We start from the raw sequence: 56,254 nt of genomic DNA, 5'->3' as shown, positions 1-56,254 counted from the left end.
TCGGCCGCTTACCGGCTCGTACACGCAGCCGCCCGAGTCGCCGCCGCGCGAAACCGTAGTGGCATCTGCGCGGTTCGGCGCGCTGCCGATGACGATAATATTATTACGCGTAGCGGTGCCGTCACGGTAAGCCACTTCCCAGGCGGTGTTGTGGTCGAGAATCCATGCATCGCGTACCGGCGGCGACCAGCGGCCCGACACCACGCGGACGCGCGTGCGGCCCACATCGGCATCGCTCACCGTGTAATGACCGGGAAAGGTCAGCAGGGTCTCGCCGGGAATATAATTGTCGATATCCCCCAGCGCCAGGTCGGTCTTCCAGTCGATCAACTGGAAAAACCAGTTGCCGATCGCTTGCCCGTTTACCAGCGCCGGGTGGGTCTCCGTCGGGGCGAGCTCGCCGTTGTAGCTGCGCAGGCTGCCCGAAGAAAAAACGTGACCGGCGGTGGCCACCTTATGCTCCCCGTAGGCATCGCGCACCACGCAGCCCACAGAGCCCGGGTTGTCGGTGCTGCAGCAGATCTCGTCCTGCTGGCAGATGTGCACCGTGCCTGCCCCTACCCCGGGCACGAGTTCCGTGGCAATGGCGGTGAGACCACCGCCGGGCAGGCGCACCGGGAGCGCATAGGGTATCCGGGCACAGTCGGAATGATGCAGGTAAATAGCCAGCACGTGCTGCGCCGCGCCGGTGCCGGGCACGGCGGCATCGCTGATGGCGGCGATCTGGGAAAAGCGGGCGCGCAGCGCGGCGCCGTGCTGCTCCAGGGCAAGACGTGCGATAACGGCGCTGGATAGCCGCGGTTTCCGCTGCCGGCGAAGCCGGCGCAGGTGCTTCCGTTTTCGATTGGGCATAGTCGTGTTTTGGTTGCGTGGTTGCAGTCGGCTTCACGAATTAAGCGCTTTTCGACGAGGAAAAGAAACCCGGACATTGCGTGCCGGCTTCCCTATTTTCGTTGCTACACAAAAACCAATTGTCTTGTTACGCTCCTTAGTTTTTGCTTCCCTGTTTTTGTTGCTTTTTTCGTGCTCCGGAAACAGGCACGATGTCACCGTGGAGAACCTGTCCGGTTCCTGGGCACTGTACGATGTGGAGTCGAAAGGACATGACAAAGACGGGCAGGCCAACGAACTCGCCAACCTGGCGAAAATGAAGCGGATGATCGCCGACGGGCAGGTACTGTCTTTTTTCCCCGACAGTACGTTCAGCGAGCTGGGTGGCGCCAAAGCGTATGCGCATGGGCACTGGCGTTTTAACGAACGGAAGCAGCAGCTGCTGCTCCAATACAATGATGGCAGCGAACGCGTTGTTTCGGTTGAGACAGTGGCGGATAAGAAAGCACGCATTATGTTGACTGATCGAAACATTGTCCGGAGCTACCTGCAGACAACCACGCCGTTGAGCAGTTACCAAGAAGATCCCTATCATCCTTCTAACAACGGCTGGCGGATTCGCCCGGACAGCAGCGAAAACAGTCGCCAGCTGCAGGCCCGCCTCGGCGGGTATTTCCGCCACCTGATCTACCTGCTCCAGGCAGCAAAATCACGCAAACAGGATGTGGTGTCTTTTGAATTTTCGCAGGGCCCGGTAAAGATCTATGACGGCGGCATCGGCATTCACCCGCTGCATATCGTCCCGAGAAAGTGGACGGAGACCTATTATAATAAACAGGACGCGCTGAAGGCCTACCGGATGTACGAACATTACCTCGCCACCAACAGCTACCGGGGCGCAGCTACCGGTGAGTGGGTTGTAGACGACCGGAATATCCTCCTGAGCATCTATGCAGATCTCGAGGAAGGACGATTCCCGGTGGCGGATTAATACAAAAGGCCCGGACGTGGCCCTTCCTGCAATTTTTTCAGACAACAACTCAATCCCTATGAACTTTTTTGCCTACACTATTTTATATGTGCCCGATGTAGCCGCGGCAATTGCCTTTTATGAAAACGCGCTGGGCCTGCAGCGAAAGTTCGTCGCACCCGATGGGAGCTATGGCGAGCTTGCGACGGGCAGCACCACCCTTTCCTTTGCGGAGCACCGCCTCGCGGCGTCCAACCTGCCAGAAGGCTACCAGGAAAGCAGCCGGGGCGTAAAGCCATTCGGTTTCGAGATCGGGTTTACTACGGACGATGTTCCCGCGGCAGTGGAGCGTGCGCTCGCTGCGGGCGCCACCCTACTGGCACCGCCGAAGACAAAACCCTGGGGACAGGTGGTGGCTTACGTGCAGGACCCGAACGGCTTTCTTCTGGAGCTATGCACGCCAATGGGATAATGCGGTGATACGCAAAGCCAGTTCCACCGATACGCCACGGGAGCCTGTCTAAGCTGCGAAACGCCTTCGGTTTTCGATATTCGTTATTCAATATCCGATATTCTCCTGCTCCCCTATCTTTGCCGTCCGGTAAAAACCGGCATTCACATTTTGTTAACGCCGGAAGGCGTGCCATAAAACCAAAAACAAACAGCACACATGAATTCGTACATGTACCTGGTGCCCGTGATGGGCTTGATCGGATTGCTTTACACGTTCTGGAAATTTTCCTGGGTATCAAAGCAGGATGACGGAACCGACCGCATGCGTGAGATCGGCAACTACATCGCCGAAGGCGCCATGGCCTTTCTGCGCGCCGAGTGGAAACTGCTTGCCTATTTCGGCATCATCGTAGCTGTGCTCCTTGGTTACATGGGTACCCGCAGTGCGGAATCGCACTGGTCGATCGCCATTGCCTTCCTTATCGGGGCCTTCTTCAGCGCCCTCGCCGGCTACATCGGTATGCGCGCCGCCACCAAGGCCAACGTGCGTACTGCCCACGCCGCCCGCACCTCGCTGGCCAAGGCACTGAACGTATCCTTCACCGGCGGTGCCGTGATGGGTATGGGTGTTGCGGGCCTCGCCGTGCTTGGTCTCGGTAGTGTTTTCATCGTGCTCCTCCATGTATTCGCTCCCGATGCCATGGCCACCGATCATACGGTGACCCGCGCCATCGAAGTACTCACCGGCTTCTCGCTCGGCGCTGAGAGCATCGCGCTCTTCGCCCGCGTGGGTGGCGGTATCTATACTAAGGCGGCCGACGTAGGCGCCGACCTTGTAGGCAAGGTAGAAGCCGGCATCCCTGAAGATGACCCGCGCAACCCTGCCACCATCGCCGACAACGTAGGCGACAACGTAGGCGACGTTGCCGGCATGGGCGCCGACCTTTTCGGCTCTTATGTAGCTACCGTACTGGCCACCATCGTGCTGGGCCACGAAGTAACCGCCCCCGGCGGCACCAACCTGAGCGACGGCTTCAACGGCTTCTCGCCCATCCTGCTGCCGATGCTGATTGCCGGCGTAGGTATCATCTTCTCGATCATCGGCACCTTCTTCGTACGTATTTCGGAAGACTCGCCGATCTCCACCGCTGTTGTGCAGCGTGCGCTCAACATGGGCAACTGGGGCTCGATCATCCTCACAGCCATTGCTTCGTACCTCCTGTGCACCAACATCCTGCCCCAGGGCCAGATGACCCTGCGCGGCTTCGCCTTTGACCGCATGGATGTATTCTATGCCATCATCGTAGGCCTCGTGGTGGGTACGCTCATGAGCATCATCACCGAATACTATACGGCCATGGGTAAGCGCCCGGTGCTGAGCATCGTGCGCCAGAGCGGCACCGGCCACGCTACCAACGTAATCGGTGGCCTGGCAGTGGGCATGGAATCGACCTTCCTCCCCATCCTCGTGCTCGCCGGCGGTATCTACGGCTCTTATAAGTTCGCCGGTCTCTATGGTGTTGCCATCGCCGCTGCCGGTATGATGGCCACCACCGCCATGCAGCTGGCCATCGACGCCTTCGGCCCCATCGCCGACAACGCCGGCGGTATCGCTGAAATGAGCGAGCTGCCCAAGGAAGTGCGCGAAAAAACCGATACCCTCGACGCGGTGGGCAACACCACGGCGGCTACCGGTAAAGGCTTTGCCATCGCTTCGGCTGCCCTCACGGCCCTCGCCCTGTTTGCGGCTTACGTAGGTGTGATCAACGCCAACGGCCTCAACATGGACGGCATCAATATCTATAAAGCCGATGTACTTGCTTCGCTGTTCATCGGTGGCATGATCCCCTTCATCTTCTCTTCCCTGGCCATCCGTGCCGTGGGTGAGGCCGCCATGGCCATGGTGGAGGAAGTTCGCCGCCAGTTCCGCGAAATCAAAGGCATCATGGAAGGAAAAGGCAAGCCTGAGTACGACAAGTGCGTGGCCATTTCCACCGAGGCTTCGATCCGCAAAATGATGCTCCCCGGTGCGATTGCCATCATCTCGCCCCTGGTGATCGGCTTCCTGCTCGGCCCCGAGGCCCTCGGCGGCTTCCTGGCCGGTGCAACCGTTAGCGGGGTGCTGATGGGTATGTTCCAGAACAACGCCGGCGGCGCTTGGGATAATGCCAAGAAGAGCTTTGAAAAAGGCGTGGACATCAACGGACAGAAATATTTCAAAGGTTCGGATCCCCACAAGGCTTCTGTAACCGGCGACACCGTAGGCGACCCCTTCAAGGACACTTCGGGCCCCTCGATGAACATCCTCATCAAGCTGATGTCGATCGTTTCCTTGGTGATCGCCCCCACACTCGCTACTATGTTTAAAGATAAAAATGATGACCGTGCAGCGAAACCCGCAAGCGAAGTGTCTACTAAGACAACCGCGGCCGTTGCCATCCCGGAGAACACAGTCACCTATCGATAAACGCTTTGATACTGCTTAATGTGAGACGCCCCTACCATCCGGTGGGGGCTTTTTTTGGCAGGGCCTTGCAAAGTTTCCACCGGAATAGCGGACAACAAATAGCCAATATAGAAACAGGCCCCACTGACAGCGGGGCCTGTTTCATTCGTACTTCACTTCAAGTTTCGGCCTTCCTTGATCGATATTCAATAAGTTACAGGTTGCGGCGCAGGCTGTCGGCAATCCGCAGGTGCTCGGTCACCACCGGGATCTGCGCCGATGCATAGCCTTTCAGCGAGGGCGATGCGCCGCCGGCCACCTCGGTTTGCAGCAGTTGAAGGGTTTGGGTGTGTCCCTGTACCTGCATCGTGATATACGCAGAGTCAAATGCACGGCCGCTGAGCTGCATCAGCGAAGTGCGCGCGGAAATGGCCGCTGAGGAATCCAGGCTGACCGCCAGGTGTGCATTGTTGGCTGCGGTTTGCAACTGCGCCTGGGCAGGCGTATGCTCTGTTACCATCATCTGCCCGAAGGTCCGGACGCCGGTATTTGTGGCCATGCTTGCAGCCAGCCGCCCCAGAATGATCTCCATCGTATTGGAATTGGATGCCTGCAGGGCAAAATTGACGTCGTTAGGGTTGCTGGACTCTACTCCCACATCGTTGGTATTGTCATTGTCCTTATCACAGGCGCTGAACACGAGGGCAAGCGATGCGGCGGCGAATAAGAGCTTCATCTTCTTCATTAGCTTTTGTTTTTATTAGTAATCGATGTTTGCCGTTCTTCCTGCAAATTCCATGCACATCACGCTCATGCATAATGAGTTAAGTTATCAACCGCCCGTTTTCCGGGAGGAGCGGCCGTTTGTGAAGAAAGGGAATGCGTACCTTTAAGAATGGCCCCCGCGCTCCTTATTTATGCGATCCCGGTATTCCTGCTGCTGCTTGCCCTGGAGGCCTGGCTGGCCGCCCGGGAGCACCGCAACCTCTACGAAAAGCGCGATACGGTCACCAGCCTGGCCCTGGGGACCGGCAACGTGTTGACCGGCTTTGTCACCAAAGCACTCATCTTCGGACTTTTCAGTCTCCTTTACCGGTACCGGCTTTTTACCTTACCCGACCACGCCGCCTGGTTCTGGCTGGCGCTCTTCCTTGCCGACGATTGCTCCTATTACTGGTTTCACCGCACCGCCCACAGTGTCAACTGGTTCTGGGCTTCCCACGTGGTGCATCATTCTTCGGAGCGGTACAACCTGGCGGCCGCCCTGCGCCAGACCTGGACAGGCAACGCCACCGGCACCTTCCTTTTCTGGGCCTGGATGCCACTCGTCGGCTTTCACCCGGTATGGATCCTGCTGATGCAGCAGGTGTCGCTGATTTACCAGTTCTGGATCCACACCGAACTGGTGCGGCGCCTCCCCCGGCCGGTGGAATTCGTCTTCAACACGCCCTCGCACCACCGGGTGCACCATGGGAGCGACCTCAAATACCTCGACCGCAATCATGGCGGCATCCTCATTGTCTGGGACCGTCTTTTCGGCACCTTCCAGGCCGAAGAGGAGCGGCCCACTTACGGGCTTACCCGCAATATCGGCTCCTTCAACCCCTTTGTGGTGGCACTGCGCACCTGGGGCGAACTGCTGGGGAAGGTGCGGCGGGCGCGGGGCTGGCGGCAGCGCGCCGGTTATCTCTTTGGTCCGCCCGGCTGGAGCCCCGATGGCAGCAGCCTCACGTCCGCCCAGATGCGGACACGCGCCCGCGCGGGGGCACTTCTGCCGGGAGCGGGGTCTAAGAACCTCGGCGGGCAGTTGTTAAATAATGTTAAAGGATCGAAAAACGGTAAGGACGGAGTTGTTCGTACGAAATAGGTCGTATATTCGTTTTGAAAACCTGAATTACCATGGCAGCTTCAAAAGCGATTAAACCTACGGAAAGCGAGCTGGAAATCCTTCAAATCCTCTGGAGTAAAGGGTTGGCCACGGTTCGCGAGGTGCACGAAGAGCTGGCGAAAACCAAGGAAGTGGGCTATACCACCACCCTCAAGCTGATGCAGATCATGCATGAAAAAGGGCTGGTGAAGCGCGACGAATCCATGCGCACCCACGTTTACCAGCCCAGCGTTAACAAGGAAAAGACGCAAAAACATTTACTGACCAAGATGATCGATTCGCTATTTGGCGGATCTTCGACGCAATTAGTGTTGCAGGCATTGGGTGAGCAGAATAATGCGAGCCCCGAGGAGTTAGAGCAGATTCAAAAATTGCTGAACAACCTCAAAAACAAGTAAGCCATGGCCCTGAGCCAGTCGATCTTTCTGCAGGCCCTTGGCTGGGCCACCCTCAACAGCTTCTGGCAACTCGGGCTGCTGTGGTGTTTGTTCCAGCTGACCGGCTATTTTGCCCGTCCCAGCAGCAACCAGCGTTACCTCCAGGCGGTTTATAGCCTTGCCCTCGGGGCAGCCTGGTTTGCCTGGACCTTCTACACCTATTTAAAAAACGGCATCTCCGCTCCCGGCTTCCTGGCCGAGCCCATCGTGCAGGGTAAATCGGTGCTCCCGATGATCCTCACCGGGGCTTCGGTTACCTACATCCTGCTGCTGGTGGTGCCGGTGTTCAACGTGCTGCGCAACTGGCGCTACGTCCAGGCCATTCGCACCCGCGGCCTCAGCAAGGCCCCGGTGAAGTACCGCCTGTTTGTAGACAAGATCGCCGGCCACGTAGGCATCCGCAAGCGGGTACGCGTGTACCTTTCCAGCCTCGTCACCTCACCGCTCACCATCGGCTACCTCAAGCCGGTCATCCTGCTCCCGGTAGCCGCGATGGCTAACCTCACTCCGGCCCAGCTGGAGGCGGTGCTGCTCCACGAGCTGTCCCATATCCGTCGCTACGACTATCTCGTCAACCTCCTGATCACCGCTATCAACGTGGTGCTTTACTTCAATCCATTTGTCCGCCTTTTTATCCGTGCGGTCGAAAACGAACGCGAGAATTGCTGCGACGAGCTGGTACTCCAGTTTGAATACGACAAGGTAGGCTATGCTTCGGCGCTGCTCGAATTGGAGAAAAGCAACCACGTTTCCGCCGAGCTCGCCATGGGTGCAACCGGCCGCAATGCACTCCTGAGTCGCATCGAAAAAATCGTAGGCATCCGCAAAAAGCCGCGCATCAACGCCCAACACCTGATGGGCGCCTTTGCCGCAATGATCCTGGTGCTTACCCTTAACTCAATGGTGATCCGCGTGAAAGCGCCCGTGAGCAATGCCGGCAGCGAAATTTACGGGTCCGCCTTTCTTCCTTACAATTTCCCGGCAACGTCGGCGCAGGCCGACTCATCCCCGGTTGCAACTTCGGTGGCGGTGGTAGCCCCGGTAACAGCCGCCGCTGCCGCCATGGAATCTACCGCCAACCCGAAAGATATTATCCCGACACCGGCACCCGCACCTGAAGAGCCGGTAAGCGATTTTCGCCAGGTAGCCTTTGATGAAACCTATTCCAACCTGAGTCCCGAAGACGTGGAGAAGGTTAAGGCTACGGTTGAAAACACCCGCAAGACCCTCGAGGCACAATGGAATACGGTGGAAAAGAATTTCCCCGACGGACTGACGGATGAGGAACGCGTGGCGGCTCGCCACGACTATATGAGCCAGGTGGAAAGGATCAACTGGCAGCGTGTGGAACAGAACCTGAAAGCCGGCTATGAAAAGATTGACCTCGACAAGGCTAATAAACAGATGGCCTGCGATATCGCCTCTGCCAGGATGGACTCTATCCAGACCGTTTACCAGCAGACACTCGTGGAACTGGATAAGCTGACGGTTGCCGCCCAGAAAGGCCGCATCTCCGCCACTCCCCTCCCCGATGCCTCGATCTCCGAGTTGAAGAAAGCCCGTCGCGTGCTTTCACAGAAGATCGCCGAAATCAGCGAGCTGAAAGGCCGTGGCCGCAAAGACGGTGTGATCAAGCTGTAACCGGTTAATAGGTTCGTTGGTTTATTAGCAAGACTATTCCTTCGATAACTGATCAGAAATTACAAAGAAAGAGACCGCTCCGGCGGTCTCTTTCTTTTATCACTATGTCTCTCGATTGGCTCGTCCAATCCCGAACCGGAACCTAAATCAGACATCAGACATCAAACATCTTTACCAGATGTTCCTCGGGCAGGTATCGCCATAGTGGTTTCCGATCAGGAAACCGATCATGATCTCGTGGGTGCCGCGGCTGGCGGTATTGATTGGCGTGGTGGAATAATCGTACGAATAGCTCACGTTGAACGTATTTCCCACATTGAGCCCCAGCATGCCGGAATAGCCTTCCCGCACCCGGTAGCCGCCGCCCAGCCAGAGCAGGTCCTGGTACTGCAGTTTCAGGTTCAGGTCATATTGCATCGGCAGCGGTGCGCCGGCCACATACTTCACCATCACCGAGGGCGTGGCATTGATGTCTTCACTTAGCAGGAAGCGATATCCCGCGGTACCGAAAAGGTGGGGCACCAGCTTCCCTTTGTTGAAGGTGGCATCGTCGGCCACCACGTACTTCTGCGGGATTACCTGTTGCGCCGATATCCCGGCGAAGAAATCGGAAGAATAGAGATAAACGCCCAGGTTCAGGTCGGGACGAAACTTGCTCAGGTACACATTGACATCGCCGAGGGCAACATCACCTGCAACCGCGGGCGTTGCCTTTGAGCGGTCGTAGCTCATTTTGGAAATGCCGCCCGAAAAGCCGGCCGATAGATTCAGCTTCGGACTGAGCCCGAGGTGGTAAGCATACGAAACATCGGCGCTGAAGCAGTTCAGGTTGCCGGTGCGGTCATTGAGCAACACAAGGCCGATACCTGCATGTGGCGCCGAGGCGGTATAGCCATCCCAGTAGCCCTCGCCCCGCGGGTTTTCGCCCGGTACGGCAAACCCGGTCGGCGATGGCTTGTAATCCTGCTTGCCGATCGGTTTGTGGATCGTGAGGTAGGAAGTGCGCGGCGCGCCGTTCAGTCCTACCCACTGGTCGCGGATACTGAGCTTTACATCGGTGTAATTCTCGATCCCCGTCAGCGCCGGGTTGATGATATACTGGTTGAGCAGGTACTGCGTATAGTGCGGCCGCTGCTGGCCGGCGGCAGCCAGCGAAGCAACAAGACCCAGTGCGGTGCAGAGATGCTTGTTCATGGTTGTCAGCGGATAAGATCTACGAAGCCGGTCATCTGCTTGCGGCCGTTCTTCGGGTTGATGATATAATAATAGGTTCCGGTGGGAAGCAGCTGGCCATTCAGCGTGCCATCCCAGGCCGTGGTATAGTTAACCGAGCGGAATACGAGCTGGCCATAACGGTTATAAACTTCCACCGTGGCGCCCGGGTAGGACTCGAGGTGATTGATGACCCAGCGGTCATTAACGCCGTCGCCGTTCGGTGTAAATACGTTCGGGATGACCGGCAGGCGCAGCAGCTTCACAAATACCTGGTCGGTAGCAAAACACCCTTCTTCCGACGTAACGGTGAGTGTATACAGCTGGTCATCGGCCGGCCGCACCGCAGGATGCGCCACCGTATCCGTATTCAGGAAGCGGGCCGGGCTCCAGAGGTAGCGGACGTTGGAACCGACGCCCGAGCCGAGTAGCGAATCAACGCCTCCCTCCAGCACGAATTTGTCGGGGCCGGCATCCACGGTGGGGATGTCAAATACTTCGATCGTATGCACACTGTCGTTGACGCAGCCATTGTTGCCGCGGAAGGTATAGGTGATGTCGTGGATACCGATTCCGGCCGTCCGGGGATTGAAGAGCCCGGCAGCGTTAACGCCGGCACCGCTATAAAGCGGCTGCCCCGGCACGACGGCGCTGTTGGCCGAAGATCCCTGGTTGAAGCTGAAAGACGGCACATTGGCGCATACATCAGTGAGCGGGGCAAAGCGCACTTCCGGCGTTGCGAGCAGGCGCAGCGGTCGGGTGACATCGATGGCGCAGGTGGTACCGGAATAGGCTACCAGCTTGATATTGAGGTCTCGGTTCGCCGGGCTGAAGAATTCAGGATAACGGTGCGCATAAACCGTATTGAGCACCGGGTTCAGCACGGTCTGTACACTCGAGGGGTCGGCGGCATCCCACCAGATATCGAGGCGGACGATATTGCCGATATCCACCCAGGAAGAATCCTTGATCCGCACCGAGTCGTTGCTGCACACGGCACCCTGCAGCACGGCAAGTACCGGCACCGGCGAGGTGTTGGAAACGAACAGGTCCTGGCGAATGGTGTCGCGGCAGCCGAAGTTGGTCACCACCTCGAGGCTGGCCCGGTAGGGCCCTACGGCCGTATACCGGTGCCGCGGGTTTTGCAGCACGGAGAAGTTGCTGGAAGCAGGGTTGGCAAGCGCATCACCAAAATTCCACAACCACCCCGATATCGCATCCGGACCGGTCACGGAACTCGTGTCGGTAAACTGCGAGTAGGGATCGGCGAGACAGTTCTGAGGGATCACGAAGCCGGCCCGCGGACGCTGGTGCACACGCACCGTATCGGTGCGCGTGGCCGTGCAACCTTTATCGGTGACAACGGTCAGCGATACGCCATAATTACCCGCATCGGGATAAGCATGTTGCTGCGGCCCCTGCCCGGTCTGCACCGTGCTTCCGTCTCCGAAATCCCAGCTCCAGCTTTGCAGGATACCCGAATTGGCAGTAGAAGCATCGGTAAACGTAATGGCGCGGGTGGCGCAGAGCACCGCGCTGGTACCAAAGGCAGGCGAGGGCAGGCGATTAACCGTAACTGTGGTATCGCGGAATGCCGACACGCAGCCGATGGCCGAGGTCACCTGCAGCCGCACGGTGTAGGTGCCGGGACTCAAATAGGTTTTTACCGGGTTCTGGCTGGTAGAAAAAGTGCCATCACCAAAGCTCCAGTTCCAGCCCGTTACCGTCGAAGCAGGCGCCGTGCTCGCATCGGTAAACGTAAAGGCGGCGCCGATGCAGACCTCGCCCGCATTGATCGAAAACAGCGCTTTGGGCTCGGCATATACCGTGCTGAGCACTTTCACCGTGTCCTGCACACAACCGTTGTTCGAAGTGGCGGTCAGCTTTACGTTGAATGGCCCGGTCGTAGAATAGGTTGTATTCCCGTTGACGGTGGTGGCGGTATTTCCATTACCGAAGCTCCATTGGTAGCTCATGTCGGCGGTAGTGCCGCCGGCAATACCGGAGGTGTTCGTAAACGTTGCGGTTCCGGCGGGGAGACACACATTCGGCAGGGTAAAGTCGGGGACCGGCTTGGGGTGTACCGCTATCACGATCGTTGTATCGTCTTCACAATTGATATTCGAACCAACCTGGAGACGGATCGTGTAGTTGCCGGCAGTTGCCGGCAGGTAGGCGAGCGCCGATGTGGTGCCGGCCGGCGAGCCGTTTACCTCCCACTTGTACTGCGTTAACGCGCCCGCACCGGGAGTCGATACGGAAAGCGCCCGCAGTGTATCACGTTCACAGCGCAGGGCATTTACGGTAAAAGACGAAACCGGCGGCGGAACGATGGTGACCGTATCGCGGGTAGTATCGGAAACGCAGCCGATGGCCGAGATCACCCAATGTTTGATGATATAGGTGCCGGGTGTCGGGTAGGCGATCACTGGGTTCATTGCCGTGGAGGTGTTGCCATCGCCAAAGCTCCAATGCCATTCGCTGGTGGAGCTTCCCGGTGAGAGCGCCATACTCGTCAACCCCATAGCAGAATTAGGGCAGTAGAGGCTGTCGATCGGCGAAACACTGCGTCCGAACGCCGATGTCGGGGCTGCATAAACGGTATTGACAGTCTGCCGGGAGGTATCCGAACAGCCCGCCGCCGACTTCGCAATGAGCTCCACCTGGTGCGGCCCAACAGTCGCATAATTATATATCGGGTTTGCGCTGGCACTCACCGCTCCCGCCGGTCCAAAGCTCCAGGCGTAGGTAAGCGGTCCGCCCGCGGTAACCGTAGAGCTGTTGGTAAACGCCAGCGCGCCCGTAGGAAGGCAGGCATTTCCAAAGGTGAATCCCGCCGCGGGGCGCGGGTTGACTGTAATGGTTTTGGTGAATGCCGTGCTCGTACAACCCGAGGATTTTACCACCAGCGATACCACGTAGGTGCCGGGGTTGGCAAAAAGGTGCTGCTGCGCCACACCCGACCCGAGTGTGACCGGGGTGCTGCCGTCACCGAAGTCCCAGCTCCATTGGGTAATGGAGCTGCCGTTACCCGACGACTGGTCGGTGAAGGTCAGGGGGCTGTCTTCGCAATAGGGTCCAACCACATCGAAGCCGGCGGCCGGGGGCTGCGCCAGGGTCAGCGTTTTCGGCAGGGTGTCCGACACACAGCCGATATCCGTCACCACAAAATGATTGATGGTATAGCTGCCCGCTGTGGGAAAGGTAAAGCTGGTATTGGCCTGGGTAACCGGGTTATAGCCTCCGGCTCCGAAGCTCCAGAAATAATTCACGATCGTACGCCCCTGGCTGTTGCTTCCATCGGCGAACTGCACCGGGTCGGTCACGCAGCCGCTGGTGGTCATGGTGTACTCGGTCTTCGGCCGCTCGATCACCTGGAGGTCGTAGTTGATCTCCTGCTCGCCGGCGCAGCCGTCGGTGGTGGGGTTCTGCGCCAGGATCCGGATCGGGAAGGTACCGATGTTCGGCGTCACGTAGGTGCCGGCCAGCGTGTAACGGTAGAGCGTTTTCCCGTTGACCAGGAATACCGAATCGGCCACCGGCGTGTTCACGGTCACATCGGAAAAAAGCCCGTTAAACTGCCACTGGATCTGGGTGGGCTGGTACGGGAAGGTCATGGAAAACTTAAACGGCGTATTGCGGCAGGTTGCCGGGAAGTTGACGGTGGCGTACTGGTTGCGGATACCGGCATACTGGTACAGGTCTTTCACATTGGCGCCGGCCGAGTAGCCGTAGCTTTCCGCGTTGGCATAGCCATAGGCCAGGGCAAGAAAGCCGGAGTCGCTGGCCAGCGTGTGGTAGCCCTGGGTGATCGTATTTCCGCCCCCGCTGATATCCGCCATATAGGCGTAGGAGTACGAAGGGTCGGCGGGGTGGACTGTCCAGATGGAGGCCGGAACGGGGTTGCCGTCGAAGCGGAACGAAGAAATCGCCGTACCGGTGTTGGGAATAATAACGTGGATATGGTGCTGGTGCGGGTACTGCGCCGTGGAAGCGGCCGCGAGGTTCGAGCTCACCAGGGTTACCTTGTTGATGTTTTGCTCCACCGGGTTCAGCACGATCATATCGGGATCATACGGCTTGCCGGATGGGTTGCCGTTGCACCCCTGGGTGGTGAAATACTGGACGACGCTGATGGGCTGGTCGGATTCGATCCGGTTAGGCACGTTGCCGACAGGTAGCGTGTAGTAATTGTTTACAAAAGACCCGGCAGGGATCGGGGTGCCGTTCAGGGTGATATTGGCGGAACCGACGCTCCGGTAGATCCGGTAGTAATTGAACGGGTTGTTCTTGCTGGGAACCGTCAGGTATTTCTTACCCCAGGTGGAAATCGGATAAAGTTGCTGGTACAGGTTGTCGGACGAGTTGTTGCTGCAACCGCTCTGCGGAATCCGGATCTTGCCGGAGCCGGAAAACACGGCGATGCGCTTACAGCCGCCTGTGCCGCTTGAAATAGAGCGCACCGTGGTGCCGCTGAGATCGACACCGGAATAAGTTCCCCCGGACGGGGCATTGTTTTCAAAGCCAAGCACCTGGTACACCTGTCCCTTCTGTAGGGTGATGATCTGGGTACTCCCGGCAGCCCAGCCGCTCTTGGTGGCCGCGGTCGGCTTGATCTCCACGGTTGTGTTGCTGTCGACCGCCACAATCGTGATATAAGAGTTGGACCCCGGCTCATTCGAAACCTGCGTAAAGCTCGTGGTCATATACTCCTTTCCCAGTACCGGAACCGGCAGGCAAAGGGTGGCAGCCGAGGCCGCGCTCCGGGTAATATAGGAGTACACCACGATCGGCTTGTCGGCGGTAACACGGATTGCCCGGTTCAAAAACAGGCCTTCGTCGTTAACCATATACGTGGTAGGCACAGTTACCTGTACCACACTTCCGGCGGTCAGCGTGCCGGAGGCCAGGTTCGCGCCGCCGAAAATGGCTACATTATAGGTAGTGGTAACGTCCGAAGTAAGGTACAGGGTCATTTGCGGCAGACCGGTGCCCGACTGCATACCCACATGGTAAGAATAGGCCAGCCAGAACTCCTTTCCCTTGTTTGAAAAGTCCTGGGCCATAGCCTTCAGGCCTCCGGTGCATAATAGCAGGAGCAGCAGCAGTCGCGCAATTAGTGGTTTCATTTATCCGGACAGTAGTGTGGGAAATAAAAGCCCAAGTTACGACAAAGACACCGTGTGCTCATCCGCTGGATCTGCCTAAGGGGCTAATTCAGAAGGGTTTGGGATGATCGGTAATCCCGGCCGTATCCAGGAATATGATCGCTTAGAAGGAGCGGCCGCCTCGGGGTTTAACGGGCAGGTTGTTTTACTGTCTTTATGCCACTTTGACATCAACCCTTTTCCCTTCCTGTTTCCCATGCGGAGGGGTCCGGATCTCTGGCCAACTCCGGATCAGGTCGGCGGGCTGGTCGAGCGCCGATCCCGGTAAAGGGCATTCAGCGGCAAATTACGGCAATCGATCTGTTCGAGGCCGGACACCCCGCGTCGACCAAAAAACCTGCAAAATCAAGGATTGTGGATATCTCATCCGCGCATAAAGTCGTCGAATTCAAGTTATTCTATTATTTTTTATAGATATTTCATATAAGTAACTGTAAATGAAGTAGATATCTAACTGTCGTCAAATTTTGTTTAAATATTATTCCCGACCAGGCTGACAAATCAAAGATCGGCGCAGTTTTACTTATATTTTATTTGAGTAAATAACCATTATGTAATCATTTTATATTGATTAGGTAGTATTATAAATACTAAATAAAATAGCATGTTGTATGGAAGGACCATCTAGGAACTTGCTAACGAAATTAGCTGTGGATAACCGGGCTCTGCCGCCTGCTTAGCATTGTATTTGCCGGAAGGTATCCATGCGAATCGCCATACCCCTTTGCCTGCTCCTCGCCTGCGCCCTTGGTAGCTGCACCAAAATCAAAGACCCCGAATTCCGCAGGGTCGACGAATTCGGGGTCCGTAAATTGGGTTTCGAAGAATCAGTAGTCGGCTTTGCCGCCACCTATTACAACCCCAACAACTTTGGCGTATCTGTCAAAGAGGCAGGTATTGATGTTTATGTGGATACGATCTTTTTGGGCAAATTCACCCAGCCGGCAGAAGTGACGGTCAATAAAACCGCCGAGTTTTCCATCCCCCTCGAAGGACGGATTCCGGTGGCTAAAGCCCTGCAATTCGATTTACCCAAACTGCTGGGCAAGACGGTAACGCTTCGGGCTGAGGGTACGGTGAAGGTGGGGAAAGTAGGGGTATTTGTCACAAAGCCCATCCGTTATGTGGGCCGGCAAACGATCAGCATGGACCTAATAAAAAATCCCGCCGGAGCGGGACGTTGATTTCTTTATGGGATCAAAACTTAGTTCTGGGCGGTCGCCGTTTTCCGGCAGCAGGCCGGGAGGCGCTTCACCGCATCAGGCTCGGCTGTCACCTCGTTGGCATCATAACCGACATTAGCGATTGCCGCCTTGATATCCTCATCGGAAACGCGGTCGACCAGGTATTTCACGACAACTTCCTTTTTCTTCACATTTACTACGACACTGTTGACGCCGTCATAGCGCTTGAGGTAGGTTTCAATCTGCCCCTTGGCCATTTCGCATTGCACCGTGGGCAGCTTGATCGTCACGGTCTGCAGCGCCTTTGTTTGCGCCGATGCATTCAGGCCGGCAAGCACAAGCAGCAGGAAAAGAAGTTTCTTCATTATCGGGGTTTGAATTTGATAACAATTTAAGCCACACCGGTCCAGCTTGCCGGGTCTTCGCGCCATTTTAACAAAACCGACTGCTCCTCTGCCGCAACCTGCCCCTTCTGCACCGCGAGGGCGATCAGGTGCTCGTAGTCGGTAAGGGTGCAAAGCGGCACGCCGGCTTCGTCAAACCTGCGGGTACCCTCGGAAAAGCCATATTGAAAAATGGCGGCCATACCGTTTACCACGAGCCCCGCCGCACGCAATACTTCCACCACCTGCAGCGAGCTCTTGCCCGTCGACACGAGGTCCTCGAGCACTACTACCTGCTGTCCTTCCGTATAACTGCCTTCGATCTGGTTGCCCATCCCGTGCTCTTTCGGCTTCGGACGCACATAGAGGAAGGGAAGCTTCAGCTGGTCGGCCACCAGGGCGCCCCAGGCGATGCCCGCCGTTGCAACACCGGCAATCGCCTCCGCGTCCGGGAAACGCTCGAATACCAGGTTGCAGAGCTCGCTCTTGATATAATCGCGGATAAACGGCTGCGACAGCACGCGGCGGTTGTCGCAGTAAATCGGGCTCTTCCAGCCGCTGGCCCAGGTAAAGGGTGCCGAGGGACTCAGTTTCACGGCCCCGGACTGGAGCAGTTTTTCGGCGGTCACGTGTGCGTCGGTCATGCCGCGAAGGTAGGCGGAATGCAATTTTCCCGACCCTACATTTGTACATGCGCATTATCGATTACACCGGGCATTCGGTCTTTCTGCTGCCCTTCCAGGAGCCAGGCAACCCTCAGAAAACCGGCGAAACACCGGCCGGCGATCCGGAGATCGTGCAGGTAAACAACACCGGTGAGCTGCGTGCGGCCCTTGATTCTTTCGGGGCACGGGCGACCGGAAACTTCCGCGTGCAGCTTGGGTGGAAAACCGATTGGGACTACCTTTTCGACACACTGTTCCCGGTGCGGTTGCAAACCGGCGGCGGCCTGGTTGAAAATCAATCGGGCCAGCTGCTCCTGATCCGGCGCCTCGAGCACTGGGACCTTCCTAAAGGGAAACTGGACGAAGGTGAATCACCCGCCGACGCAGCCTTGCGCGAGGTGGAAGAAGAAACCGGTGTAAACCCGCTGTCGCTCGTCGGCCCGCTGGTTGTAACCTATCACACCTATATGCACAAAGGAAAGGAGGTGCTGAAAGAGAATCATTGGTTTTTGATGCGTACGGCCTACGATGGCCCCTTAAAGCCGCAGACGGAGGAAGACATTACCGATTGCATATGGCTTGATCCAGGCGGACTTGCGGCCTACCGGGATGAAATGTTCCGGTCGATACGACGCGTTTTCGACGCATATAACTCAGGTCGCGGCGTGGATGCTCCGTAGCACCACTTCGGGTACGAAACGCGAAATATCGCCCCCGTAGCGCAGCACATCGCGCACCAGGGTAGACGCTACCGAAGTGTATTGCGGCAGGCAGGTCAGGAAGATCGTTTCGATGCCGCCGTCGATCGTGCGGTTCATATCGGCGATCGCTTTTTCGTATTCAAAATCCGATACGTAGCGGATGCCCCGGACGATATAGTTAGCCCCCACCAGCTTGCAGCAGTCCACCGTAAGCCCTTCGTAAACGACGGCTTCCACCTTCGGAACGCCGGAGAAGATCCCCCGGAACCATTCGCGGCGCTGTTCCGCCGGGAACATCGGTTGTTTATTGGCGTTGACGCCGATACCGATATACAGCTTGTCGAACAGCGGCAGGGCGCGGTTGACGATGTCGATATGCCCGAGGGTCACCGGGTCGAAAGTGCCCGGGAAAAAGCCGATACGCATGGGAAGAGAATTTTACGATGTCTGATCGCTGATGTCTGATTTATTTTAAGTGTCGTTGCCTTTATCGCTTCACAGGAACCTACCAGTAAAGCGCAAACCACCGCGCCGGCCGTCATCCGTTTCGATTGGCGAGGAGGTAAAGAACGGCCATCCGGACGGCAACGCCGTTTTCTACCTGCTGCAGCACGAGTGAATGCGGGCCGTCGGCCACGTCGGAGTCGAGCTCCACGCCCCGGTTGATCGGGCCGGGGTGCATGATCGTAATCGGCTTTGCCAGTGCGTCGAGCCGGCGGCGCGTGATGCCATAGGCGAGGTTGTATTCGCGCAGGGAGGAAAAAAGCACCTGATTTTGTCGCTCCAGCTGGATCCGCAGCACATTGGCCACATCGCACCAGGCCAGGGCCTTTTCTACGCTGTATTCAACCCGCACCCCGAAAGCCTCCGTAAGGTAGCGCGGGATGAGCGTGGGTGGGCCGCACACGATCACCTCCGCTCCCATTTTCTGCAACAGGTGAATGTTGCTTTGGGCCACGCGGCTGTGCAGGATGTCGCCGATAATGGCAACGCGAACGCCTTCAAGCGTGCCGAGCTTCTCCCGGATCGAAAAAGCATCCAGCAAGGCCTGGGTCGGGTGCTCGTTGATCCCGTCACCGGCATTGATAATGGCCGCGGGAATGTGCTTCGCCAAAAAATGCGGCGCACCGCTGGCGCTGTGCCGCATCACCACCATATCGACCTTCATCGACAGGATATTGTTTACAGTGTCGAGCAGGGTCTCTCCTTTTGACACCGAAGAACCCGAAGCGCTGAAGTTGATGGTGTCGGCCGACAGCCGCTTTTCCGCAAGCTCAAAGGAAATGCGGGTGCGGGTAGAGTTTTCGTAAAACAGGTTGACGATCGTAACGTCGCGGAGCGAGGGAACTTTTTTAATGGGTCGCTGCAGCACCTCTTTGAATTGGGCCGCTGTTTCGAGAATGGTTGCGATATCCGAAGGGAGCAGCTCTTTGATGCCCAGAAGGTGTCGGGTGGAAAGTGCCATTAAAAGGCAAATTTAATGATGTGGGAAGTCTGATATCTGATTTATTACTGCCCGTCTTCTATTCCTGGTCCAGGAGGATCACTTCATCACGGCCATCGCGCTCTTTCCAGAGCACCTTTACTTTCTGCGACACGATAGAATCGATGGCGCGGCCCGCGTAGTTGGGCTGAACCGGTAATTCACGGGTGTAACGACGATCGATGAGCACGAGCAGCTCCACGCGCGCCGGGCGGCCAAAATCCATCAGCGCATCGAGCGCCGCGCGGATAGTACGCCCCGTATACAGTACATCATCCACCAGCACCACCCGCTTGCCCTCTATGGAAAAATCGATCTGCGTTTGTGCCGGCACGTGCAGCTCCTTGCGGATATCATCGCGGTAGAATGTGATGTCGAGCCGGCCATAGTCGAAGGCGGGGGCCCCGTTACGCTGCAGTTCCTGCACGAGTCGGTCGCTCAGGAACACGCCCCTCGGCTGGATGCCGATAAGCGCCGTTTGCTCCAGCAGGGCCGGATCTTCAAGCAGCTGGTGGGCAAGACGGCTCACGGTCAGCGCCATTTGTTCGGATCGGAGAATGGGTTTCAACGCAAAACTTTGCGCTAATTTAAGACATCCGCTTTCTTCAGGGCGCCCGGCGGGCATAGGACCTACCGATAAAATGAAAGACCGCCTTTCGGCGGTCTTTCTGATTGATAAAATGAACACTGAAGTGGAGCTTACTTGGCCGCACCGAAGTGGTAAATAAGACCGAAGCGCCAGGCACGATTGCGCAGTTTCTGGCCCGAGTTGGACGCTGCATTATCGTCTTTGATCACATTGGTGAAACCATTGAGGTAGGAGGCGGTAAAGCCTAAGCCGATCCGGGTTTCATAACCGATACCACCGATCGCACCGAAATCGGTCTTGTCGAAGTCAGCCTTGTTATCCGAGTTGGAAGGCTGCGTAGCACCGGATGTCTGGTCTTCATATTTCGCATTCACGAGGAAGCTTGCGTACGGACCTGCCTCGATAAAGAATCCATTATGGCCGGGCATGAGCTGGAACATCACCGGCACGGTGATATAGTTCAGGTTTTGTTGAAACGCATGCGTGCTGCTCACCGTTGTGCCGCCGGTGCCGACAGTGGTAAAGGTTTGGGTATACTTGCTGCCCAGGCCATTCCACATAACACCCGGTTGAATGCGCAGCGGGCCGATGGGGATGTTCACGAACGCACCACCGTAAATCGAGGTCTTACCGGTGACATCATATCCAGGCACATCTGTGACCGCAAACTTTGCTATGTTGATGCCACCCTGGAGGCCAAACCGCACCTTACGCGCCATTTCCGTGCGAACCGGTTTAAAATCCTTGGTGCCGGTAGTGCTACTCTGGGTATCCTGTGCCATTACTGAAGCTACTGCCATGCAACCCAGAGTAAGTAAACTGATCTTTTTCATATTGGTAAAGTTTTCGATTGGACCGTAGTATGCAAAAAAAAGGCCGCGGTGTGACAGGGCTCTGCCGTTGCCACACCTGCGTGCTTAACGGCGTGTACGCGTCGTGCCTTTACCGCCGATGAGGTAGAACACGGAAATCTGTCCTACCTGGTTTTTGATCGGGAGGTCCTGGTTCTTATTGATATTGGTCAAACCGAAATTGTACCGGGCGCCGGCACCAAGGCCCATCGACGATACGTAACCGAAACCGATCCCTACGCCAAAGTCGGCCTGCTTGAGGTCGTTCTTGATGTCGGTGGAACCGCCGCCGTTCTTCACCTTGGCGCTCAGCAGCAGGCCTACCTGCGGACCTGCCTCAATGCGGAGGCCGTCGGCAACCATATACTGCAACATGATCGGAACATTGAGGTAGTTGAGGTTCCAGTCGAAATTCTGCCCGAGGTATTGTTGCTTTGTTCCCTGGCCGGAGTAAAGGAGTTCCGGCTGAATGGCAAAGTTGGGCGACACGTGCGCATGCACCATGATACCGCCATGGCCGCTGAGTTTGTTTGATACCGTACCTTGCTTGGTAGAAATCGTTGCGATGTTGAGGCCTGCTTTAAAGCCGATCTGCGGAGCCTGTGCGCGGGCAGCAATGCCACCTGCGAGGGCGAGCAGTGCAAATACACTTTTCTTCATATCCAGTTTTTGCCCGCATGATGCAAAAAAAGGGCCGGGCCTGCTTTTTCCGGGGAAAAAGATGAGATTTCCGGTCGGTTCAATGAAAAAAGTTCCGCTTTACCGAAGATCTGCGTGCGCAATTACATAAGTATCGTATTGAATTACCTCGTTGTTGCGCACCACGATACCTGCACATAAAAAGTCCCGCCTTGAGAGCGGGACTTTTCATTTGGAAGGTATTGTTCAATTAGAACTTGGCCTTTACACCAATCTGGAACAGGGAACCAGCGGTGTAACCGAGTTCAGCGTAAGCACCGATGTTCTTAGAGAAGTAGTAGTTAGCACCCACAGCAGCCGTGTAACCGATAGCACCGGGAACAGCGTAAGTGAAGTCAGCCGATACGTCCTTGTCATTCTCTTTGGCGGTATACTTGAAGTTGTTGTAACCGAGACCGAGAGCAACATACGGGTCGAAGTTCTCACCGTTACCGAAGTGGTAAGCACCACGAACGACAGCAGTGATCTGGTTCAGCTGAAGAACGGTTTTGTCAGAGCCGTCAACCATAGTCAGTTTCACCTGACCGTACCCAACCTGAGCACCAACGCTGATCTTGTCAGAAACACCATACTCATAACCGATAACGGCGGGGCCCATAGCGGTAGCCTTAGCAGTCGGATCGAATGCTTCGTAGATTTTGAAAGTGGTGCGGTTTACGTTCAGAAGACCATAACCGAGGTTGATGGTAGAAGAACCTTTCTGGAAGGCCTGGGCGTTACCTGCGAGGGCAGCAAAAAGTACTGCGGCAGAGAGTAATACTTTCTTCATAATACAGTTGTTTGTTTTGATAGATTAGAAATCGCTGCAAAGAAAATGAATCCGGCGATCTCATCAAAATTTCAGCTCTTCTTTTTTAGCCCATCCGCTGAAAATACCTACAGACGGGTATTTTCAGCGAACGGCTTTTAAATGTGCTAAATTTTTTGTATGTAATTTTTTTATCAGATACCCTCGCTTTCACCACGAAGGAAGGGGTAACGGTAATCGGTAGGCGGAACAAAGGTTTCCTTGATGGTACGTGCGCTGAGCCAACGGTAAAGGTTAAGCGCAGAACCGGCCTTATCGTTCGTACCCGATGCGCGGGCGCCACCGAAAGGCTGCTGCCCTACCACCGCGCCGGTGGGCTTGTCGTTGATATAGAAATTGCCAGCGGCATGACGCAGTCGCTCCGTTGCCAGCACCACCGCCGAACGGTCCTGCGCGATTACAGAGCCGGTAAGCGCATAGGGCGAGGTGTTGTCTACCAGCTCCAGCGCTTCTTCATACCGGTCGGCGTCGTAAACGTGAATGGTCAGCACAGGCCCGAAGATCTCGTCGCACATCGTCACGTATTTCGGGTCGGTGGCTTCAATAACCGTAGGCTCGATGAACCAGCCCTGCGACTTGTCGTAGGTGCCGCCAACAAGAATGGAGGCTGCCGCACCACCGCTCGCTTTCACATCGTCGATGTATTTCGCAATCCGGTCGAAGCTTTTCTCGTCGATAACCGCGTTGACGAAGTTGTTGAAGTTTTCGACAGTTCCCATTTTGAAACTGTTGATACCATCAACGAGCAGGCGCTTTACTTCATCAGCGATATTCGAAGGAATGTAGGCACGCGAAGCGGCCGAGCATTTTTGTCCCTGGTATTCAAAGGCGCCGCGCAGCAAGGCCGTGGCCACCACGTCGGGCGATGCCGATCTGTGCGCGATGACAAAGTCCTTGCCCCCGGTCTCACCCACGATGCGCGGGTAGCTGCGGTAATTGCCCACGTTGGCACCGATGGTAGCCCACATCTGGTTGAAGACGCCGGTAGAGCCGGTGAAGTGCACGCCCGCGAACTCGCGGTGCCGGAAGCACACGTCGCCGATTGTGGGACCGTCAACATAAATCAGGTTGATGACGCCGTCGGGAAGGCCAGCCTCGCGCAGGATGCGCAGGAACATCTGGGCCGAAAACACCTGGGTGTTGGCCGGCTTCCACACTACCACGTTGCCGCACAGGGCAGCCGAAGTGGGCAGGTTGCCGCCGATGGCGGTAAAGTTGAATGGCGTAACTGCCAGCACAAAGCCTTCAAGCGGGCGCCATTCGAGGCGGTTATGCATGCCGGGGCCGCTGATGGGCTGCTGCTTATAAATTTCGCTCAGGTAGTGTACGTTGAAGCGGAGAAAGTCGATCAGCTCGCAGGCCGCATCGATCTCCGCCTGGAAGGCGTTCTTGCTTTGCCCCAGCATCGTGGTACCGTTCATGTGGTAACGGTATTTGGTGGAGATCAGTTCGGCGGCGCGCAGGAAGATACCGGCACGGTCTTCCCAGGGCATGGCCTGCCAGCTTTCGCGGGCCGCCAGGGCAGCGTCGATGGCCATCGTCACATGCGATGCGTCACCAGCATGAAAATGCCCGAGCACATGACGATGTTCGTGCGGCGGCCGCATGGCCACCAGCTTCCCGGTACGCACTTCGTCGCCGCCGATATACATCGGCACATCGATATTCTGGCCTTTCAATTCGGCAAGCGCCTTTTTCAGGGCTGCGCGCTCCGCGCTGCCGGGTCCGTAGCTCAGTACCGGCTCGTTTGCCGGCGTAGGGTATGAAAAGGTTCCGAGACTCATGGTAAATTGGTTAATTCGTCAATTGGTTAATCAATATCTTTTCCGCTACCACCTTTCAGTACACGAGCACTCCCTCGACTTCGCTCGGGATGACAAATCTTAGTCAGGCTGAGCACAGCCGAAGCCAGCACACTAAGCACTCTCCTCTTCTTTCGTCGACATCAGGTAGGCCTTGATAAAGCCGTCCAGCTCGCCGTCCATCACCGGGCCGATATTACCTACTTCAAAGTCGGTGCGGTGGTCCTTGATCATCTTGTAGGGATGGAACACGTAGCTGCGGATCTGCGAGCCCCACTCGATCTTTTTCTTGGAGGCGTTGGTGGCGTTCTTGGCTTCCTCGCGGCGGCGCAGCTCCTCTTCATAGAGGCGGCTTTTCAGCATCTGCATGGCCTTTTCGCGGTTACCCAGCTGCGTACGCTCGGTCTGGCACACCACCACGATGCCGGTGGGCAAGTGCGTGAGCAGCACCTTCGTTTCCACCTTGTTCACGTTCTGGCCTCCGGCGCCGCCGGAGCGGGCCGTTTCCATTTTCACCTCGCTGTCCTTCACCTCGATCTCGATGGTGTCGTCGACGAGCGGGTACACGAAAACGGAGGAGAAAGAGGTGTGCCGGCGTGCATTGGAATCGAAGGGCGAGATCCGCACAAGGCGGTGTACGCCGCTCTCGGCTTTCAGGAAGCCGTAGGCGAAGGGACCGTCAAACTGCATGGTGCAGGTCTTGATGCCGGCACCATCGCCGTCCACCCAGTCAAGCACGGTTACAGTCCAGCCCTGCTTTTCGCCGTACATGCGGTACATGCGCGCGAGCTGCTCCGACCAGTCCTGGCTTTCCGTGCCACCGGCGCCCGAATTGATCTGGAGCACGGCGGGGAGCTCATCCTCGGGCTGGTTGAGCGTGCTCTTGAACTCGGCTTCCTCGATGGCCGCAAGGGCCTTGTCGTAGGCGACGCGTACGTCTTCTTCGGTCCCCTCTCCTTCTTTCCAGAATTCGAAGAGCACGGCGAAGTCTTCCACGGCACCTTCCACCGACTCGTAGAGCCCGGTCCAGTACTCGTTTACTTTAATTTCTTTCAGGATGCCCGTTGCACGGGCGTTGTCGTCCCAGAAACCGGGCGACAGGGACAGTTGTTTGTCTTGAGCAATCTTGGAACGTCGGTTATCGACGTCAAAGAAACCTCCTCAGGACAACAACGCGGTCCCTCATATCTTTAATCGCTTCTTGTGTCATAGGGCGCAAAGATAAGGAGAACAGGCTTCTGAGGTTTTATGGTTCCGGGGTTCCCGGGTTTGGGTTCTGGCAAAGGTTTTGCACCATTTTTTCAAACAGCTTTCCTATGATCGGAGCCATGATCACCGAAAGGATCAATGAAATCAGCTTCCTGCTGTCACTTGGAGTATCGGCCTGGTTTTACCGGCAGTTTCGCCGCCTCGAGCTCGAGCAACGACGCGAAGAACTGCTGGAGCAATTACTGTCAGGAAGCAAGTAAACATCATAAACAGCAATGCCACCCCGCGGTGGCATTTTCGTTTTTACTATTTGTTGCTTCGCCCCGTGTTGTCGTTGTTAGGACGCGGGTTGCTGTTCTGACGAAGGCCTTCCTGGGCTTTGTTGCGTGCGTGACCGCTGTGGCCTTCATTCAAGGGCTCGTTCAGGTAGCCCACGTTGTCATCGGCGACGTTCTGCGCATCGGCCGTATTGTTGTTGTTTTTGCGGGGATGGCGATTGACAATGGCATCGTTGTTGGCGGTATTCTGCTCACCGCGCTTGTGCTGATCTGTTGACATAGGAATCGTTTTCCAAAAGCATCAAAAGGCAAGCCGAAAGCCGGTCCGGGATTTCAGATTTGTGATTTCGGATTTTTGATTTTCAGAAGCCTCGACCTTTTACTTCTGAGCTTCGGCCACAATCGCGCGCATCGGCACACTGGTTCCGTAGGTGGTTTCCTGTGCCTTCAGCGCCTCGCGGAGGCGTTGAATGATCCTGCCGCGCATCTGCGGCCCGTAGCGATCCAGGTACGCACCTAACGGTGATCCTTCCACGAAGCCGGCAGCGATCTGTTGCGGATCGGTATAGGTACCGGTCCGCGCCACCTTTTCGATGCGGATCTGCGCGAAGCCTGCTTCTTCCAGCAGAAGCGCGATCACCGATTCGTCGTGGAAGGAATAAGGCCCGGTACGCAAAAAATCCGGCGCCCCGGCGCCAAGCTCCTCCTGCATCACCTGAAGGATAATAGCGGCGCGCGGGTTGGCGCCAAGACCGTCCCAGGTGTTGAACAGGAAACGGCCACCGCGTCGCAGCACGCGGTAGGCTTCCCGGAATGCCTTTAGCTTGTCGGTGAAAAACATGACCCCGAACTGGCAAAGCACCACGTCGAACGAAGCGGAGGCGAAAGGCAGCTCCTGCGCGTTGACCTCCATCCATTCCACACGCGGGCTGTACACGATGCTGCGCGCGAGCTTCAGCATATCCTGGTTGAGATCGGAAGCAACAATACGTGCGTCCTTTCCGAGTCGCTGGTCGAGATGATGCGTCACCCGGCCGGTGCCGCATGCCAGTTCGAGCAGGGAAGTGATACCTGGCGGGACGCGCGCGGCAAGGTCTTCCGCATAGGGCTCAAAAAGCACCGGCCCGAGGTATTCTTCGTAGTTCTGGGGAATGTTGCCGGTATAGGCGGAGGCGGAGGACATGACGCGCAATTTGCACATAAAGATACACATCCGCCTTCGCGCATACGGCGCCGGGGCGCCCGTCACAGGGCCGAGTCCTCGTCGAGCGAGGTGCTCAGCTTGTTGTTCCCGAGATCATCATAGTGGGGCTTGTCAACCGGCTGCCGCGCACCCTGGCCGGAATGGCCATCGCTTTCCTGCCAGCGCAGCTCCTGCGTTGTTTCTTCCTGCGATAGTTGGCTGGCGCGCTCCGTCATATCGTAGTTCTTCTTTTTCTCGTCCATGATCCTGTATTAAATGATTCCGGATGTGTCTTCACCAAGGCGGGCCGTCTCACCTTCATCGAGGTCGTCGTTGGGGCTTCCCGGCGCCAGGTCAGGATCCTCTTCCATATCATGATCGGCCTGCTCGTGGGCCACGCGGGCCGCTTCCTGCTCGTTTTCACGGAGCTCACGACGCAGCGGGTGTTCGTGGCGTCCGCCGCCACCGGCTGGGTTTCTGGGTTGTGCCATGATTTTTTCTTTTCGATACCCGAAATACTGTGCCGTTATACGATTGCTCCTCCGCAATTTTCACAATCCCTGCACAACCGTGGGCGCGGCGGGCACGTCTTGTGCAAAAGCATTGTTATGAAAAAATACCTGCTCGCCCTCCTCTGCAGCGCCACTGCGCTCATCGCCGGCGCGCAATCGCGACCCGCGGTGCATAAAGCGGCTACCGCTCCCGACCGGCCTGCCCAGAGCGCCCGCGCCGACCTGTATGTGCAGGACAAAACGAACGTGACCGATCGGGCAAAAGACAAGCAGGGCACAGCGGCGAAAAAAACCCGGAATAAGAAAAGCTGCGGCAAGGGTTGCTGCCATAAGTCATAAAAAAATCCCCTCGCAGGCGAGGGGATTTTTTATTCATGTTGCCAGATTAATTACGGAACCCGCGGGTGTCCACGGCTCCTTTGAAACCGGTGACATCAAGTTTGCGGTTGCTGTTCAGCACCCGGTCGTCAATTGCACCTTGCAATTCGGTGCTGCGACCGGCGATCGCGAAGGTGCCGTTTACCGAATAATTGATAGCTGCCTGCAGACAAGCCTCGGTCGGATCGCCCCAGTCCTTGTCGAGCCCGTCGGGCACGGCGGCCGTAACCGGGATCCCGTTATAATACGAACCTTCGCCGTTCTTATTGACCGTCTTGAAGGAAACGGGGAAGATGTACCAGTCCTGCACCGGGATCGGGAAGAAGCCTACCGGCTTGCCGTGCGTAGCGGTGGGACCTACCAGCACCACGTTCATCCAGGGGCGCAGATTATTGATCAGCAGCTCGGAAGCCGATGCGGTGCTTTTGCTCACAATGAAAAATACACGCGGCAGGTTGAGGCTTCCCTGCTTGCGGAAATACGTTTCCGCGTTATAGGCGCTGTTACGTGCATTGAATTGCTGCTTCATCATAAGGCTGCCGTTGGCAGCCGCCGGCGCGATATAGTCGGCGAGATTCTCCGACATATACACGTAGCCGCCGCCATTGTAGCGGAGGTCAACCACGAGGTCGCTGACGCCCGCGGCGGCATACCGGGTAAAGGCGGTACGGAAGCCATCGGCCACCTCGGAGCTGTCACCCATAAAGGAGTTGAAAGCGAAATAGCCGATCTTCTTTCCACCTGCCTGCAGTACCGTATCCTTGATGATCGGCCGGTCGCGGTAGCCGCCGGCATTGAGATTAAGCGTCACCTGCACGTTGTCGGGACGCAGGAAGGTGAACTGGGAGGAAGCGCTTTGGAAAACGGCCTGCACTACCGGGTCGGTATTGGACGTGCTGAAGTTTTCGGAGCCGTTGATCTTGAGAATGCGCCAGCCGCGGCGGATACCCGCGCGCCCGGCCGGCGACTCGGGCTCCACGTGCTTTACACGCAGATCGGTTGTGGAGCGGAAAAAGACGCCCATCCCGAAATCGCCGGTAGCGGTGCCGTTGCTGACACCGTCCCACTCGGCACGGGTCACGGCAAAGCTCCATTTGTCCACCGGTCCGCTGAAGCCGGGCTCAGCGCTGTATTGCCGCAGCGAGGTCATCATCATCGAAAGGTCGGTGAAGGAGTTGCCGGTGAAGGAAGGAGGGATCTGGTCGTTCCAGAGGTAGATATCGCGGGCGTAGGCCACGGCCGTATCGCGAAAAGAGGCGGAAACCGGCGCTGCGGGCGTAGAGGGTGCCGGTGCGAGCGAAGAGGCCGGCGCCGCCACATCCGCCTTTTTACAGGCCGGTGCCGCGGCAGCCAGCAAGAGGGCCACCGGGAGGAGGTGTTTCAGGTGTCGCATGTATAGAAAAGATGGGTTTACGCGTGTGTTTGCCCCTAACAGCAAAAACAGGGCGCGAATTGCCCGGAATTTTCGATTTAACAGCTCTGTAATCCTCTGTTTCGCTAAATAAAAAAAGCCCCCGCCCGAGCCAGGGGGCTTCAACCCGTTCTGCGGGCTCAAAAGGGAATAAGCGCTACGATCTGTTCCAGGAATTCCCGGTCGGTTTCGTCAAAGGTGGCCAGCTCAGCACTGTCTACGTCAAGCACGCCCAGTACGGCGCCGTTGCGGATGAGCGGCACCACGATCTCGGAGCGCGACAGGGAGCTGCAGGCGATATGCCCCGGGAACTTTTCCACGTCGGGAACCACCAGGGTGCGGGCTTCGGCCCAGCTGGCGCCGCACACCCCGCGGCCCTTCCGGATGCGGGTACAGGCTACCGGGCCCTGGAAGGGTCCAAGGACGAGTTCGTCTCCCTTTACGAGGTAAAAACCGATCCACAGCCACCCGAACTGCTCCTTGAGGGCAGCGGCAACATTGGCCAGGTTGGCTACCAGGTCGGGCTCTCCTTCGAGGAGTCCTTTGATCTGTGGGATAAGGGCCTCGTACTGCTCGGCACGGGTGCCCTGGATAATCTGAAGGTCTTCTGCCATGGTTGATGAATGAGAAAGCGCAAGGTAAAACAGAAAAGCTGCCCCTTAGGACAGCTTTCACAATTCGATAAGTGGGGGAAATTAACGACCGCCGCCGCCATTCTGCTGCATGCGCTGGCGCTGCTGCGCGCGCTGCTCTTCGAAGAAGGTCGTCACGGTCTTCACCTGCTCGTCGGACAGCGGGATGGCCTTGAGTTTCTTCGCCAGGTCGGCATTCATTTCTTCCATCTTCTTCGCACGGTCTTCCTGCGACAGGTCGCGGAGTCCGCGCATCTGCTCGCGCTGGCCGAGGTAGATGTCCATGATCTTTTCAGCTTCGGTGTCGGAGAACTTCAGCTTCTCCACGAGCGCGGGTTTTACACGCTCCTTGTAGCGCTGGGCCATGGCGGCCGGGTCGCGCTGCTGGTCCTGGGCATAAAGCGAGGTAGAAGAGATCCCTGCGGTAAGTGCCAGCAGGAAAAATAGCTTTTTCATGATCGGTAGATTTGAAACCGTAAGTTAGCGATGCCTCCCGTTAACGGAGGTTAAAACTTTCGCATGAAATTGCTCGAACTCCGGCCATTGCTTTGGGTTCCCGACCTGCGGGCCGCCGTTGACTGGTACGTTGAAATCCTTTGTTTTACCGAAGACGAATACTCGGAAGAATGGCAATGGGCCTCGCTGCACCGCGACGGGGTCGGACTGATGATGGCCCACCCCACCGGGCATATCCCTTACGAGGGACCGAAATTCACCGGCAGCCTTTACCTGCGCACCGACGACGTGGAAGGCTGGTGGCAACGGTTGAAAGACCGGGCCGAAGTCGTATACCCGGTAGAAAGCTTCGACTGGAACATGCGTGAATTTGCTATCCGTGATCTGAACGGCTTTATGATCCAGATCGGTCAGGAGTTGGAACCATGAAAGCGATCCTGAACGCATTGACGGCCTATGTGCGGTCGCTGTCTGTCGGCACCTGGGCAACAGCGCTTCTCTTCACCGCCTTGCTGGTTTACTGCAATTTCCACTACGGGCTGGAGCCCCTCATCACGAGGTGGGTGCTGCTGCCCCGGCTGCTGGCGTGGTATTCTGTTTTTGCACTTGCCTTCTGGCTGCCCTGGCTGCTCCAGGGAGCGCCGCCCACGCGCCGTTTTCGTGTGCTGCTGCTGCTGGCGCCGGCGATATTCGCTCTTAAGCTGGCCCTTCCCTTTCCGCCGGGCATGGCGACGTTGACCCGCGGTTCCGACTATTGGCAGCGCATTCTCTACTATCCGTACAAGTTGCTGCTGACCACCGGTATCCTGATAGCCATCTGGCGGTATTGGGATGCCGACCGCCCTTTTTATGGCACCGGCGCGCCGCGCTCTTCCCTACGCCCCTACCTGCTGATGCTATTGGTAATGTTGCCGTTGATCGCCGCAGCGTCTACGCAACCCGACTTCTTATCCATCTATCCCAAATGGTGGCACTATGATTCCGTGCGTCATGCGACGGCCGCGGAGAAGCTTCTTTATGAATTATCCTACGGGAGCGACTTCATTACGATCGAGCTCTTTTTCCGGGGCTTCCTGGTGCTGGCGTTCAGCCGCATCGCGGGCACCAAAGCGATCCTGCCGATGGCCGTTTTTTATTGCACCATTCACTTCGGCAAGCCCCTCGGAGAATGCATCTCGTCATTCTTCGGCGGTATCGTTCTCGGGGTGGTGAGTTACCACACACGGAGTATCAGGGGTGGGTTGATGGTGCACCTCGGTATCGCCTGGCTCATGGAACTCGGTGGCTGGCTCGGGCATCAGTGGAGCTAAGGAAAACCGTGGTTTAGCGGGGATGGAAAACCGAGAATTTCCCGTTACGCTTTTGTCTGCGCATATTCCAGCACAATCGCCCACTCTTCGTCACGCACCTGCCCTACCGAAAGGCGCCCAAGCCGCAGCAGGTCCATCTCTTTAAGCCGCGGATCGGCTTTGATGGTCGCCAGCGTAACCGGTTGTTTCAACTTTTTAAATGGCTTGAAATCCACCACCGACCAGGTATCGTCTTCTGCGGTAGGATCGGGATAGGCTTCCTTGACAACCCTGGCGATGCCGACGATCTCGAGACCTTCATTACTGTGGTAGAAAAATGCCAGGTCGCCCTTTTTCATTGCCCGGAGATTGTTGCGGGCCGCGTAGTTGCGAACGCCGTCCCAAAAGGTCTGACCGTCCTTCTCGAATTGTTCCCAGCTGTACTTAAAAGGTTCCGATTTGATCAGCCAGTAAGCCATGTGTTGCGATTGAGGAGGCGAATGTAACTGCAAATATTTTTTCGGATCGTAAAACCAAATTGTATGGCGCGGCGTATCTAATCCGAACGCAACGCAAGGCATAAGGCCCTTATCGCGAAACAACTAATCAAATACCATTTTATGAAAAAAATGAAAGCAGTCCTGCTGCTTGCAGGCATCGTATTGTCCGTGAATTCCTTTGGCCAGGAGGCTACGATGGCTTCGATGAAAAAGGAAAAGACCGTAACCGTGGGTGGCGCGCCGATGTACCCGAGCCGCAACATCGTTGAGAATGCCGTCAACTCGGCGGATCACACAACCCTGGTGGCCGCAGTGAAGGCCGCGGGCCTTGTGGAAACGTTACAGGGAAGCGGCCCCTTTACCGTCTTCGCTCCCACCAATGCCGCCTTCGCAAAGCTGCCCGCCGGTACCGTAGAAACACTGGTAAAGCCCGAAAATAAAGCCACGCTCACGAAGATCCTCACCTACCACGTGGTTCCGGGACGCCTCGACAGCAAGGACCTGGAAAAGAAAATGCGCAAGAACGGCGGAAAGGCGGAACTGACCACCGTCCAGGGCGAAAAGCTCTGGATCATGAAAGACAACGAGGGCAAGTGGTGGGTAAAAGATGAAAAAGGAGGCACCGCCCGGATCACCATCCCGAACGTTTACCAAAGGAACGGGGTAATTCATGTGGTAGATAGCGTGCTGATGCCCTGACCTCCTCCCGGCCCTTCTCCCTGGGGAGAGGGGTGACTCCCGGGTAGTTTATTTTTGAAGTAACAATCTTCGATTCGATCCTGATACTGAAAAAGCGGATGCCTTTGGCATCCGCTTTTTGCTTTTGAAGTTCAATCAGCAGAAAGAAACAAAACCCAATGAATATACAACAGAGGCACCCCTCTCCGACCCGGAGGGGACGGGGGTGAGGTTTACCACCCACTGGCCAATACATCCGCCAGGTGCATCGTCCTTATCGGCGCGCCGCGGCCGTCGATATAGCCCTGCAGGTGCATGAGGCAGGAAAGATCGGTGGAGATGAGGTAGTCGGCACCGGTAGCCAACGCATTTTCCACCTTTTGCTCTCCCATACCGATGGAGATCGATTCGAATTTCACTGCGAACGCGCCACCGAAGCCGCAGCAGGTTTCCACATCCGAAAGCTCGGTGAGCTCGAGACCGGCCACGTTCATCAGGAGCCTGCGGGGCTCCTCCTTGATGCGACACTCCCGCAGCCCGGCGCAGGAGTCGTGGTAGGTGGCCTTGCCGGGAAGGCGCGCCCCCAGCTCGGTCACCCCGAGCTGCTGCACCAGGAACTCGCTGAACTCGAATATCTGGTTGCGGAGCGCCTGCACCCGGTGGTGCTGGGCGGAGTTATCGAACAGCTTGCTGTAATAATTCCGCACAAAACCGACACAGGAAGCAGATGGTGCCACGATGGGCAGGTCGGGTTCGAAGTCGGAAAGAAACTTGCTGCAAACGGCGCGGGCGTCGTCGAGGAAGCCCGAGTTGAAGGCTGGCTGGCCGCAGCAGGTTTGCGCCGGGTTGTATTTTACGGTACAGCCGGCTTTTTCCAGCACCTTGATCATATTGAAGGCGGTATCGGGGAAAAGCTGGTCTACGAAGCAGGGAATAAAAAGCTGGACGGTCATTCTTCTTTCTTTTTGAGCCTCCGGCTCAGCTGGATCATCTTGATGGCGGTAATGGCCGCTTCCTCCCCCTTATGGCCGTGCCGGCCACCGATGCGCTCGTCGGCCTGTTCCTGCGTGTTTACGGTCAGCACACCGAAAATAGAGGGCGCGGAAATCGAGAGGTTCAACTGGGTAATGCCCATGGTTACCGACTGGCATACATATTCGAAATGCGGGGTATCGCCACGCAGGACACATCCCAAAGCAATAAAGGCGGCGGGTCGGTCTTTTTTGCGGACGTTGTCCCAGTAATGCCGGATCGCAAAGGGGATCTCCACCGCGCCCGGCACCAGGATCGTTTCCGACCGGAGACCGTTACGCGAAAGAACCCGCAACACGCCTTCTTCAAGCGCGTCTGCGATGGCGGCATTCCATTCGGTCTTTACCAAAACAACGAGGGCATCCTGAAGCTCCGGGATGCCCTCGTTCAAATTCCATAACGTGCTGTCTTTGCTGTCAGCCATTCGGGTAATTACTTTTTATCGTCTGTGCTGTACACACCGAGCTGGGCAAGGTACTTGTCGGCCTCGATGCCACGCTGCGTACGGGGAAATTTGTTCTTCAGCTCGCGGTAGAGCGTCGTAGCCTCGCCGCTGTTGTTCTGCACGCGCTGGGCGAAGTAAGCTGCCAGGAACAGGTATTCCGAAGCATTCTGCTCGTCTTGCTCGAAGTGGTGGGCGGCTTTCTTGTAGTTGCTCAGGGCGTCGCCGTTCTTGCCTTGCTCGGCATAAGCATCGCCGAGCAGCTTGTAGGCGCGGGCCTGGATCTGGGGGGCTTCGGTGGAGAAGTCCTCGAGCTGCTTCTGGGCATTTTTGGCGTCGCCCAGCTGCAGGAAGCAGGCACCGGCATAGAAGTGCGCCAGCTCGCCGGCGCGGGTGCCGCTGTAGCGGTCGGCCAGCTTCAGGAAGCCGGGGTTAACGCCGTCGCCGTTCAGCGCCAGGCGAACGGAGTCCATGCGGAAATATTCCTCCGCCTTGAAGATGGCTTCCTGGGCCTTTACTTCCTGCGGCTCCTTATAAAACTTTTTATAGGCAAGGTAGCCGCCGCCCAGCAGGATGATGCCGAGGCCAAGCATCATGATCAGGCGGTTGTTGCGCGTCCAGAAGTCCTTTGCGCGCTCCACCACGATCTCGTGGTCTTCCAGGGGTTGTTGCGGGGTTACCATTTTCGTTTCAGCCATTTTTTGCGTTTTTAATGCGTAGGTATTTGCGTTTTAGTTTTGGTATCAGTCGGTGATGAACGGATAGTTCTGGTCTACATAGATATCCTTGTAAACCTCGCTGTCATCGGGCCAGGGCGAATCTTCGGCAAATTTCACGCTTTCGGCCACAGCGGCGTCCACGCGCTCGTTGATCGCCTGAATCTCCTCGTCGGAAACGAGGTTATTCTCCTTCATCGTGTGGAGCAGGGCGGTAATGGGATCCTTGCCCTTGTATTCTTCCACCTCTTCCTTGGTGCGGTATTTCTGCGGGTCGGAAATAGAGTGACCTTTATAGCGGTAGGTTTTGATCTCGAGCAGGGTCGGACCGCCGCCTTCGCGGGCACGCTTCACGGCGCGGCTTACGCCTTCGTGCACGGCTTCGGCGCTCATGCCGTCGATCACGTCGCTGGGCATTTCGTAAGCGTCGGCCAGCTTGTAGATGTCCACGATGTTGGAAGTACGCTGTACCGAGGTACCCATCGCGTAGTTGTTATTCTCGCAGATGAAGATCACGGGAAGCTTCCAGGTCATGGCCAGGTTGAAGGTCTCGTGGAGCATACCCTGGCGGGCGGCGCCGTCGCCGAAGTAGGCGAGGCAAACGTTATCGGTGCCTTTATACTTCTCAGCAAACGCCAGTCCCGCGCCGGTGCCGATCTGGGCACCTACGATGCCGTGGCCGCCGTAGAAGGCCTGCTCCTTGCCAAAGAAGTGCATCGAGCCGCCCTTGCCTTTGGCGTTGCCGGTGGCCTTGCCGTAAAGTTCGGCCATGCAGGAGTTAACGGAGATGCCCTTGGCGATGGCGAGGCCGTGGTCGCGGTAAGCGGTGATGAATGGATCTTCCGGACGCGTGGCGGTCATGCAACCGGCGGCGATGGCTTCCTGGCCCACATAGGCGTGGAAGAAGCCACGGATCTTGCCTTCCATCTTGTATTTCTCTTCAGCCATCAGCTCAAACTGGCGGATGAGCTGCATCAGTTCGTACCAGTACAGGTAGGTTTCTTTCGTGTATTTAGTCGACACGGGTCCAAATTTGAAGCGCGAAAATAAGACTTTCCAATGGGATGCGAATAGCCTTTTTCAGGCTGAGAAAGAAGGGTTTAAAGCGGAAAAAGAGTTTTTCACCGCCAGGAAAAAAGCCAAAGAAGCGTTTCGCTAAGTTTTGGTTGCGGCTTTCAACCACCGGAAACATAAGAAATACCTTAGCGTAAACCTTAGCCCCTTCTTTTCTTAGCGGTGAAAAACCCTTCTTTAACTTCGCCTCCTTGAGTCTCGCCGTTCAGGACATATCACTCTTCCAGTTCAAGAACTACTTCCACCAGGAATTCCGCTTCACCGAGCGGATCGTGGGCATCTGCGGGCGCAACGGGAGGGGCAAGACCAACCTCCTCGACGCCATCCACTACCTCTGCTTTACCAAGAGTTATTTTACCCGTCTCGACCAGAACGTGCCGCAGCACGGGCACGCGGGCTTCCGGCTGGAGGGCCACTTCCGGCTCCGCGGCAAGGAAGAAAAGGCCGTCTGCGTGCTCCGCGAAACGGGCCGCAAGGAGTTTTCGGTAAATGAGCAGGCTTACAGCCGCTTTTCCCAGCACATCGGCCGCTACCCCTGCGTGGTGATCGCGCCCGACGACGTGCAGCTCATTATCGGCGGCTCCGAGGAGCGGCGCAAGTTTACCGATACGCTCCTCTCCCAGCTTGATGCCGCTTACCTCCAGCATCTCATCGCCTACAACAAGATCCTGCAGCAGCGCAATTCCTTTCTGAAAAACTACGGCGACGGACCCAGCCGCGACCTCTCCGTGCTCGACGTCCTCGACGAGCAGCTGCTGCGCGAAGGCCTGCCTTTGTTTGAAAAGCGCGAGCGTTTCCTGCTGGGTTTCCTGGCCGAGGTGAAGCGGGGTTATAATGAAATCGCGCAGAGCTACGAGCCGCTCCAGCTGCTTTACGAAAGTGAGCTGCTGACCCAGGATTTCGAAACCCTGCTGCGGCAGAACCGTCCCCGCGACCTGCACCTCCAGCGTACCTCCGCCGGGCCGCACCGCGACGACCTGGTTTTCCAGATGGGCAGCCAGGCCTTTAAAAGCATCGCCTCACAAGGGCAGCGCAAGAGCCTGCTGTTTGCCCTGAAGCTGGCAGAGCTGGAAGTATTGCGGGAAGAAAAACGCCTCACGCCCCTCCTGCTGCTCGACGACGTTTTTGAAAAGCTTGACGAGGAGCGCATCGGCAACCTCCTCCAGAAAGTGGCCGGCGACCCCGACGCGCAGATCTTCATCACCGACACCAACTGCGCGCGACTGACAAAACAGCTGGAGGCTTTGGGTCAACCGTTCCAGATTATCGAGCTCTGAGCTTAGTGAATTGGTCTATTGGTAATTTGTACGTTACAACTTCCATTACTGCATTACTGCATTACCGCATTACCACATTACCGCACTAGCACACTAGCACATTAGCACACTAGCCCATTATCTTTGTGTTATGGCCCAGTATTCTTTAGGCGACGCGATCCAGAAGTTTCTCCAAGGCAGCCGCATCAAGGGTGAGATCCAGGCGCTGCGGATCGGCGACGTATGGGCGGAGCTCATGGGCGCAACCATCGCCAAGTACACGGAGCGCATTGCCATTATCAACGGCACGCTCTTTATCACCACGCATGTGGCGCCGCTCAAGCAGGAGCTCATGTACCAGAAGGAAAAAATAAAGCTTCGCGTAAACGAAGCTTTAGGAGAGGCGGTGGTCACCGACGTGGTGATTCAGTAACTCAATAACTCCAGGTAAAGTTCTCGGAGGTGCTTTCTTCTTCAAAGAAGCTTTTGCGCTTCGAAAGTGCCTGCTTCATCAGGTCGTGCGAGGAAACGACACCTTTGAAGTTGAAGCGGTCGTACACCGCCACATGCCGCACGTTGTAACGCTCCATCAGCTGCATGCAATATTCCAGCGAATCGCCGGCGGTGGCAACCGGGAGGTAGGTGCTCATAAAATCCTTTACCGTTGCCTGTTCCAGCTCGCCCGAACGGTAAAGCAACTTCTCGGCAATATCATGCTCGGTAAGGATGCCCATAAAGCGGTCTTCATCAAGAACGATCAGGTAGTCGACATTCTCGCAATGCATCTGGTGTAAGGCTTCGGTAATCCGGCGACGCGATGAGGTCGTGTTGAACTGGGGATACTTGTGACGGAGCACATCTGCTACTCTTTCCATGGTTAAGGGTTTAAAGGGTTGCCCCCTGGGTGTTCGGTGAAGCGGGTGACGTATGGCCCGGTAAAATTAAAACCATTTGTTATACGAGCAGGGCTTTGTGTACCCGGCACACGCTGCCTTATTTCACCCGTACCCGCGGATCGACGATCCCGTAGAGTATGTCTGCAAGGATGTTGATAACTATGAAAAACGTGGCCGACAGCAGTACCGCGCCCATAACGATGGGGAAGTCGAGCTTTTCCAGCGCATCAACTGTTAGCTTTCCGATGCCCTGCCACCCGAAGATGTATTCGATAAAGAAGGCGCCCGCGAGCAGCTCGGCAAACCAGCCGGTAATGGCTGTGATGACCGGGTTCAGGGCATTGGGCAGGGCGTGCCGCCACAGCACGGCGCTACGGGATAGGCCCTTCGCATAGGCGGTACGGATATAATCCTGCTGCAGCACGTCGAGCAGGGCACTGCGGGTAAGCTGCGTGATGATGGCCAGTGGCCGAATGCCGAGCGTCAGTGCCGGAAGGATTAGATTTTGAAGTGTCAGCCGGCGCTGACCGTTCATATCAATGGCCGACCAGCTGCCGGTGAGCGATAGCCCGGTCCAGTCGCTGAGCACGAATCCAAACAGGTAGGCGATGATAATACCCATGAAAAAGGAAGGCGCCGATATGCCGAGGATGCTGGTAAAAATAGCGGTGCTGTCAACCCAGGAGCCCTTGCGCACCGCCGCCAGCATGCCGAGCGGAATCCCGATCAGTACGGCGATCAGCATGGCCGCCAGCGCCAGCAGCAAGGTGCCGGGCAGGGCCTGGAGCAGCATAGCACCTACGGGCCGTTTTGTCTGGTAGGAACGCCGCAGGTAAGGCGTCTTCAGCACCAGCACCCGCTCGCCGCCAAGGGCGATGCCGCCAACAGCGCGCTCTTTCCAGTCGGAGCGCCGGTAAAAGCTAACGGGTGAAATGTCGTTGAGGTAATGAAAAAACTGGCTGCTTTTGGGTTGATCCAGGTAAAGCTCCTTCCGGATCGCCGCTTCCGTAGCCGCGTTCCCGGTCTGGCCCATTACCAGGCGCGCGGGGTCGCCAAAGCCCTGGAAGAGGATAAACACGAGCAGCACCACGCCGAGCAGAACGAGGAGCCCGTAGAAAAGCTTTTTAAGGATGAACGTCAACAATGCTGTGGGGTTGAATAAAATCGAATATTGATCAGGGAATAATGAAAACTGAATTGGGCTTCCCTTCGAATTTCGGTGTTCTTAAATCGATATCGGATATAATTCAGATTTTACTGATTACCCGTTTCACACTTCCTATTGCAGTTTTGTCGCGGATCGTTCCTTTTTCGACGAGGTAAACGGTGGGGTTAGCGCGGGCCGCCGTGCGCACAGCGGTATTGTCGCAGCTGAGGATGACGACTTCGCTGAGTCCGGCACCATTGAAGAGCACGCGTCCCTTCGAGGCGTTGGCGGTGATGACAAAGAACGGCACATTGCGCCCGCGCGCCTGCCGGTAGAGCTCGCGCACATCGGGCAGCCAGTCGTTCAGGTTATCGAAATGCAGCACGAATACCAGTACCGCTTTCGGCTCGGCAAGCACCTGCGCGGTGACGTCAGTACCGGCAGCATCCTGCAGCACAAAACCCTTGATGGGCGCCTCTGCATTTCCCTTGCGCACCAGCTTGTCCTGGCGGTCTACAAATTTATAGGCCGTATCCGTTGGCAGGTTGCTCAGGTCGAAGTCGTACTGCTTCCCTCCTTTCTGGTAGATGAATTTCATGGCGAAGGAATCCGGGACGGCACCGGCGGGGATCTTCATGCCTTCGGGAATGTTCTTACCGATCTTATACGGGAGGCAATCGGCGGCCGGCAGGTGGCGAAGGAAATACCACTGGATACCGAAGCTGAAGATCACCGACAGCACAAGCACCAGCCGCCCGGCGCGCAGCGAAAACAATGGTTGGATGTAGCGTTGAAAAACAAGCAGCCAGATGATCAGCAGCAGCAGCGCAATGTCTTTGCCGAAAGAAGCAAGTGGCGGTATCGGCAGGCAGTCGCCGAAGCAACCGCAGCTGCGGAACTTTCCGGAGAGCGTTGCATAGGCCGTGAGAAAGGTGAAGAAGATGATCAGCAGCAGCAACCCGTTGAGCACCCAGCGGCGCCAGATGCCGAGCAGCAACGCAACACCCGCGATGATCTCCAGTGCGATCATGAAAATGGAAAGCGCCAGCGCATGGCCGTGCAGCCAGTTGAACAGCCCGATGAGCGCGCCTTTTGCAAAGAAGCTGCCCGCCGCCAGCGACGCGTTCCACACCTCGAAGAACTCCTCCATTTTATAGGCAAGCCCAAGGGGATCGTTGGCCTTTACCAGGCCCGACACGATAAACAGCACGCCCACAAGGACGCGGATGACGTTGGTGGCGATTCTCATGACGCAGTGTTCGGTTTTACGGTTCCATCAGGATAAGTGCAAAGAGCGCGTAGTTCAGGATATCGTGGTAGTTGGCGTCGATGCCCTCGCTGATCAAGGTCTGGCCTTTATTGGCAAGTATCTGCCTGATCCGGGCGAGCTTCATGAGGATAAGATCGACAAAGCTTTCCTGCGACATCGAGCGCCAGGCTTCGCCGTAGTCGTGGTTCTTATCCAGCATCAGCGCCTTTGCCGCGGCCGATTCCTTTTCATAAAGAGTTACCGCGCGGTCTGCCGCGAGCTCCTCGGCGGCGTCGTCGGGGAGCGACAGCTGGATGAGGCCGATGATGGCATAGTTGGCGATGCCGATGAATTCGCTCCGGATATCATCGCCGATCCGCTGCGCGCCTTTTTCCTGGATGGTGCGGATGCGCTGGGCCTTGATGAAGATCTGGTCCACAATCGAGATGGGGCGCAGCACGCGCCAGGCCGTTCCATAGTCACGGGTCTTTTTTGAAAAGATGTCGCGGCAACGCGCCAGGGCGGCATCGTATTCGGCACTGGTCTTCTGCACATTCGGCTCGGGGAGGTTCATCGGTTCTTTGCTACTTTAGCTTCAAAAGTAGGGAATCGCGTGTCGCTGGCAAACGACAGGCGGAGCCTGCCATTGCGAGCGAAGCGAAACAAACTCCTGTATTACGCAGCGTTTCCATTACCCCGGGAGAGCGCCCTATGAAGCTCTTTCGGCCACGATCGGTATTCAGGTCGGGGAGTTTGCTTCGCTACGCTCGCAATGTAGCCGGACGGCGTCGCCGTCCGGCTACAAACAAGCCTTCAGATTATGACGACAACTTTCTCCCTCAACTGCCGCGGACAACTCGTCGGGCTCAACGAACCCGGCGTGCTGGGTATTCTCAACGTCACGCCCGACTCTTTTTTTTCGGGCAGCCGGGTACAGCAGGAAGCGGAGCTCCTGCGCCGCGCCGAGCAGATGCTGCTGGAGGGCGCGTTGTTTCTCGATATTGGCGGGCAGAGCACAAGGCCCGGCAGCGTACGCGTTGATGCCGGCGAGGAGCTGGCGCGGGTGCTGCCCGCCATCGAAGCCATCCGGCGCAACTTCCCGCTCGCCCTGATCTCCATCGATACCTATTATGCGAAAGTGGCCCGCGCCGCGGTGGAAGCCGGCGCTGTGCTTGTCAACGATGTCAGTGGCGGCAGCATCGACGCCGAGCTCATCCCAACGGTGGCTGCGCTCAAGGTGCCCTATGTGCTGATGCACCTCAAAGGCGACCCGCAGACGATGCAGGCCGAGGCGCGCTACGACAACGTCGTAACCGAAGTGTTCGACGCCCTCAACCGCCGCCGCCGGGAATTGACGGAGGCCGGCATCAACGATATCATTATCGATCCCGGTTTTGGCTTTGCCAAAACCAGCGCGCATAATTTCCGGCTGCTGCAGCAGCTTTCGTTTTTTCACGAGCTCGGTTGCCCCTTGCTGGTAGGCATCTCCCGCAAGGCCACCGTTTACCGCACACTCGGCATCACGCCCGAGGAAGCGCTCAACGGCACTACAGTGCTGCACACGCTTGCCCTGCAACAGGGCGCGCAGCTTCTCCGCGTGCATGATGTGAAGGCCGCTAGGGAGGCGATCCGCTTGCATGCCGAGGTGTGCAACGCCGGCTAATAAAAAAGGGTGAACCAACGTTCACCCTTTTTTATTGATCATTTTGAAGCTTGCTTAGTGAGCCGGGGGCGGCGGGGGAACGGCCTGCGCACCACCTTTGGGTTGGATGCTGCGGGGCTCCACGTCGAACACCAGGATGGCGTTGGGACCGATGCCAGCCTGCGGAATGCCCTGTGCGCCGTAGGCCAGCGACGAGGGAATATAAACGCGGGCTTTGTCGCCTGCTTTCATCTGCAGCAGCGCGTCTTCAAAGCCACGCATCATCTGGCCTTCGCCCACGCGTACCATCAGCGGCTCGGTGTGGTGGAAGCTCGTATCCGTATTGGAATCGAAGGCTTTTCCTTCCATGGTACGGCCGGTGTAGTAAACGTTCACCAGGTCGCCGTTCTGCACGTGCGGACCCGAACCCGGCGTCAGCATCTGGATGTAGGCGCCGGCAGGTGTTTTGGTTGCCTGGATATTGTTTTGCTGGAAGAAAGCCTGCAGGGTCTGGGCGTCCTTCTGCAGTTGTGCCTGGATCGTCTTGTCGGTATTGAAGGAGTTCTCCCGCTCTTTGCGCTCGTCGAGACGCGCGGCTTCCTGGCTGGGATATACGTCCACGATGCGGAGCGTAGTGGTCAGCTTGCCGCCCTTCTTGAAGAACGGGGGCGCCCCCGCCGGGCTGCGGCGCAGGAAGGTATCCACTGCCTGAACGACTACGACACTGTCACCCTTGCGCAGCATGGGTACGATCTCGGAGATATCGTAAGGCTGGCTCTGGCTTGTATTGACGGGCATGTAGACCGGGCCGCCCGAAGTGCGGGTTGACTGCAACACGCTGTCTTTGCCGTTGTTGGTGATCTTAACGGTATAGTGGATCTTAACCACCTCGCCGGTGCGCAGGGTTGCGCCTTTCTTGTCGGAGTAAATCTTGTAAGGCAGTCCGCTCTTCGTCTTTTTAAAGTCGACGCGGTTGCAACCGGTGGCCAGCAGGCCGAGCAGTGCGGCGGAAAGGAAATTCTTGAATTGCATGTATCGATGTTTATTGTAAAACAGAACTGTTTTCGTTGATGGCTTCACGGAAGCGGCGCACGGTTTCGCTGAGCGAAAGGCTGTCGCGGCCGCCGGCGGCATTGAAATGTCCGCCCCCTTCAAAATAGCGGCGGGCAAAGGTATTGCAGTCGAACTCACCCTTGCTGCGGAAGGACCACTTGCGCTCTTCATCGCGGTCGATGCAAAGGCCAACGAGCTTGATGCCCTGGATCGACAACGGGTAGTTGACGAGGCCTTCCGTATCGCCGGTCTTGATGTCGAACTTGAGCAGGTCGGCCTTCGGGATGGAGATGAGCGCGGTGTTGAGTTCATAGATTACCTCCATCCGGTTCATCAGCACATGGCCAAGGAAGCGAAGGCGGTTTTCGAGGTAATTGTCATAAAGGGCTTCGTGAATCTTTGTATGATCGAGGCCGCGCTCTTTCAGGTAACCCACCATATGGTGCACGGAGGCGCCGGTAGATGAAAAACGGAACGACCCGGTATCGGCCACCACGCCGGCGTAGAGGCATTGCGCGGCATCGTCGTTGATCTTTTCCTGCAGCCCCGCTCCTACGATGAAGTCATACACCATTTCGCAGGTGGAGCTTTTCGAGGTGTCGGAAACACCATAGGTGAACATCGCTTCATCGGGCTCCTGGTGGTGGTCGATGAGGACCTTGACGCATTTCAGCGCCGTCAGCTTCGGGGCCATATTCTTGGTTCGGCCCATATGGTTGAAGTCGAGGCAAAAAAGCCAGTCGGCACTGTCGAGCCAGGCATCGGCGGCGGCACGGTGCAGCTCGTAATCGAGCACATCCTTCGCTCCCGGCATCCAGTCTACCCAGCGTGCCCAGTTGGTGGGCGAGATCACCTGCACGGTATGCCCCAGCTGTACCAGCACGTGGCGCAGACCGAGGGTAGAGCCCATGGCATCAGCATCGGGCTTCTGGTGCATAGTGATGGCGATGCGCCGGGCCGGGCCCGCGAGCAAGGGATATATTTCGGAGATGGCTTGCATAAAAGAGGGGCAAACCTACGCCATTTTAAGCAATAGGCGGGCGGCCATCCGGACGCCCGGCGCCCTATCAATATGCGCGGCTGTAGGTGACGCCCTCCCGCAACAGCGCCGGGCGGCCTTCCTCCACCCGGAAGCGAACGGGCAGGGTGTTCCATCTATCGAAGCCGGCGCTAAAGATGACCAGGTGCAGGTGGGGACCGCTGCTCCAGCCTACGTTTCCGCTGTAGGCGATCCGATCGCCCGTCTTCACTGAATCGCCCGGTTTTACGGTCGCACCGTTCTTGCGGATATGGGCATAGTGCGCAAAGGTGCCATCTGGGTGCAGGATGGTGATGTAGTTATTGTATTTCTTGCAATCGGCCGTAGCGCAGGAGCGGTCGTTCTCCTGCACGACCTGCACTACCGTTCCCTCCCGGACTGCCAGAATTTCCGTACCCTCGGGCATCGAAAAATCCAGCGCGTTTTCGCCGGCGTGCGAGAACACCCCGTTATACCCCTGGAAAATCTGGTAGGCGGCGTCTTTCGCATAAGGGAGATCGTATACATGGTCGCGGCTGCGGGCAGCCGGACTAACATCGCCCATCGCCGTAAAATAACGGTAGGCCATGCTCCAGCTTGTATTGGCCGACACCGGTGTCAGGACGCCGATACGGAATGAATCGGTGCGTGGCGGTGCTACAAACTGGCTGCGTCCTCCTTCGGAAAAGCGCAGGCCGGTATTGGAAAACTCATAACGGATAGAGACCGGGTACAACTCCGGGTTTGATACGTAAAGCGTATAGCCGCCATCGGGAAGCCGGGTATGATATACCTTCAATTGTTGTGCGGTTGCGGCACTGGCCTGCAAAAGAATCAGGAGCGCGAATGCTATTTTCATGCGGTTTGGTTGGTCCGCACAAATTACACGGTTGCTGCAACATTTCCCTCCCCTATTTTCCGGATGACCCGGGCCGGGTTGCCGGCTACGAATACATCGGCTGGAACGTCTCTTGTCACCACGCTGCCCGCGCCGATCACGCTGCGGTCGCCGATGGTTACACCGGGCAGGATGACGGCGCTTCCCCCGATCCACACGTCGTCCCCGATCGTTACCGGCGCACCTGATTCGAGGCCTTGCGCCCGCACGTGTGCCTCCATTGGATGCGTGGCGGTATAGATCTGGACGTTCGGACCAATCAGCGTACGGTTGCCAACGCTCACCGGCGCTACATCGAGCACGACGCAATTGAAATTGATGAATACGCCTTTGCCGATGCGGATATTGGTGCCGTAGTCGCAATAAAAAGGTGGCTGTATCTGCAGGTCGGGCGTCGCATGGGGTAACAGCTCGTGCAGCACCCGCAGGCGGAGGCCGGGCGTGTCTTCGGGGCATCCGTTCAGCTGGTGCAGCAGGAGGCGGCAGCGGGTACGCTCGGCTGTTAGCTCCTCGTCGGCGGCGTTGTTTAAAGCGCCGGACAACATTTTTTCTCGTTCGGTCATGTCCAATTGTCTTCAGGTGAAAAAGAAGCCCGCTGGCAGGCGGGCTTCAACAAGATATAGCTGCTTTGTTTACTGACCCACCGTTTTGATGAGCGTTCCGGCAGCGAGGTTATCGGTCAGCTGCATCCCGTTGAGGATGGCCAGCTCCTCGAGCCGCGCCTGGGGCACGCCAAAACCGGTGAGTGCCTGGCGGAGTGTGGTGGCGCTTCCTACCGTGCGCAGGCGCACGCGTTCCGGCTTGCGGTTGAGCTTGTTCGGATCGGTCAGTTGCCGGAAGCCTTCCATGACATTTGTAAACGTGCTCTGGTAGGTGGCAAAATTCTGCGAGGAAGTTGCACCGATCAGGTGATAGATCGCGCCGCCATACTGGATGAAATAATTCAGGGTACGGGTAACGGCGCCGGTTTGGCCTCCCTGGCTTGCCTGCGCTGCCTGGTCGGCTACGACAATGAGCGCCGGGTTTCCGTTTACCGTGCTGCTGCGCGACTCGCGCGACTCGAGCCCGAATTTCTGCAGCTGTTGCGTGGCGGCGGTGTTGAGATCATTGCCCGGGGCCAGGGTGAGCACCATCAGCGCGGACCCGTCCTGGGGCGCCATCTGGAATTGCGCCGGCGTGTTCTGGGTCTGCCAGCCCGAAGGCACAGGGAATTGAAACTTCAGGTCGGGGTGGTAAAAGGCGCCCGCTTCCACAAATCCCTGGCGCGGGTCGGCACCGTAGGTAATGCCTTCGATGCGGCGCAGGTAAGAGTCGCGGTTCACCAGGAGGCCGGAAGTTTTGCCGGTTTTCTGCTGCCACTGCTCGGCCAGCTGGCTCACCGTTACAAAGCGGTCGCCCGGGTCGGGGTGGGTACTCAGGAAGGGCGGAAGCGTGGAGCCGCCGTGGGACTGCGTTTCGCGCTGGAGGGTTTGAAAAAATGCCGCCATGTGCTTCGCATCGTATCCCATTTTGGTGCTGTATTCCACGCCGAGCTCATCGGCCTGGCGCTCGTCGTCGCGGCTGAACTTCAGCATGAGCAGGCCCAGGCCCTGGGAGGCGGTCTGCGCCACCTGCCCCAGGTTCGGGTTCACGATCACCGTTGCCAGCACACCGGCCTGGCCGAGGATCTGGTTGCGCTGCTGGATCACGGAGTGGCGCGCGGTTACGTGGCCGGTTTCGTGGCCCAGGACGCCCTCCATCTGGGCTTCGTCGTTGAAATAGGCCATGATGCCGCGGGTAAAATATACGTAGCCGCCGGGGGTGGCAAAGGCGTTGATCACGTCGGAGTCGAGGATCTTGTAGCTCCACTGCAGGCCGGGGCGATGGCTCTGGGCAGCCAGGGCGAGGCCGTGCTCGCGGAAATAGCGCTGCAGGGCCGAATCGGGATAAAGCCCGAACTGGGCTACTACTTCGGGGTCGGCGGCGGCGCCTTGCTGGATCTCCGAGGCTTCCGAGGTGAAAACAACCTGCTTTTTGCCCGTCACGGGGTTGCGGGCGCAGGAGTTGGCAAGGGCCAGCGAAAGGGCTACACCGCCGTAAAGAAAGATTCTTTTCATGTTGTCGTCTATTAAGTGATAACGGTACAGGTACCCGCGGCTAAAAAATTGGGCCGCGGCTGTCCGGGCCCCGTTGCCGGGTGGCATAAGGCAGGGACGGCTTATATTTGAGTCATAACCTACTGCTAATGAGAAAAGTGCTTTTCCTCCTGATGCTGCTGACCGGCACCATCGGAGCCTTCGGCCGCACGATTTATGTAAAAAGCGCGGCAACCGGCAATAATAAGGGCAGCAGCTGGCTTCATGCCTACCGCCTGCTTGATTCGGCCTACCGGGTGGCGGTTTCCGGCGACACCATCCGCGTGGCGGAGGGTACCTACAAACCACAAACAAGATACTTCCTGGTGAGCGGTGTGGTGACACTCGGCGGATATGCCAACGACAGCACCAAGGTGCGCGACTGGCGGCGCTACCGCAGCATCCTCAGCGGAGAAACGGGCGGGCCGGCACTTTACGATAACTTACCGGAGATCATGCAAGGGTCGGGGCTCAATGCGGCAACCGTATTGGACGGCCTCTTTTTCACAAGCACCTACGTGCAATCTGCCGGCGTTTTCCAGGGCGCGCTGGTACTCACCGGCGGCAGCCAGGTTCAGCTGCGCAACCTTGTGTTTACAGGCAATTCAGCTGCGTATTACCTCGCCGCCACCGGCGCCCTTTCAATCGATAGCAGCACGCCCGCTATCGACAACTGCATTTTTCATGCAAACGGGAGCTCATCAAAAGGTGTGATCTGGCTGCGCAACAGCAGCGCCCTGATCCGCAATACCGTATTTGCACAGAACGGAAACGGCGATTCCACGAGCTCGGTTCAGGTTACCGGGGGCAGCGCCCGCCTGTTGCATTGCACCTGGTTCCGGAATTTCGGAATAACGGCGGTGGCGGCCACCAACGGCGCCTCGGTGCAGGTTACCAATTCGATCTTCTACGAAAATATTGCCCGCCCCTATTACGGTAACGAGCCCGTTACGCCCGACTCGCTCGAGGTAGGTGCGTGGGGTGGTACGATCAATGTCGCCAACAGCATCACCCAGAATAATAAGATCGGCAGCGGGCTGTTGCCGGCTGCCAATCCCCGCTTCCGCGATACTACAAACCTGCCTGGGGCCGACGGTTTCTGGGGAACGGCCGACGACGGCCTCCAGCTCACCAACCGCTGTTCCCCGGCCCTAAACGCGGGCGATAATGCGCTGACAGATCTCCCGATTCAGGACATCACCGGTGCCCCGCGCCGCTACAATGCCGGTGTGGCCGATATGGGCGCTTATGAATTCCAGGGCGCACCGGCGCCGGCCAGCCGCGTAGCGTATGTTAACGCGGCAGCCACCGGCCTCAACGACGGCAGCAGCTGGGCAAATGCGTACACTTCGCTTCAGGACGCCCTAGGCGATTGTGCCGATACACTTAAAGTGGCGGCCGGCACCTACACCCCGCACCAAAACGATATCTACGCCTCCTTTTTCCTCGGTCGCGGACGGGTGTTGTTAGGGGGCTACCCGGCCACCGGAAACCCAACTGATGCGCAACGTAACCCCGGTGCGCTGGAGACCCGCCTCTCCGGTACCCTCAGCAACGGGCAAATAAGCCGCCGCATCGTTACGTCCCGCGGCACCGACAGCACAACGGTGATCGACGGCGCGCGGATCGAGGGCTCCGGTTATTATTCCGGCAGCCTGCAACATGGCGGACTTTACCTGACCCAGGGTGCTTCACCCCTCGTGCGCAACTGCCGTATCATCAATAACGTGCACGCCGTTGCCGCCTACCACGACGCCCGACCGTATTTCTACAATTGCCTCATCGACAGCAGCACCGATGTTGGCTGCTACTTCGACAACTCCGAACCCCGCTTTGTGCGCTGCCGCTTCGTCGAAAACACCACGGTGCTCAACACGGGCGCACAGCCGCAGAACGGCGGCGCTATTTATAACCAGGCAAGCCGCGGCACCTATGACTCCTGCCTGTTTACCCACAACCGCGCTGACACCTATGGAGGTGCTTTCTATAACCGTCTCAGCAATATCCGGATCAGCAACTGCACCTTTTTAGGAAACGAGGGCAAAAGCCAGGCACCGGACCTATTCAATGAAGAATCGGTAGTGCAGGTACGCAATTGCACCTTCACAGGTGAGAGCATCAATTTCTTCAACACCATTATGACCGGGCATGCCGGCTCCGTATTCAACCTGCGCAGCACCGCTACTTTCCTCGATTGCCGCTTCATGGGAACACGCGCCCGCTATTCCGGGGGAGCCATTTACAACGACGGGTCGCAGGCGGTCTTCACCCGCTGCTCCTTCGACAGCTGCCAGGCGCGGTACGGTACGGGGGCCGTCTTTGCCAACGTCAACGGCAGCGACCTCACGGTGACGCAGGGCGTCGGCATCCGCAACTGGGGCGCCGAGGGAACCTTTCTCTCCAACTCCAACAGCCGCGCGCAGCTACTCAACTGCACGCTGATCGGCAATAACTTCCTGGAGCGCGAAACCAATACCACCAACACCTCCTTCGCCGTAATCAGTAATACGGACACGGGCAGGGTGGTGATCCGTAACTCCCTCTTCTGGGGTAATTTCTTCTCTTACGTACCGGGTCCCTACCCCGAGATCTCTAATACCAGCACGGCTTCGGGCGCGCTCGTACTGGAAAACAGCATAACCCAGCGTTTCCGCAACGGGGGCAGCGGCAACCTCGTGGGCATCCCGCCGCGGCTCGTCGACATCAACGTCCCGGCGGGTGCCGACGGCCTGCTGGGGACCGCCGACGATGGCCTCCGCCCCTCGCGCTGCTCTCCTGCCGTCAATGCCGGGGCGGCGCTCAGCCCGGTGGAAGCCACGGACATAACGGGCGCACCGCGTCTCGTCGGCGCCATCGACATCGGCGCCTACGAAGTGCCGCAAAGCCCATTACCCGTAGTGAATACCGTGTATGTGAATGCGGCGGCAACCGGCGCCAACAACGGCAGCAGCTGGGCCAATGCCTACCGCTCGCTGAGCGCCGCTATCGCCGACGCCTGCGCCGACAGCATCAAGGTAGCCGCCGGCACCTATAAGCCGGCTGTTGCCAGCCGCGACAGCGCCTTCACGCCGCGGCCCATGAGCGTGCTGCTGGGCGGCTACCCGGCCACCGGCGCCCCTACCGATGCGCAGCGCGACCCGGCCGCCTATGCCACCATACTCAGCGGCGAGCTGGGCAACCCCTTCGACTCTTCCGACAACGCCCGCCGCGTAGTGCGCATCAAGGATGCCGACACCCTCGTGGTATTCGACGGCTTTGTGGTGGAAAGCGCCTGCAACCTGAACAGCAGCTCGTACGAAGGCTCGATGGGCGGCGGCATGAGCATCGACAATTCGATCGTAGACGTTCGAAACGCGATCTTCAGGAATAACATCGCCAGCCGCGGGGCCGGCATCGCCGTTTTCCGCGGGCGCGCCGCCGTGCGACGCTGCCAGTTCCTGAACAACTACAGCAACGGCAGCGGCGGTGGCCTCTACATCGAGAACAACACGATTGATCCGGGCGACAAGCTGGAGCACCTCGTATTTTTCAACAACCGCGCGGATTACCAGGGCGGCGGTCTCTGGCTGTCGTCAAAGCGCGACATCGACAACGTTGTTTTTTATGGAAACTCCTCCTGGAAAGGCGGCGGCCTTTATGTAGCGGCCGGCGCCGTGCGGGTACGCCATTGCGACTTCATCCGCAACCGTTGCGACGAGCTGCTGGGTGCAGGCATCTACAACGGATCCAACAGCCTCACCTCGCCCGAGCTGTATAACAACGTCTTTTTCGGCAACTTCGCCTTCAACGATCCCACTGTCACCACTTACCTGGGCGTGGACATCTTCGACAATGCCTGCCCGCAATACTATGGTTGCAACCGTACCAATGTCCGTTTCAACCGGATCCAATCCTTCCAGGTGGTGTATGAAAATTCGAACGTGGCGATGCAACCCCTGTTTCGCAATGTGGACAACCCGGCCGGGCCGGACGGGAAATGGATGACAGACGACGACGGGCTGCAACTGCTCCCCTGCTCGGCCATGATCAACTACAACCTTGCCTCCGGCACCAGCGGCATCACGCAGGATCTGCTTGGCAATGCCCGGATCAGCGGCGTTGCCGCCGACCTGGGTGCCTACGAGTTCAGCGGAAATCAGACGACGGTTGCCCCCTCTGTCACGGTTGGCTATATCGGCTGTCCGTCGGCCGCGCTGCGCTTTTACGCCAACATCACCAACGGCGGCACCAACCCGCAGGTAGCCTGGTTCATCAACGGTGCGGCGGCCGGCTCGGGCAACCCGATCACGCTCAGCAATGTGCCGCTGAATGCGCAGGTTCATGCCGTGATTACGTCGGATGCGCCCTGCGCATTACCGGCAACGGCCCAGGCGCCGCCGGTGACGGTCAACTGCACCGGCACGGCCGTGCCGGCGATCTCCGGCAGCGGGTGGGCCCAGGTGTTTCCCAGCCCGGCGCGGAGCTACTTCGAGGTACGCCTCCAGCTGCCGCTAACGCAGCCGGTGCGGTTTATGCTCCGCAATGCGGCGGGCCAGCTGCAGTTGCAAACCGGGCCGCAACGCGTGTCGGGCAGCTTCTCACGCAGCTTCGCCACCACCGGCCTCGCCCCGGGTGTCTATTTCCTCGAGACGACGATCGGGACGAAAACCTATACCGACCGGGTGCTGGTACTTCATTAAGCGACGGACGCCAAGAGGAAGTTCCCCTATCTTTGCGCCCCAAAAGCAAGCAACAATGAGCAACAGAACTTTTACGATGATCAAGCCGGACGCCATGCGCAACGGCCACGCCGGTGCCATTCTCGACCAGATCATCAAGGCGGGTTTCCGCATCGTAGCCCTGAAGCAAACCAAGCTGAGCCTCGACAAGGCCGGTGAATTCTATGCCGTTCACAAGGAGCGTCCCTTCTACGGTGAGCTGACCCAGTTCATGAGCAGCGGGGTGATCATCGCCGCCATCCTCGAGAAGGACAATGCGGTAGCTGATTTCCGCACCCTCATCGGCGCCACCAATCCGGCCCAGGCCGAGGAAGGCACCATCCGCAAGAAGTTCGCCACCTCGCTCGGAGAGAACGCCGTACACGGCTCCGACTCCGACGAAAACGCCAAGATCGAAGGCGACTTCTTCTTCTCGGGCCTCGAGCAGTTCTAAGAATCTTTCGATCTCGGATCTCTGATCTCGGATCTTTTGATACCAACGCAAAAAGGATCGCTAAGCGATCCTTTTTGCATTTGATGACTTAGATCAGAGATCCGAGATTCCTACAGCGTTTTCTCCATTTTGCGGAGCATGTTATTCGCTACCGGCTCAACCGTGTAACCGGCAGCACGGAGCAACCGGATGAGGCCTTTGTCTCCCGGCAGGTGGCCAGCGCCTACCGCTACGAGCACCGAAGATTCGGGCATGAGCCGCTGCAGCTGCTGCACCCAGTTAGCGTTGCGGCGAAACAGCAGCAGGTCGTTGTAGCTGTCCATACCGGCGCCGTCGCGGCGGGTAATACCTTCGAGCTTATCAAGGCGCTGGAGCAGGTAGGCCTGCATCATTTCCTCGAACTCCTTGCGGCTGTCGCCCTTGCCATAGTTGCGTACATAGTCGATCAGCTGGCGGGCCTGCAACGCGTAGGGAATAGAATCGAAAATGCTCATCTGGAAGGACATGGTCTCAAGTCCTTTGATATCGCGTCCCTGCTCTTTGGCCTCAGCCATGATAAGCTGCTCCATGCTGATCGGGTTGGGACAATCCATATCGGCTTCCATGAGTGCGGACGCGGCCAGCATGGGCTTGAACTTCTCCAGCATCGCAAACGGGATCATATTGTCCTTATCGCTGAAAAAACTGCGCACCGAATCGTATTGCGGGCGCGGGAGCAGGTCGGCCAGCGTTGTATCGCCGTTCATTTTCATACGGCCCATGACGCCGGAGAGCTCCTGAACATTTTCCATATCCAGTTCGAGGTACACCTGGCTGGTCGATGCGATCGCTGCGCGCAGCGAATCACTCAGGTCGATCTGCTGGGCGCAGAGCAGGTGCATGGTTCCGAAAAGATACGAGGGCTGCTGGAGCCCGTTGCCGGAGATCCGCCACAGGAGCGTGTTTTCGTCGACTGCCGGAATCTTCTGTGCTGCAGATACTTTTTGTAACGCCGGTGTTTTCTGCGCCGCCCGTTTTTGTGCCGATACGCTTCCCACTCCCACCAGGAGCAGTAAGGCGAGAAAGATGTTTTTCATGATCGCGTGGTTAATCGGGCAGGCACAACCGAAAAGCGGCTCTGTGAATTTCCCCGGATTGCGGAAAGGACTGTCCTGTCGTATGTAGTTCAATCGGCATGCCGGAATCGTGAGGCGTCAGCTGCTTCGATTCACGACGCCACCGCCTCTTCGCCATAGATCTGTGCCTTATAGCGCAGCGAGGGCGATGGCAGGAACGGCCCGATGTTCAGGGCTTCCCACTTGGCGTCAACCGCCGCGATGGTGGCATCGTCGGCCACAATGATATTGGGCCAGTCGCGCTGAAAACCGTCATGCTCCCGGGTTTTGCGGGTGCCGTCGAGGCCCATGCAGGCCGTTAGCTTTCCGGGCTGCTGTGCCGAAGGGCCTTCGTAAAGCACCATATCGCGGCGCGGGTCGAGGTTGTTGCAGAACCGCCAGAGCGCGAGGCCCAGGTCGGCCGGGTCCACGTTGTGCTCCACGTAAAGGATCATCTTGATGCCCTCCAGCCGGGGACGTGCCGCAAGCTGCTGGTGCAGACCGCGCAGGTGCCCGGGGCGTTCTTTTTTCATGGCCACGATGAGTACCGGGATCCCTGCTTCAACCAGTGTGCTGTTCACCGCTTTTACCTCGGGAAAATCATTCGGGATAAACGACAGGTCGCCGGGGGTACCGAAGTAATACCGGTCGTCGGTTTCCTCGTCGTGCTTGGCGGTGCCGTCGAGGCACATCTTGCCGCCGAAGCCGAGCTTGCTGCAGCTATGGTCGAGCACATCCATCGGGCCCTGCGAAAAGGCGATATCGGTGGCCGGGTTGAGGTTGCGGAACGTGTATTGGGCCAGCGCCTTGTAGTCCTGTATCGAAACACCCTGGTCGGCGAGCACGAGGATCTTGTTGAACATCATCTGGCCCGCGCCCCACATGGCGTTCATGACCTTGAGACCCTGGCCGGCGTAATCCTTTTTGATCTGCGCGATCACCAGGTTGTGCGCCACGCCCTCCACCGGCATGTCCATATCGAGGATCTCCGGGATGAGGGTCATCTTCATCGGCGCGAGGAAGATGCGCTCCGAAGCCTTGATCAGCCAGGCATCTTCCTGTGGCGGGATGCCGACGATGGTCGCCGGATATATCGCATTTTTACGATGAGTGATCGCGGTAATATGAAAGCGCGGGTACCAGTCGGGCAGCGAGTAATAGCCCGTGTGGTCACCGAAAGGTCCTTCCCAGATCAGCTCCTCCGCGGGATCTACGTAGCCTTCGATCACGATGTCGGCATCGGCAGGCACTTCGATATCGGGCTGGGTGATGCACCGTACGAGTTCCACCTTCTTTTTGCGGAGAAAGCCGGCAAGCATGTATTCGTCCACGTTATCCGGCAGCGGCGCCGTGGCGCTGTAGGCATAAGCGGGATCACCGCCAAGGGCCACGGCCACCGGCATCTTTTTACCCAGCTGCCTGTATTCGTTGAAGTGACGCGCCGACACCTTGTGCTTGTGCCAGTGCATGCCGGTGAGGCGGGGTTCAAATACCTGCATCCGGTACATGCCCACATTGCGGATACCGGTGCCCGGGTCTTTGGTATGGATAACCGGCAGCGTTACAAAGGGGCCACCGTCCTTGGGCCAGCAGGTAATGACCGGCAGCTTCGTGATGTCCGGGTTATCGGTGATCACCACCTCCTGGCATTCTCCGCGACCCGAGCGCACCCTGGGCATCCAGTTGGCAAACTGACCCAGCATCGGCAGCATCCGGAGCTTGTCCATGATGCCTTCCTTGGGTGTCGACAACGCCTTGAACAGGCGCTCGATCTCGTGGGCAACATCATCGAGTTTTTGCACACCGAGTGCGAGGCATACGCGGCGCTCCGAGCCGTAGGCGTTCATCAGCACCGGGAAATCGTAGCCCGTGTTCTCGAAGAGCAATGCCTTTCCACCACCCGGTTCTTTCGACATGCGGTCGGTGATCTCGGCGATCTCGAGCTTCGGGTTTACGTAAGTCTTTATCCGGAGAAGCTCGCCTTCCTTTTCAAGAAGATCGATGAATTGCTGGAGGTTCTTGTATGCCATGTGAGGTGCAAAGGTAAAAACAGGGCAGGGAGTAAAAAGTTTAAGAAAGTAAAAGAAGCGTTTTGAACCGCAAAGAATAGAAGGGACTAAGGGTTACGCTAAGTTTTATTGTTTAATGTGTCGCAAAGAGTATGCTCAATAAAGTGTGTCAATTTAAAACTGATTAAATTGATATACGATGGAAAAGAAATCATTTGATTTTGATGCTTTTGTAAAGGAGGCTGGTGAGCAGCTTCGCTCCGGCAAGCCTTTAGTTGGAGCGGAAGGTGTTTTTACGCCGCTTTTAAAGCGCGTTATTGAAGCTTCTTTAGAAGGTGAGATGGACGAGCACCTTAAGGAGAAGAAAAGGCCGGGCGGCAACCGGCGCAACGGCCACACACAAAAAAATATACAAAGCTCGTTGGGCGGCTTTGATATTTTTTCTCCCCGCGACCGCGACGCCTCCTTCGAGCCACAGACAGTGGCCAAGCGTCAGCGGGTCATCTCCGAGGATATGGACCAGAAGATCCTGAGCCTGTATGGCATGGGCCTGTCTTATTCAGACATTCAGAAGCACCTGAAGGAGATTTATGACTTCGACATCTCGGATGGCACGCTGACGGCCATTACCGACCGGATCATCCCGGCGATCAAGGAGTGGCAGAACCGGGTACTGGAGAGCGTTTACCCGGTGGTGTGGCTCGATGCCATCCACTTCAAAGTCCG

General features: G+C 57.4%; 57 protein-coding genes (1 of these 57 cut by a window edge). 19 read left to right on the top strand and 38 right to left on the bottom strand.

Features of this window, described 5'->3' with window-relative positions; genetic code table 11:
• On the bottom strand, positions 1-852 hold the 5' portion of the coding sequence (locus EPD60_RS00920; RefSeq protein ID WP_131445890.1) for a hypothetical protein. Its footprint begins 93 nt before the window's first position; only the first 852 of its 945 coding nucleotides appear in the window; its start codon is at positions 850-852; its stop codon lies off the left edge, out of view.
• A 199-nt stretch (positions 853-1,051) separates the two neighbouring features.
• On the opposite strand from EPD60_RS00920, the gene EPD60_RS00915 reads away from it, so the two are divergent.
• From EPD60_RS00915 to EPD60_RS00905, 3 genes are all read left to right on the top strand, one after another.
• Positions 1,052-1,822 (top strand): hypothetical protein, encoded by a 771-nt coding sequence (locus EPD60_RS00915; RefSeq protein ID WP_131445887.1) that lies wholly within the window; start codon positions 1,052-1,054, stop codon positions 1,820-1,822.
• A 58-nt stretch (positions 1,823-1,880) separates the two neighbouring features.
• Positions 1,881-2,273 (top strand): VOC family protein, encoded by a 393-nt coding sequence (locus EPD60_RS00910; protein ID WP_131445884.1) that lies wholly within the window; start codon positions 1,881-1,883, stop codon positions 2,271-2,273.
• Positions 2,274-2,471: 198 nt separating this feature from the next.
• On the top strand, positions 2,472-4,721 hold the full coding sequence (locus EPD60_RS00905) for a sodium-translocating pyrophosphatase (protein ID WP_131445881.1): 2,250 nt from the start codon (positions 2,472-2,474) through the stop codon (positions 4,719-4,721).
• A 193-nt stretch (positions 4,722-4,914) separates the two neighbouring features.
• Here the strand turns inward: EPD60_RS00905 and EPD60_RS00900 are convergent, their stop codons facing one another.
• Positions 4,915-5,445, bottom strand: a complete 531-nt coding sequence (locus EPD60_RS00900; protein WP_131445878.1) for a DUF4142 domain-containing protein — start codon at positions 5,443-5,445, stop codon at positions 4,915-4,917.
• 150 nt (positions 5,446-5,595) lie between these two features.
• Between EPD60_RS00900 and EPD60_RS00895 the strand changes: the two genes are divergently transcribed.
• From EPD60_RS00895 to EPD60_RS00885, 3 genes are read left to right on the top strand one after another with little or no spacing between them, the layout of a single operon-like run.
• Entirely contained in the window at positions 5,596-6,567 is a 972-nt protein-coding gene (locus EPD60_RS00895; RefSeq protein WP_131445875.1) for a sterol desaturase family protein, read from the top strand.
• Positions 6,568-6,599: 32 nt separating this feature from the next.
• Complete coding sequence (locus EPD60_RS00890) at positions 6,600-6,986, top strand: BlaI/MecI/CopY family transcriptional regulator (protein WP_131445872.1); 387 nt, start codon at positions 6,600-6,602, stop codon at positions 6,984-6,986.
• Between the two features lie 3 nt (positions 6,987-6,989).
• Positions 6,990-8,666: a M56 family metallopeptidase gene (locus EPD60_RS00885; RefSeq protein WP_131445869.1), complete on the top strand. Its 1,677-nt coding sequence runs from the start codon at positions 6,990-6,992 to the stop codon at positions 8,664-8,666.
• A gap of 171 nt (positions 8,667-8,837) precedes the next feature.
• Here the strand turns inward: EPD60_RS00885 and EPD60_RS00880 are convergent, their stop codons facing one another.
• Complete coding sequence (locus tag EPD60_RS00880; protein ID WP_131445866.1) at positions 8,838-9,860, bottom strand: PorP/SprF family type IX secretion system membrane protein; 1,023 nt, start codon at positions 9,858-9,860, stop codon at positions 8,838-8,840.
• A 5-nt stretch (positions 9,861-9,865) separates the two neighbouring features.
• Positions 9,866-15,007 (bottom strand): PKD domain-containing protein, encoded by a 5,142-nt coding sequence (locus EPD60_RS00875; protein WP_131445863.1) that lies wholly within the window; start codon positions 15,005-15,007, stop codon positions 9,866-9,868.
• A gap of 851 nt (positions 15,008-15,858) precedes the next feature.
• Here EPD60_RS00875 and EPD60_RS00870 point away from each other — a divergent pair.
• On the top strand, positions 15,859-16,230 hold the full coding sequence (locus EPD60_RS00870) for an LEA type 2 family protein (RefSeq protein ID WP_165871358.1): 372 nt from the start codon (positions 15,859-15,861) through the stop codon (positions 16,228-16,230).
• 20 nt (positions 16,231-16,250) lie between these two features.
• Here the strand turns inward: EPD60_RS00870 and EPD60_RS00865 are convergent, their stop codons facing one another.
• A complete protein-coding gene (locus EPD60_RS00865; protein ID WP_131445857.1) occupies positions 16,251-16,595 on the bottom strand; it encodes a cation transporter in 345 nt (114 codons plus the stop codon).
• A 26-nt stretch (positions 16,596-16,621) separates the two neighbouring features.
• Positions 16,622-17,257, bottom strand: a complete 636-nt coding sequence (gene pyrE, locus EPD60_RS00860) for an orotate phosphoribosyltransferase (protein ID WP_131445854.1) — start codon at positions 17,255-17,257, stop codon at positions 16,622-16,624.
• Positions 17,258-17,304: 47 nt separating this feature from the next.
• On the opposite strand from pyrE, the gene EPD60_RS00855 reads away from it, so the two are divergent.
• On the top strand, positions 17,305-17,958 hold the full coding sequence (locus EPD60_RS00855) for an NUDIX hydrolase (RefSeq protein WP_131445851.1): 654 nt from the start codon (positions 17,305-17,307) through the stop codon (positions 17,956-17,958).
• Here the strand turns inward: EPD60_RS00855 and coaD are convergent.
• The 8 genes from coaD to prfB all read right to left on the bottom strand — a co-directional run bounded on the left by coaD (position 17,932) and on the right by prfB (position 25,421).
• The gene (gene coaD, locus EPD60_RS00850; protein WP_131445848.1) at positions 17,932-18,405 is read right to left on the bottom strand and encodes a pantetheine-phosphate adenylyltransferase; all 474 of its coding nucleotides are present in this window, start codon (positions 18,403-18,405) and stop codon (positions 17,932-17,934) included. The genes EPD60_RS00855 and coaD overlap by 27 nt on opposite strands.
• A gap of 112 nt (positions 18,406-18,517) precedes the next feature.
• Positions 18,518-19,444 carry an aspartate carbamoyltransferase catalytic subunit gene (locus EPD60_RS00845; protein ID WP_131445845.1) on the bottom strand — a complete coding sequence of 309 codons (927 nt, stop codon included), beginning with the start codon at positions 19,442-19,444 and terminating at the stop codon, positions 18,518-18,520.
• A gap of 58 nt (positions 19,445-19,502) precedes the next feature.
• Positions 19,503-20,030, bottom strand: coding sequence for a bifunctional pyr operon transcriptional regulator/uracil phosphoribosyltransferase PyrR (gene pyrR / locus EPD60_RS00840; RefSeq protein WP_131445842.1), 528 nt, complete (start codon positions 20,028-20,030; stop codon positions 19,503-19,505).
• A 131-nt stretch (positions 20,031-20,161) separates the two neighbouring features.
• On the bottom strand, positions 20,162-20,884 hold the full coding sequence (locus EPD60_RS00835; protein WP_131445839.1) for a porin family protein: 723 nt from the start codon (positions 20,882-20,884) through the stop codon (positions 20,162-20,164).
• A gap of 84 nt (positions 20,885-20,968) precedes the next feature.
• Positions 20,969-21,562 (bottom strand): porin family protein, encoded by a 594-nt coding sequence (locus tag EPD60_RS00830; RefSeq protein ID WP_131445836.1) that lies wholly within the window; start codon positions 21,560-21,562, stop codon positions 20,969-20,971.
• Positions 21,563-21,791: 229 nt separating this feature from the next.
• Positions 21,792-22,370, bottom strand: coding sequence for an OmpW family outer membrane protein (locus tag EPD60_RS00825; RefSeq protein ID WP_131445833.1), 579 nt, complete (start codon positions 22,368-22,370; stop codon positions 21,792-21,794).
• A 173-nt stretch (positions 22,371-22,543) separates the two neighbouring features.
• A complete protein-coding gene (gene pruA, locus EPD60_RS00820) occupies positions 22,544-24,193 on the bottom strand; it encodes an L-glutamate gamma-semialdehyde dehydrogenase (protein WP_131445831.1) in 1,650 nt (549 codons plus the stop codon).
• Between the two features lie 132 nt (positions 24,194-24,325).
• A protein-coding gene (prfB, locus tag EPD60_RS00815; RefSeq protein WP_131445828.1) for a peptide chain release factor 2 occupies positions 24,326-25,421 on the bottom strand; the annotation gives its coding sequence in 2 pieces (ribosomal slippage) (positions 24,326-25,360 and positions 25,362-25,421; 1,095 coding nt in all).
• 106 nt (positions 25,422-25,527) lie between these two features.
• Here prfB and EPD60_RS16765 point away from each other — a divergent pair.
• A complete protein-coding gene (locus tag EPD60_RS16765; RefSeq protein ID WP_165871357.1) occupies positions 25,528-25,680 on the top strand; it encodes a hypothetical protein in 153 nt (50 codons plus the stop codon).
• A gap of 46 nt (positions 25,681-25,726) precedes the next feature.
• Here the strand turns inward: EPD60_RS16765 and EPD60_RS00810 are convergent, their stop codons facing one another.
• From EPD60_RS00810 to EPD60_RS00795, 4 genes are all read right to left on the bottom strand, one after another.
• On the bottom strand, positions 25,727-25,978 hold the full coding sequence (locus tag EPD60_RS00810; RefSeq protein ID WP_131445825.1) for a hypothetical protein: 252 nt from the start codon (positions 25,976-25,978) through the stop codon (positions 25,727-25,729).
• A gap of 99 nt (positions 25,979-26,077) precedes the next feature.
• On the bottom strand, positions 26,078-26,881 hold the full coding sequence (locus EPD60_RS00805; RefSeq protein ID WP_165871356.1) for a class I SAM-dependent methyltransferase: 804 nt from the start codon (positions 26,879-26,881) through the stop codon (positions 26,078-26,080).
• A 62-nt stretch (positions 26,882-26,943) separates the two neighbouring features.
• Positions 26,944-27,144 carry a hypothetical protein gene (locus tag EPD60_RS00800; protein ID WP_131445819.1) on the bottom strand — a complete coding sequence of 67 codons (201 nt, stop codon included), beginning with the start codon at positions 27,142-27,144 and terminating at the stop codon, positions 26,944-26,946.
• A 9-nt stretch (positions 27,145-27,153) separates the two neighbouring features.
• Positions 27,154-27,372 carry a hypothetical protein gene (locus EPD60_RS00795; RefSeq protein ID WP_131445816.1) on the bottom strand — a complete coding sequence of 73 codons (219 nt, stop codon included), beginning with the start codon at positions 27,370-27,372 and terminating at the stop codon, positions 27,154-27,156.
• Between the two features lie 117 nt (positions 27,373-27,489).
• Here EPD60_RS00795 and EPD60_RS00790 point away from each other — a divergent pair, with 117 nt between their 5' ends.
• Entirely contained in the window at positions 27,490-27,732 is a 243-nt protein-coding gene (locus EPD60_RS00790) for a hypothetical protein (protein WP_131445813.1), read from the top strand.
• A 46-nt stretch (positions 27,733-27,778) separates the two neighbouring features.
• On the opposite strand, the gene EPD60_RS00785 is transcribed toward EPD60_RS00790, so the two are convergent.
• The 3 genes from EPD60_RS00785 to EPD60_RS00775 form a co-directional block, all read right to left on the bottom strand.
• Positions 27,779-29,164, bottom strand: coding sequence for a S41 family peptidase (locus EPD60_RS00785; RefSeq protein ID WP_131445810.1), 1,386 nt, complete (start codon positions 29,162-29,164; stop codon positions 27,779-27,781).
• A gap of 158 nt (positions 29,165-29,322) precedes the next feature.
• Entirely contained in the window at positions 29,323-29,796 is a 474-nt protein-coding gene (locus EPD60_RS00780; protein WP_131445807.1) for a GAF domain-containing protein, read from the bottom strand.
• Positions 29,797-29,877: 81 nt separating this feature from the next.
• On the bottom strand, positions 29,878-30,270 hold the full coding sequence (locus tag EPD60_RS00775; protein WP_131445804.1) for a hypothetical protein: 393 nt from the start codon (positions 30,268-30,270) through the stop codon (positions 29,878-29,880).
• 63 nt (positions 30,271-30,333) lie between these two features.
• Between EPD60_RS00775 and EPD60_RS00770 the strand changes: the two genes are divergently transcribed.
• Entirely contained in the window at positions 30,334-30,699 is a 366-nt protein-coding gene (locus EPD60_RS00770; protein WP_131445802.1) for a VOC family protein, read from the top strand.
• On the top strand, positions 30,696-31,580 hold the full coding sequence (locus EPD60_RS00765) for a CPBP family intramembrane glutamic endopeptidase (protein ID WP_131445799.1): 885 nt from the start codon (positions 30,696-30,698) through the stop codon (positions 31,578-31,580). The genes EPD60_RS00770 and EPD60_RS00765 overlap by 4 nt, the downstream gene beginning before the upstream one ends.
• 44 nt (positions 31,581-31,624) lie before the next feature.
• Here the strand turns inward: EPD60_RS00765 and EPD60_RS00760 are convergent, their stop codons facing one another.
• On the bottom strand, positions 31,625-32,038 hold the full coding sequence (locus EPD60_RS00760) for an EVE domain-containing protein (RefSeq protein WP_131445796.1): 414 nt from the start codon (positions 32,036-32,038) through the stop codon (positions 31,625-31,627).
• Positions 32,039-32,179: 141 nt separating this feature from the next.
• On the opposite strand from EPD60_RS00760, the gene EPD60_RS00755 reads away from it, so the two are divergent.
• Positions 32,180-32,758: a fasciclin domain-containing protein gene (locus tag EPD60_RS00755; RefSeq protein ID WP_131445793.1), complete on the top strand. Its 579-nt coding sequence runs from the start codon at positions 32,180-32,182 to the stop codon at positions 32,756-32,758.
• Positions 32,759-32,970: 212 nt separating this feature from the next.
• On the opposite strand, the gene EPD60_RS00750 is transcribed toward EPD60_RS00755, so the two are convergent.
• The 5 genes from EPD60_RS00750 to EPD60_RS16760 are packed head-to-tail and all read right to left on the bottom strand — an operon-like array spanning position 32,971 to position 36,119.
• Entirely contained in the window at positions 32,971-33,690 is a 720-nt protein-coding gene (locus EPD60_RS00750) for a (Fe-S)-binding protein (protein ID WP_131445791.1), read from the bottom strand.
• The gene (gene ribH / locus EPD60_RS00745; protein WP_131445788.1) at positions 33,687-34,193 is read right to left on the bottom strand and encodes a 6,7-dimethyl-8-ribityllumazine synthase; all 507 of its coding nucleotides are present in this window, start codon (positions 34,191-34,193) and stop codon (positions 33,687-33,689) included. The genes EPD60_RS00750 and ribH overlap by 4 nt, the downstream gene beginning before the upstream one ends.
• 8 nt (positions 34,194-34,201) lie before the next feature.
• The gene (locus EPD60_RS00740; RefSeq protein ID WP_131445785.1) at positions 34,202-34,909 is read right to left on the bottom strand and encodes a tetratricopeptide repeat protein; all 708 of its coding nucleotides are present in this window, start codon (positions 34,907-34,909) and stop codon (positions 34,202-34,204) included.
• A gap of 45 nt (positions 34,910-34,954) precedes the next feature.
• Positions 34,955-35,950 (bottom strand): pyruvate dehydrogenase (acetyl-transferring) E1 component subunit alpha, encoded by a 996-nt coding sequence (gene pdhA, locus EPD60_RS00735; protein WP_131445782.1) that lies wholly within the window; start codon positions 35,948-35,950, stop codon positions 34,955-34,957.
• On the bottom strand, positions 35,940-36,119 hold the full coding sequence (locus tag EPD60_RS16760) for a hypothetical protein (RefSeq protein WP_165871355.1): 180 nt from the start codon (positions 36,117-36,119) through the stop codon (positions 35,940-35,942). Before EPD60_RS16760 ends, pdhA begins: the two co-directional genes overlap by 11 nt.
• A gap of 73 nt (positions 36,120-36,192) precedes the next feature.
• Between EPD60_RS16760 and recF the strand changes: the two genes are divergently transcribed.
• Positions 36,193-37,278, top strand: a complete 1,086-nt coding sequence (gene recF, locus EPD60_RS00730; RefSeq protein ID WP_131445779.1) for a DNA replication/repair protein RecF — start codon at positions 36,193-36,195, stop codon at positions 37,276-37,278.
• 130 nt (positions 37,279-37,408) lie between these two features.
• Positions 37,409-37,690, top strand: coding sequence for a DciA family protein (locus tag EPD60_RS00725; protein ID WP_131445776.1), 282 nt, complete (start codon positions 37,409-37,411; stop codon positions 37,688-37,690).
• A gap of 1 nt (position 37,691) precedes the next feature.
• Here the strand turns inward: EPD60_RS00725 and EPD60_RS00720 are convergent, their stop codons facing one another.
• From EPD60_RS00720 to EPD60_RS00705, 4 genes are all read right to left on the bottom strand, one after another.
• Positions 37,692-38,132, bottom strand: a complete 441-nt coding sequence (locus EPD60_RS00720; protein WP_131445773.1) for a CBS domain-containing protein — start codon at positions 38,130-38,132, stop codon at positions 37,692-37,694.
• Positions 38,133-38,250: 118 nt separating this feature from the next.
• On the bottom strand, positions 38,251-39,297 hold the full coding sequence (locus tag EPD60_RS00715) for an ABC transporter permease (protein WP_131445770.1): 1,047 nt from the start codon (positions 39,295-39,297) through the stop codon (positions 38,251-38,253).
• 103 nt (positions 39,298-39,400) lie between these two features.
• A complete protein-coding gene (locus EPD60_RS00710; RefSeq protein WP_131445767.1) occupies positions 39,401-40,549 on the bottom strand; it encodes a BT_3928 family protein in 1,149 nt (382 codons plus the stop codon).
• Between the two features lie 16 nt (positions 40,550-40,565).
• Complete coding sequence (locus tag EPD60_RS00705; protein WP_243647734.1) at positions 40,566-41,123, bottom strand: DUF1599 domain-containing protein; 558 nt, start codon at positions 41,121-41,123, stop codon at positions 40,566-40,568.
• 246 nt (positions 41,124-41,369) lie between these two features.
• Here EPD60_RS00705 and folP point away from each other — a divergent pair, with 246 nt between their 5' ends.
• The gene (gene folP, locus EPD60_RS00700; protein ID WP_131445764.1) at positions 41,370-42,212 is read left to right on the top strand and encodes a dihydropteroate synthase; all 843 of its coding nucleotides are present in this window, start codon (positions 41,370-41,372) and stop codon (positions 42,210-42,212) included.
• 54 nt (positions 42,213-42,266) lie between these two features.
• Here the strand turns inward: folP and EPD60_RS00695 are convergent, their stop codons facing one another.
• The 5 genes from EPD60_RS00695 to EPD60_RS00675 all read right to left on the bottom strand — a co-directional run bounded on the left by EPD60_RS00695 (position 42,267) and on the right by EPD60_RS00675 (position 47,256).
• The gene (locus EPD60_RS00695) at positions 42,267-43,223 is read right to left on the bottom strand and encodes an FKBP-type peptidyl-prolyl cis-trans isomerase (RefSeq protein ID WP_165871354.1); all 957 of its coding nucleotides are present in this window, start codon (positions 43,221-43,223) and stop codon (positions 42,267-42,269) included.
• A 10-nt stretch (positions 43,224-43,233) separates the two neighbouring features.
• The gene (locus tag EPD60_RS00690; protein WP_131445759.1) at positions 43,234-44,244 is read right to left on the bottom strand and encodes a DHH family phosphoesterase; all 1,011 of its coding nucleotides are present in this window, start codon (positions 44,242-44,244) and stop codon (positions 43,234-43,236) included.
• A 67-nt stretch (positions 44,245-44,311) separates the two neighbouring features.
• Positions 44,312-45,121: a M23 family metallopeptidase gene (locus EPD60_RS00685; protein ID WP_131445756.1), complete on the bottom strand. Its 810-nt coding sequence runs from the start codon at positions 45,119-45,121 to the stop codon at positions 44,312-44,314.
• A 23-nt stretch (positions 45,122-45,144) separates the two neighbouring features.
• Positions 45,145-45,723: a sugar O-acetyltransferase gene (locus EPD60_RS00680; protein ID WP_131445752.1), complete on the bottom strand. Its 579-nt coding sequence runs from the start codon at positions 45,721-45,723 to the stop codon at positions 45,145-45,147.
• 69 nt (positions 45,724-45,792) lie between these two features.
• Entirely contained in the window at positions 45,793-47,256 is a 1,464-nt protein-coding gene (locus EPD60_RS00675) for a M48 family metalloprotease (protein WP_131445749.1), read from the bottom strand.
• Between the two features lie 128 nt (positions 47,257-47,384).
• Between EPD60_RS00675 and EPD60_RS00670 the strand changes: the two genes are divergently transcribed.
• Complete coding sequence (locus EPD60_RS00670; protein WP_131445746.1) at positions 47,385-51,953, top strand: choice-of-anchor Q domain-containing protein; 4,569 nt, start codon at positions 47,385-47,387, stop codon at positions 51,951-51,953.
• A gap of 55 nt (positions 51,954-52,008) precedes the next feature.
• On the top strand, positions 52,009-52,425 hold the full coding sequence (locus EPD60_RS00665; RefSeq protein WP_131445743.1) for a nucleoside-diphosphate kinase: 417 nt from the start codon (positions 52,009-52,011) through the stop codon (positions 52,423-52,425).
• 110 nt (positions 52,426-52,535) lie between these two features.
• Here the strand turns inward: EPD60_RS00665 and EPD60_RS00660 are convergent, their stop codons facing one another.
• Both EPD60_RS00660 and EPD60_RS00655 read right to left on the bottom strand, forming a co-directional pair.
• On the bottom strand, positions 52,536-53,501 hold the full coding sequence (locus tag EPD60_RS00660; RefSeq protein ID WP_131445740.1) for a TraB/GumN family protein: 966 nt from the start codon (positions 53,499-53,501) through the stop codon (positions 52,536-52,538).
• Between the two features lie 131 nt (positions 53,502-53,632).
• A complete protein-coding gene (locus tag EPD60_RS00655; protein WP_131445737.1) occupies positions 53,633-55,549 on the bottom strand; it encodes a menaquinone biosynthesis decarboxylase in 1,917 nt (638 codons plus the stop codon).
• A 178-nt stretch (positions 55,550-55,727) separates the two neighbouring features.
• On the opposite strand from EPD60_RS00655, the gene EPD60_RS00650 reads away from it, so the two are divergent.
• Positions 55,728-56,254, top strand: a 527-nt coding sequence (locus EPD60_RS00650) for a transposase (protein WP_207896510.1), incomplete at its 3' end; no start/stop codon positions are given.

The sequence above is a fragment of the Flaviaestuariibacter flavus genome (assembly GCF_004337505.1).
Lineage (GTDB): Bacteria > Bacteroidota > Bacteroidia > Chitinophagales > Chitinophagaceae > Flavisolibacter > Flavisolibacter flavus.
Note: the sequence above shows the minus strand (reverse complement) of the source record. Positions and strands in the feature narration are given on the sequence as shown.

Coding starts and splice junctions, on each gene's coding strand:
- EPD60_RS00910 (WP_131445884.1), top strand. CDS start 1,881: ATGAACTTTTTTGCCTACACTATTTTATATGTGCCCGATGTAGCCGCG.
- EPD60_RS00905 (WP_131445881.1), top strand. CDS start 2,472: ATGAATTCGTACATGTACCTGGTGCCCGTGATGGGCTTGATCGGATTG.
- EPD60_RS00900 (WP_131445878.1), bottom strand. CDS start 5,445: ATGAAGAAGATGAAGCTCTTATTCGCCGCCGCATCGCTTGCCCTCGTG.
- EPD60_RS00895 (WP_131445875.1), top strand. CDS start 5,596: ATGGCCCCCGCGCTCCTTATTTATGCGATCCCGGTATTCCTGCTGCTG.
- EPD60_RS00890 (WP_131445872.1), top strand. CDS start 6,600: ATGGCAGCTTCAAAAGCGATTAAACCTACGGAAAGCGAGCTGGAAATC.
- EPD60_RS00885 (WP_131445869.1), top strand. CDS start 6,990: ATGGCCCTGAGCCAGTCGATCTTTCTGCAGGCCCTTGGCTGGGCCACC.
- EPD60_RS00880 (WP_131445866.1), bottom strand. CDS start 9,860: ATGAACAAGCATCTCTGCACCGCACTGGGTCTTGTTGCTTCGCTGGCT.
- EPD60_RS00875 (WP_131445863.1), bottom strand. CDS start 15,007: ATGAAACCACTAATTGCGCGACTGCTGCTGCTCCTGCTATTATGCACC.
- EPD60_RS00865 (WP_131445857.1), bottom strand. CDS start 16,595: ATGAAGAAACTTCTTTTCCTGCTGCTTGTGCTTGCCGGCCTGAATGCA.
- pyrE (WP_131445854.1), bottom strand. CDS start 17,257: ATGACCGACGCACACGTGACCGCCGAAAAACTGCTCCAGTCCGGGGCC.
- EPD60_RS00855 (WP_131445851.1), top strand. CDS start 17,305: ATGCGCATTATCGATTACACCGGGCATTCGGTCTTTCTGCTGCCCTTC.
- coaD (WP_131445848.1), bottom strand. CDS start 18,405: ATGCGTATCGGCTTTTTCCCGGGCACTTTCGACCCGGTGACCCTCGGG.
- EPD60_RS00845 (WP_131445845.1), bottom strand. CDS start 19,444: ATGGCACTTTCCACCCGACACCTTCTGGGCATCAAAGAGCTGCTCCCT.
- EPD60_RS00835 (WP_131445839.1), bottom strand. CDS start 20,884: ATGAAAAAGATCAGTTTACTTACTCTGGGTTGCATGGCAGTAGCTTCA.
- EPD60_RS00830 (WP_131445836.1), bottom strand. CDS start 21,562: ATGAAGAAAAGTGTATTTGCACTGCTCGCCCTCGCAGGTGGCATTGCT.
- EPD60_RS00825 (WP_131445833.1), bottom strand. CDS start 22,370: ATGAAGAAAGTATTACTCTCTGCCGCAGTACTTTTTGCTGCCCTCGCA.
- pruA (WP_131445831.1), bottom strand. CDS start 24,193: ATGAGTCTCGGAACCTTTTCATACCCTACGCCGGCAAACGAGCCGGTA.
- EPD60_RS16765 (WP_165871357.1), top strand. CDS start 25,528: ATGATCGGAGCCATGATCACCGAAAGGATCAATGAAATCAGCTTCCTG.
- EPD60_RS00810 (WP_131445825.1), bottom strand. CDS start 25,978: ATGTCAACAGATCAGCACAAGCGCGGTGAGCAGAATACCGCCAACAAC.
- EPD60_RS00805 (WP_165871356.1), bottom strand. CDS start 26,881: ATGTCCTCCGCCTCCGCCTATACCGGCAACATTCCCCAGAACTACGAA.
- EPD60_RS00800 (WP_131445819.1), bottom strand. CDS start 27,144: ATGGACGAGAAAAAGAAGAACTACGATATGACGGAGCGCGCCAGCCAA.
- EPD60_RS00795 (WP_131445816.1), bottom strand. CDS start 27,372: ATGGCACAACCCAGAAACCCAGCCGGTGGCGGCGGACGCCACGAACAC.
- EPD60_RS00790 (WP_131445813.1), top strand. CDS start 27,490: ATGAAAAAATACCTGCTCGCCCTCCTCTGCAGCGCCACTGCGCTCATC.
- EPD60_RS00785 (WP_131445810.1), bottom strand. CDS start 29,164: ATGCGACACCTGAAACACCTCCTCCCGGTGGCCCTCTTGCTGGCTGCC.
- EPD60_RS00780 (WP_131445807.1), bottom strand. CDS start 29,796: ATGGCAGAAGACCTTCAGATTATCCAGGGCACCCGTGCCGAGCAGTAC.
- EPD60_RS00775 (WP_131445804.1), bottom strand. CDS start 30,270: ATGAAAAAGCTATTTTTCCTGCTGGCACTTACCGCAGGGATCTCTTCT.
- EPD60_RS00770 (WP_131445802.1), top strand. CDS start 30,334: ATGAAATTGCTCGAACTCCGGCCATTGCTTTGGGTTCCCGACCTGCGG.
- EPD60_RS00765 (WP_131445799.1), top strand. CDS start 30,696: ATGAAAGCGATCCTGAACGCATTGACGGCCTATGTGCGGTCGCTGTCT.
- EPD60_RS00760 (WP_131445796.1), bottom strand. CDS start 32,038: ATGGCTTACTGGCTGATCAAATCGGAACCTTTTAAGTACAGCTGGGAA.
- EPD60_RS00755 (WP_131445793.1), top strand. CDS start 32,180: ATGAAAAAAATGAAAGCAGTCCTGCTGCTTGCAGGCATCGTATTGTCC.
- EPD60_RS00750 (WP_131445791.1), bottom strand. CDS start 33,690: ATGACCGTCCAGCTTTTTATTCCCTGCTTCGTAGACCAGCTTTTCCCC.
- ribH (WP_131445788.1), bottom strand. CDS start 34,193: ATGGCTGACAGCAAAGACAGCACGTTATGGAATTTGAACGAGGGCATC.
- EPD60_RS00740 (WP_131445785.1), bottom strand. CDS start 34,909: ATGGCTGAAACGAAAATGGTAACCCCGCAACAACCCCTGGAAGACCAC.
- EPD60_RS16760 (WP_165871355.1), bottom strand. CDS start 36,119: ATGTTTCCGGTGGTTGAAAGCCGCAACCAAAACTTAGCGAAACGCTTC.
- EPD60_RS00725 (WP_131445776.1), top strand. CDS start 37,409: ATGGCCCAGTATTCTTTAGGCGACGCGATCCAGAAGTTTCTCCAAGGC.
- EPD60_RS00720 (WP_131445773.1), bottom strand. CDS start 38,132: ATGGAAAGAGTAGCAGATGTGCTCCGTCACAAGTATCCCCAGTTCAAC.
- EPD60_RS00710 (WP_131445767.1), bottom strand. CDS start 40,549: ATGAGAATCGCCACCAACGTCATCCGCGTCCTTGTGGGCGTGCTGTTT.
- EPD60_RS00705 (WP_243647734.1), bottom strand. CDS start 41,123: ATGAACCTCCCCGAGCCGAATGTGCAGAAGACCAGTGCCGAATACGAT.
- folP (WP_131445764.1), top strand. CDS start 41,370: ATGACGACAACTTTCTCCCTCAACTGCCGCGGACAACTCGTCGGGCTC.
- EPD60_RS00695 (WP_165871354.1), bottom strand. CDS start 43,223: ATGCAATTCAAGAATTTCCTTTCCGCCGCACTGCTCGGCCTGCTGGCC.
- EPD60_RS00690 (WP_131445759.1), bottom strand. CDS start 44,244: ATGCAAGCCATCTCCGAAATATATCCCTTGCTCGCGGGCCCGGCCCGG.
- EPD60_RS00685 (WP_131445756.1), bottom strand. CDS start 45,121: ATGAAAATAGCATTCGCGCTCCTGATTCTTTTGCAGGCCAGTGCCGCA.
- EPD60_RS00680 (WP_131445752.1), bottom strand. CDS start 45,723: ATGACCGAACGAGAAAAAATGTTGTCCGGCGCTTTAAACAACGCCGCC.
- EPD60_RS00675 (WP_131445749.1), bottom strand. CDS start 47,256: ATGAAAAGAATCTTTCTTTACGGCGGTGTAGCCCTTTCGCTGGCCCTT.
- EPD60_RS00670 (WP_131445746.1), top strand. CDS start 47,385: ATGAGAAAAGTGCTTTTCCTCCTGATGCTGCTGACCGGCACCATCGGA.
- EPD60_RS00665 (WP_131445743.1), top strand. CDS start 52,009: ATGAGCAACAGAACTTTTACGATGATCAAGCCGGACGCCATGCGCAAC.
- EPD60_RS00660 (WP_131445740.1), bottom strand. CDS start 53,501: ATGAAAAACATCTTTCTCGCCTTACTGCTCCTGGTGGGAGTGGGAAGC.
- EPD60_RS00655 (WP_131445737.1), bottom strand. CDS start 55,549: ATGGCATACAAGAACCTCCAGCAATTCATCGATCTTCTTGAAAAGGAA.